This window comes from Streptomyces sp. NPDC048436 (genome assembly GCF_043200355.1).
GTDB lineage: Bacteria > Actinomycetota > Actinomycetes > Streptomycetales > Streptomycetaceae > Streptomyces.
Genome location: NZ_JBICXP010000009.1, coordinates 112,305 through 169,208 on the forward strand (window position 1 = coordinate 112,305; position 56,904 = coordinate 169,208).

Consider the following 56,904-nt stretch of genomic DNA (forward strand, 5'->3'; position numbering starts at 1 on the left):
GCCGCCACGTCAGATCGAGCTCGACCGTGACCGGTGGCTCACCCCCGCGCCGCAGACATGCGTTGGTGAGCTCGTTGAGCCGCTTGAGGGCCTTGCTCTCCGTGTGGGTGGGGACGACGAGGCGCGTGTCGTTGCAGGTGTAGTCGAGGAACCGGTTCGGGTCGTTGGGGGCATCGATGCGCGGACGCCCGCCCGGGCCCTGGACGGACCGGGCGACGACCCCGAAGTCGTGCATGCAGCCCACGACATCATCGGCCACCTTCGCCAGCTCCGTCCGCTCCCGCCCCGAGAGCCGGAAGGGACCGACCGCGCGCGGATCAATACGGTCGAGCCCCGCGGTATCCGCGTCCTCGCTCCCCGCACCGCTCTCTCCTCCACTCCCGCCCCCTCCCCCTTGCCCACTCCCCGCCCCCGCGGTCAGCGCCCCGTCGACGGCGAGCGGGTCGACGACGGCCGAAGCCTTGGCGGGCAACTCGGCGCCGGGCGCTCCCTCGCCACCACTCCCGCCCTCTCCCTTTCCCTTTCCCCGCGAATCGGCGATGACGACGCGGTCCTGCGTGGTCAGGGCGATGCGCCGCCCGGTCTGCCGGGCGAGCTCACGCACGGTCCGCTCGGCGCCGCGCCACCCGGGCGCGGTCGCGGCGAGGCCGAGCAACTCGTCGTACACACGTGCGTCGTCGGCGAGGACCTGCCCCTGCTCCTGCCGGATCGCGCCGGAGGTGGTCTGCGCGGCGAGCCACGCGGTGGCTGCGATGGAGAGGACGGAGACGAGCACGGAGACGGCAAGCAGCCGGGTCAGCAGGCTCTTGCGGAACGGTATGTCACGCGCCACGTCGCCCCGCCGCGCCGAAGACCGCATTCGCGTTCACGTTGGCATTCGCGTTCGTGAGCTTGTACCCGACGCCGAAGACCGTCACGAGATGACACGGCCTGCGCGGATCGGTCTCGATCTTCTTGCGCAGATTGAGGATGTGTACGTCGACGGTGCGGACGGATATATAGCCGGACGACCCGTGGATACGATCCAGGAGCTGGGGCCGTGTGAACACCCTCTCAGGCTCCGCGGCCAACGCCGCGAGCAGCTCGAACTCCCCCGGCGTGCAGTCGACGAGCCGCCCGTCGACCGTCACCTCATGCCGCACCGGATCCACTACGAGCCCGCCGACCCGCAGCACGCGCGCCGCCGCCTCGGCGCCCTCGACGACCGGATGGTGCGTGCCCTGGGCGCGCCGCAGCAGCGTACGGACACGGGCCATCAGCTCGCGCGGGCTGTACGGCTTCGTCAGGTAGTCGTCGGCGCCGAGGTCGAGCCCGAGCAGCAGATCGTCCTCGGTGGAACGTGCGGTCAGCATCAGAATCGGAATCCCGGCCACGGAAACGCCTCCGATGCCCGCCTTGTCCCCGCCCCGCAGGACGCGCGTGACGCCGAGGCCGTCGACGCGCGGCATCATCACGTCGAGTACGAGCAGGTCGGGGACCCGGCTCCGCACCTCGTCGATCGCGGCGCGCCCGTCATGGACGACGGTGACCGTGTGGCCCTCGCGCTCCAGATAGCGGCGGACCAGCTCGGCCTGTTTCTCGTCATCCTCCGCGACCAGGACAGAAGCGCACATGGGGCCGAGCATAGGCCGGGCGGTACGGACCGAACGGAATACGGACGGCGGCCTGACAGGATCCTCATAAGTCTCCGGGCTCGCCGGTCCAGCCGTCGTGCGGCACAACCACGACCTGGAACTCATCCTCGTAGACGATCCGCCCGGGATCCGATGACCGCACCACCCGGCACTCGACGCCGTGCGCCTGAAGGATCTCCAGATACCCGGGTACGCGATCGATGAGATGCGTGGCCGTGACCTTGAACCAGGCCACGGCACCGGGCGTGGCCTCGTGGTCGTAGACGGTGGGATCGACCTTCGACGGGGTCGGATACGCGGCGTCGTACCAGTCGTTGTTGGCCCGCCGGAAGCGCTCCTGCTCCGGAGTCAACTTGCCGTCGCGCGCAAGCCCGTTGACGAGAACGAACACTCCCGGGAAGTGCCCGCGCGCATGGCGCGTGGGCGACTCGAACCGAACATACGTGGCAGCTACGTCATCGCTCATCGCGGCATCCTCGCACTCCGCCGGAGCCCCGGCACGACTACCCCTGGAGCACCACCCCCCGCGCCGGCCCGCGGTCTCCCTCCGGCACCCATACGGCCTCCCCGCCTCGCGCCCCCGCCCCGTCACCCCGAAGGTGGTCGGCATGAACCGCATCGCCGCAGCCGCTGCCACCGCCGCCCTCCTGACCCTCACCGCCGGCGCCTGCTCGGACGGCGACGTGGACAAGGTCAAGGACAGAGCAGCCTCCGCGACCGCCAAGGCAGGAGAGGCCGTCTCCTCCGCGACGGAAGCCGCGGCCTCCAAGATGGCCGAGGTGAAGGACGGGGTGGACGCGAAGGGCGACGTGAAGGTCGACGGCGACACCAAGTCCGACGGCGACCGGACGACGGCCAAGATCACGGCCACCAACAGCACGGACAAGAAGGCCGACTACACCATCTCCGTCAACTTCCGCGACGGTGACGGCAAGCTCCTGGACACGGCCGTCCTGAACATCGGCGACGTGGAGCCCTCCAAGTCGAAGCCCGGCACGGCCCGCAGCAACCGGAAACTCTCCGGCACCTCGAAGGCAGAGATCGGCAAGGCACTGCGCCACTGACGAAGACGCCCGCCCACCCAGCCACCCACCTGCGAGCTCAGTGGACTCAGGGGACGAGCGACCGCCAGATCCTCTCCGGCAGGACACGCGCGGCCTCGTCGAGGTCGACGTCGTCGATGCCGGACAGCCAGCGGCGGGCGGTCGCGACGACGGGCCCGAGGACCAGCGCCTCGATCAACGGCATGGGCAGCGGGGCGAGTTCACCCGACTCGATGTGCTGCCGCATCCACTCGGCCATCGGGGAGAGCCTGGCCTCCTGCGCGTCGCGGAGCTGCTTGGCCTGCGCCATCCCGAGCCGGTCGGCATACGAGGAGTGCAGGAGCCGGGAGGCGTCCGGGTACTCCTGGATGAACGTGAGGTAGGTCCGCACAAGGGCACGGATACCGGTCCGGGCGGTGCGGGAACGCTCCACGCCGGCGGCCAGCTCGGCGAGGAGACGGCCGAGCCAGCGCAGCAACAGGGCGTTCATGAGCCCGTCGACACTGCCGAAGTGGTGGTACAGGCTGCCGAGGCTGACACCGCTGGACTTCGTGAGGGCACTGACGGTGACGCCCTGCTCGCCGGAGTCGGCGTACACCTGAAGCGCGGCGTCCAGGAGTCGGTCGGCGGTCTCTGCGCCACGTTGTTGCTTGGGGCTCATGGTGGGACCAAGCGTAGAGCACGCCATTTCTAGAGCAGTTTTCTAGAAAATACTCCCAGAAGACGGCACCACTACCGACCTCCGGCCGAGCAGAAGCAAAACATCCTTCTAGAAAGATCTTCCAATCAGCGGCCTCGATGGTCCAAACTGGACCACGTGCCCCGACCCCGTGTCCGGGCACACGTCCGGGCCGCGGCCCGGGCCTGTGTCCGTCCGTGCGGCCGGGGGGAGCGCACGGACCGGCACAGGCAACACCGACTCCACCCGCCAAAAGCAAAAGCCCCAGGTCACGGCGAGTGAGTCCTGAGGCTTCTACAGAGCCGCCTTCGGGATTCGAACCCGAGACCTACGCATTACGAGTGCGTTGCTCTGGCCATCTGAGCTAAGGCGGCACGCGCGTCCCGCACCTATGGTGCGATCAGCAGCGACGCCAAGTCTACACAGTTTCCGGGGGTGCTCCGTACACGGTCGGCGGGCGGCCCTCCCGGGCCCCCGCCACCCCCGCCGCCCTCGTCATCCCTGTGAGCAGCGCTTCCCGTCCGCCGGTGCCTTCCCCTTCAGCAAGTACGCGTTGATCGCCGAGTCGATGCACTCGCTGCCCCGGCCGTACGCCGTGTGCCCGTCGCCCTCGTACGTCAGCAGCTTGCCCGAGGAGAGCTGGTCGGCCAGCGACTTCGCCCAGCGGTAAGGGGTCGCCGGGTCACGTGTCGTGCCGACCACGACGATCGGGGCCGCGCCGTCCGCCTCGATGCGGTGCGGCTCGCCCGTCGCCTTCACCGGCCAGTACGCGCAGTTCAGCGAGGCCCACGCGAGACCCTCGCCGAAGACCGGTGAGGCCTTCTCGAAGTCCGGGAGCGACTTCTTCACCTTGGCGGGGGAGGCGAAGGCCGAGGGCAGGTCCAGGCAGTTCACGGCGGCGTTGGCGAACATGAGGTTCGCGTACGTGCCGTCGCCCTCGCGCTCGTAGTAGCTGTCCGAGAGTTCGAGGAGGCCCGCCCCGTCCTTGTCCTTCGTCGCCGCGGCCAGAGCCGTGCGAAGTTGGGGCCAGGCCGCCTCGTCGTACATCGCCGCGATCACGCCCGTCGTGGCGAGCGCCTCGCCGAGCTCGCGGCCGTCGGGGTCTCCGGCGGGGATCGGCTCACGGTCCAGGTCATCGAAGAAGGACTTGAGGCGCTTGCCCGCGTCCGCCTCGCTCGTCGTGCCCAGCGGACAGTCCGCCCGGCCGACGCAGTCCTTCGCGAACGACTGGAACGCCGTCTCGAATCCCGCCGTCTGGTCGCGGTTCATACGGCGGGCCGGCAGCGAGGGGTCCATCGCGCCGTCCAGGACGAGACGTCCTACGCGGCCGGGGTAGAGCCCCGCGTACGTCGCCCCCAGGAACGTGCCGTACGAAGCGCCCACATAGTTCAGCTTCTCGTCGCCGAGCACCTCGCGCAGGAGGTCCATGTCCCGGGCGGCCTCGACCGTGGAGACATGCGGCAGCACCTGGCCGGAGCGCTTGTCGCAGCCCTTCGCGAACTCCTTGAAGGAGTCGACCAGTTCGGTGGTCTCGCCCTGATCGTCCGGCGTGATGTCCGTCTGCGTGTACGCGTCCATCCGCTTTCCGTCGAGGCAGGTGACGGGCTCGCTGCGGGCGACGCCGCGCGGGTCGACCGCGACCATGTCGTACCGGGCGCGGACCTTCTCGGGGTAACCGAGTGCCGCGTACGACTGGAGGTATCCGATCGCCGAGCCGCCGGGGCCGCCCGGGTTGACCAGGAGGGAACCCAGGCGCTTGCCGGGGCCCGTGGCCTTCTTGCGGGAGACGGCGAGCTTGATCTCCTTGCCGCCCGGCTTCGCGTAGTCCAGCGGCGCCTTCATCGTGGAGCACTCGAAGCCGGGTACGCCGCACTCGCGCCAATTCAGCTTCTGCTCGTAGAAGGGGGACAGCTCCCGCGGGGTGGCCCGGGGCAGCGCGGCCATGGACGCGTCCGCCGTCGAGCTGCCGGCTGAGCAGCCGGAGATGAGCAGTCCGGCGGCCAGGAACGCGGTGGCCGGGGTGCGGAGTCCTCTGATGCGCATCACGCGAGACTAACGTCATGTGTTGGCCGCGTTACACAATGTGCTCGTATGGGTGACCCGTCAAACTCCGTCGCCCCCCGCCTAGCCCGCCCATAGGCGAGGGGCACCCCCGCCTAGCCCGCCCGCAGCGCCACCGTCATCGCCTCCACCGCGAGCAGCGGCGCCACATTGCGGTCCAGGGCGGTGCGGCAGGCGCCGATCGCCTCTATGCGGCGCAGCGTGGACTCGGGCGAGGTGTCGCGCGCGATCCGCTCCAGCATGTCGAGCACCTCCGTGTTGGCCAAGGCCACGCGGGAGCCGAGCTGGAGGGCGAGCACGTCTCGGTAGACACCGGTCAGGTCGATGAGCGCGAGGTCGAGGCTGTCGCGCTGCGTACGGGTTCTGCGGCGCTTCTGCCGGTCCTCCAGCTCCTTCATCGCGCCGGCCGTGCCGCGCGGCATCCGGCCGCCCTTCTCCGCGCCGAGCGCCGCCTTCAGGTCGTCCGTCTCCTTGACGTCGACATCCTCCGCGACCTGCTTCGCGTCGTCGCTCGCCGTGTCGATCAGCTCCTGCGCGGCCTTGAGGCAGCCGCCGATGTCCGACACGCGCATGGGCAGCTTGAGCACGGCGGCCCTGCGCTCGCGCGCCCGCGGGTCGGTCGCGAGGCGCCGGGCGCGGCCGATGTGCCCCTGCGTGGCACGCGCCACGGCGGCGGCGACATCCGGGTCGATGCCGTCACGCCGTACGAGCACGTCCGCGACGGCCTCCACCGGAGGCGTACGCAGCGTCAGATGACGGCAGCGGGAGCGGATCGTGGGCAGCACGTCCTCAAGGGAGGGCGCGCAGAGCAGCCATACGGTGCGGGGAGCGGGCTCTTCCACGGCCTTCAGGATGACGTTGCCCGCGCCCTCGGTGAGGCGGTCGGCGTCCTCCAGGACGATGACCTGCCAGCGGCCGACCGCGGGCGACAACTGGGCCCGCCTGACCAGCTCGCGGGTCTCCTTGACGCCGATGGACAGCAGGTCCGTACGCACGACTTCCACGTCGGCGTGCGTGCCGATCAGACTCGTGTGGCATCCGTCGCAGAAGCCGCAGCCGGGGGCGCCGCCGAGCGCGCGGTCGGGGCTCGTGCACTGGAGCGCGGCGCCGAAGGCACGGGCGGCGGTGGACCGACCGGAGCCGGGGGGGCCGGTGAACAGCCAGGCGTGCGTCATCTTCGACGCCTCGGGCTGCGGGGCGCCCGTGGCCACGGCGGTGACCAGGGCGTCGGCGTCCTTGGCGGCGGCCTCGAGCTGCTCGCTCACCCGCTCCTGGCCCACCAGGTCGTCCCATACGGTCATAGGTCACCGCCTCCGCCCTGCACCTGCGTCGCACCTCGCGCTGTCGAATTCATTGTGGAGCACGCCACTGACAACGCCGTGCCGACCAGCGGTACGCCGAGGTCAGCGGGGCAGTACTCAGCGCTTGCGACCGCCTCCGCGACGGCCACCGCGGCCACCTCCGCGACCGCCGCCGCCCCGCTCGTCGTCCTCGCCCTCGTCCTCACGCGACCCGAGCAATTCGTCCGCCAGCGACGGGAGATCGTCCAGCGGAGTCTCCTCCGCCCAGTCGGAGCGGGGCCGCTGCCGGGGTGTGCCCTGCTCGTCGACCTGGGGCAGCTCGCGGGTCCGGGAGTTTCCTCCGTCCGGCGCGGGCGGCTGCTCGGACCGCTCGTCGCGGAAGTAGCCCGGCGGCACCTTGTCCTCGCTTACGGCAGGCAGTACGGCCGTCTCGTCGGCGGCACCGGGCACCGGCGGCTGCGGCAGCACCTCGGTCTCATCGGAGCCTGCCGTGTCCCGCACCGCGGGCAGCACCGCGGTCTCGTCAGCGGCTCCCGGAGTTCCCGCTCCCGGAGTGGCCGCACCAGGGGCAGCCGCTCCCGGCTTCACGACAGGCGTAGCCACCGTCGTCTCGTTGTCAGGCACAACGTCCTCAGGCGCGTTCGCAGGAGAATCCGCAGGGGTTTCCTCGGAAGGCTTCGCAGGAGAATCCGTACGAGGCTTCGCCGCCGAAGCCGGCGTGGACGTCCGCGAAACCGCCGTCGCAGCCGCCGCCGAAGCCGCGGCAAGGCGCCGTGCCTCCTCCGCCCGCCGCAGTGCCTCCTCGGCCTTCCGCTGCTTCTCGAGCCGCCGCTCCTCGGCCTCGGCCCGGAGCCGCGCCTCTTCCTCCGCCTCGCGGCGGCGCCGCGCCTCCTCGGCCGCCCGCACCTTCTCCTCGGCGAGCAGACGTGCCTGCTCCTCCTCGGCCCTGCGCTTGGCCTCCTCGGCGCGCTGCCTTGCCTCCTCGGCCTGGCGCTCGGCCTCGCGGCGCTGCGCCTCCTCCAGCTCGCGGCGCTTGCGCTCCTCCTCCTCGGCGCGGAGCTTGGCGAGCTGCTCCTGGCGCTCGCGCTCGACCCGCTCCTCCTCGGCCTTGCGCGCGGCCTCTTCCTCGGCCTTGCGGCGCGCCTCTTCCTCGGCGGCCTTACGGGCCTCCTCCTGCGCCTTCACCTCGGCTTCGGAGAGCGGCAGCATCAGGTCGAGCCGATGCCGGGCGACGGTCGTGACCGCCTCCGGATCCTGGGCTGCGTCGATCACCAGGTAGCGGCCCGGGTCGGCCGCGGCGAGCGTCAGGAAACCGGAGCGCACGCGCGCGTGGAACTCGGCGGGCTCCGACTCAAGGCGGTCGGGGGCCTCCGTGAACCGCTCACGGGCGGCCTCCGGCGATACGTCGAGCAGCACCGTCAGATGCGGCACGAGCCCCGCCGTCGCCCACCGGGAGATACGGGCGATCTCGGTCGGGGACAGATCGCGGCCCGCGCCCTGATAGGCCACGGACGAGTCGATGTAGCGGTCGGAGATGACGACCGCGCCGCGCTCAAGGGCGGGGCGTACGACCGTGTCCACGTGCTCGGCGCGGTCGGCGGCGTACAGAAGTGCTTCGGCGCGGTGCGAGAGCCCGGCCGAGGACACGTCGAGCAGGATCGACCGCAGCCGCTTGCCGACCGGCGTGGCTCCCGGCTCGCGCGTCACGACGACCTCGTGGCCCTTGGCCCGGATCCACTCCGCGAGCGCCTCGGCCTGCGTCGACTTGCCCGCGCCGTCGCCGCCCTCCAGGGCGATGAAGAACCCGGTGGCGGCGATCCCCTGCACCGGGTCGTCGCCGCCGCGCAGCGCGTCCCGCAGGTCGTGCCGGAGCGGAATGCCCTGCCGGTCGTCGATCTTGGCGAGGACCAGCGCGGCCACCGGCAGGAGCAGCGCGCCCACCAGCATCAGCGTGAAGGCGGCGCCTCCGTGGTCGAAGACGAACTTGCCGTTGACGAAGCGGTGCGGACCGATGGCCGCCGCGACGACGGGGGCGATGAGCGCGCCGAGCGCGATGAAGAGGCGTACGACGGCCTGGACATGCTCGGTCGTGCGCGCCCGCCGGTAGTCCTCGACCTCCTGGTCGAGCAGCGCGTGCCCGGTGTGCGCGGCGATGCCCGCGGCCACTCCGGTGAGTGCCAGGAGCAGCAGCACGGTCGTCACGTCGGGCACGAGGCCCGCGGCGAGCAGCGCGACGCCGGTGAGGGCGATGGCGAGCGCGAGCAGGCGGCGGCGCGAGAGCGAGGTCAGCAGGGACGGCGAGGTGCGGATGCCGACGGCGGTACCGCCGGTCAGCGCGAGGACGATCAGGCCGTACGTGACGGGCCCGCCGTCCAGGTCCTTGGCGTGCAGCACGGCGACGGCCACGGAGGCGGCGATCGCGCCGGCGATGGCGGCGCAGGCGGCGACGAGCAGCGGGATCGCACCGGTGCGGCCCTTGTCGGTGCCGCTGCCGGTGCGCGGCCTGCGAAGGCCTTCGAGCGGGCTACGCGCGCGTGGCGTCTGCGTGGGGGGAAGTTCGAGGAAGTAGACGATCGAGAGCGAGGCCGCGAAGAGCCCGGCGGCGACGAACGAGCCGAGCCCGGCCTGGTGCAGCTCGAACCAGTCGATCCCGGAGCCGAGCAGGTTCCCGATCAGCGTGACGGCGACGAGCGCGGCGGCCGCGAGGGGCAGCGCCATGAATCCCGTACGCAGCGAGAGGCGCCGCAGTGCGTCCATGTGGTCCGGCAGCGGCCGCACCGTCGCGCCCTCCAGGGGCGGCGCGGGCAGCAGCGCGGGCGCGGCGCTCTCGCGGCACACCGTCCAGAAGCGCTCGGCGACGCCGATGACGAAGGCAGTGACGAGCAGCACGGCGAGCGCGTTGTCCGGGGTCCAGTCGATCCAGAGCGGCGCGACGATCAGCAGCGCGGCCCGCAGACCGTCCGACACGACCATCGTCCAGCGCCGGTCCAGTGGCCCGGCAGGTGACGTGATCGAGCTCAGCGGCCCCAGAAGCACCGCCCCGAAGAGCAGCGTCGCGAGAACGCGCGCCCCGAAGACGGCGGTGACGGCGAACGCCGCTCCTCGGTATCCGCCCCCGAACGCGCCTTCGGCGATGGCCGCTTGCAGCGCGAGCACCACCAGGACAAGGAGGGCGAGTGCATCGCCGACACCTCCGACGAGCTGGGCGCTCCAGAGCCGCTTCAGCTGCGGCACGCGCAGCAAGGCGCGGACAGCACGCTCTCGGGAATCTGCGACCAGGGCGTCGTCGGGGGCCGGGTTTCCGACCGTTGGCTGCTCGGCACGCGTCATCCGTCCAGCCTATCCGGCCGGTGTGACACACCGAAGGGGCGCCCGAACAAACGGGCGCCCCTTCGGTTCACACATTCACAGCGCCGTACGAAACGACGTACGCCGAAACGACGTACACAAGTGCCTACTCGGCGTCGGACGCCTGCGCGGCCGAAGCCGCTGTCTTCTTGGCAGCCGCCGTCTTCGTAGTGGTCTTCTTCGCGGCCGTCGTCTTCTTGGCGGCCGTTTTCTTGGCAACCGTCTTCTTGGCCGCGGTCTTCTTGGCCGGGGCCTTCTTCGCGGCCTTCTTGGCGGTCTTCTTGGCCGGACCCTTCGCCCGCTTCTCCTCGAGCAGTTCGTAACCCCGCTCAGGAGTGATGTCCTCGACGCTGTCGGCGGCCCGCAGCGTCGCGTTCGTCTCGCCGTCCGTGACGTACGCGCCGAAGCGGCCGTCCTTGACGACGACGGGCTTCTTGCTGACCGGGTCCTCGCCGAGCTCCTTCAGCGGCGGCTTGGCGGCGGCCCGCCCGCGCTGCTTGGGCTGGGCGTAGATCGCGAGGGCCTCTTCGAGGGTGATGTTGAAGAGCTGCTCCTCGGCCTCCAGGGACCGCGAGTCCGTGCCCTTCTTCAGATACGGGCCATAACGGCCGTTCTGCGCGGTGATCTCCACGCCTTCGGCGTCCGCCCCGACCACACGCGGCAGGGACATCAGCTTCAGGGCGTCCGCGAGCGTCACCGTATCGAGCGACATGGACTTGAAGAGCGAGGCCGTGCGCGGCTTGACCGCCTTCTTGCCCGTCTTCGGGGTGCCCTCGGGGAGCACCTCGGTGACGTAGGGGCCGTAACGGCCGTCCCTGGCGATGATCTCGTGGCCCGACTCGGGGTCGGTGCCGAGCGCGAAGTCACCGCTCGGCTTGGCCAGGATCTCCTCGGCGTACTCGACGGTCAGCTCGTCCGGCGGCAGGTCGTCGGGCACGTCGGCGCGCTGGTGGCCCTCCGCGTCCTTCTCACCGCGCTCGATGTACGGGCCGTAGCGGCCGACCCGCAGCACGATGCCGTCGCCGACGGGGAAGGAGGAGATCTCCCTGGCGTCGATCGCGCCCAGGTCGGTCACCAGTTCCTTGAGCCCGCCGAGGTGGTCGCCGTCGCCGTTGCCCGCGCTGGAGGCGGCTCCCGCGTCGTCGCCCTCGCCGAAGTAGAAGCGCCGCAGCCACGGCACGGCCTGCGCCTCGCCCCGCGCGATGCGGTCGAGGTCGTCCTCCATGCGCGCCGTGAAGTCGTAGTCGACGAGCCGCCCGAAGTGCGTCTCCAGGAGGTTGACTACGGCGAAGGACAAGAAGGAGGGCACAAGTGCCGTGCCCTTCTTGAAGACGTAACCGCGGTCGAGGATCGTGCCGAGGATCGACGCGTACGTCGACGGGCGGCCGATCTCGCGCTCTTCGAGCTCCTTGACCAGCGAGGCCTCGGTGTAGCGGGCCGGCGGCTTCGTCGCGTGACCGTCGACGGAGATCTCATCGGCGGACAGCGCGTCACCCTCGCTGACCTGCGGGAGCCTGCGCTCACGGTCGTCGAGTTCGGCGTTCGGGTCGTCCGCGCCCTCGACGTACGCCTTCATGAAGCCGTGGAAGGTGATGGTCTTGCCGGAGGCGCTGAACTCGGCGTCGCGGCCGTCGGCGGCGGTGCCACCGATCTTCACCGTGACGGAGTTTCCGACCGCGTCCTTCATCTGGGAGGCGACGGTCCGCTTCCAGATCAGTTCGTAGAGCCGGAACTGGTCGCCGGTCAGGCCGGTCTCGGCGGGCGTGCGGAAGCGATCGCCCGAGGGGCGGATCGCCTCGTGCGCCTCCTGCGCGTTCTTGACCTTCCCGGCGTACGTGCGGGGCTTGTCCGGCAGGTAGTCGCTGCCGTACAGCTGCGTGACCTGGGCGCGGGCGGCGGTGATCGCCGTGTCGGACAGCGTCGTGGAGTCCGTACGCATGTAGGTGATGAAGCCGTTCTCGTACAGCTTCTGTGCCACCTGCATCGTGGCCTTCGCGCCGAAGCCGAGCTTGCGGCTGGCCTCCTGCTGCAGCGTCGTCGTACGGAACGGCGCGTAGGGAGAGCGGCGGTAGGGCTTGGACTCGACCGAGCGGACCGCGAACCGGGTGTTCTCCAGGGCGGCGGCGAGCGAGCGGGCGTTCGCCTCGTCCAGGTGCAGCGTGTCGGACTTGAGCTGTCCGACCGAGTTGAAGTCACGGCCCTGCGCGATGCGCTTGCCGTCGACCGTGGTGAGGCGCGCGACGAGCTGCGAGGGGTCGGAGGCGTCGCCGGTGCGGCCGGTGCCGAAGGTGCCCGTCAGGTCCCAGTACTCGGCGGAGCGGAAGGCGATGCGCTCGCGCTCACGCTCGACGACGAGACGGGTCGCCACGGACTGGACACGGCCCGCCGACAGGCGCGGCATGACCTTCTTCCACAGGACCGGCGAGACCTCGTAGCCGTAGAGGCGGTCGAGGATGCGGCGGGTCTCCTGGGCGTCGACCATGCGCTTGTTGAGCTCGCGCGGGTTGGCGACGGCGCCCTGGATCGCGGCCTTGGTGATCTCGTGGAACACCATGCGCTTGACCGGGACCTTGGGCTTCAGGACCTCGAGGAGGTGCCACGCGATGGCTTCGCCCTCGCGGTCCTCATCGGTGGCGAGGAAGAGTTCGTCGGAGTCCTTGAGGAGATCCTTGAGCTTCTTGACCTGTGCCTTCTTGTCGGCGTTGACGACATAGATGGGCTCGAAGTCGTTGTCGACGTCCACGCCGAGACGGCGCACCTCGCCGGTGTACTTGTCGGGCACCTCCGCGGCGCCGCTGGGGAGGTCGCGGATGTGCCCGACGCTCGCCTCGACTACGTAGCCGGGGCCGAGGTAACCCTTGATCGTCTTCGCCTTGGCAGGCGACTCGACGATGACGAGTCGGCGGCCGCCCTTTGCGGTCTCGCTGGTCGGGGACAACTTCGCTCTTCTCTCCGGTCGGTACTCGGCGGCCGTGTCGGCCTGCCTCGCTCGGTGCGCTTGCGTTGCGCTGACGCTGCGGAGTGTGACGGTACATCCCGCCCCCGTGTCAAACGGGAAAAGCCCGCAACGGCCACTCGAACGGTAACCCGACTACCGTCATTCCTGCCGCCCGGAGTGGCGACCTGCCGTTTCACCACCGGCGTCACGACCGGCGCCCCGCCGACGCCGGGCCTACGGCCCGTCCCGCGCCGCGCGCCACCGGCGCTCCCGGTCACATTCGAGTGAAGCACCACACTCCGAGCATCAGCGCACCCGCTCCGGCGAGCGCCGCGAGCGTCGCCGATGCGACAGGGCTCACACCGTCGGCGACGGGTGCGCGGTGCGCGACCCGTGCCCCGGTCCAGAGCAGCAGCCCTGCCCCGAACAGCGCGAACACCGTGCCCGCGAAGATCGCTGGTCCACTCTCCATGGCGTTGCCTCCCCGTCTGGGTTCCCCGGCCGGGTTCCCCGGTCTGGGAAACTTGCACGCCCGGAAAGCCGGGGCGCGAACCCCGGGTGAACGCAGGGGACCCGGTCCGCGTCAACAGCCGGCACACCGCGACAGCCCACCTTCTCGATGTACGTCCCGTGGTCGGCGGCGGCCATGCATCCCACCCACATCGGGGGAGCGGCATCCCCGAAACGTACGAGACACGCCGTACGCCCTGGAGCCGGTCCGAGGGGCCGGCCCGCCCGGAGAGGTGAGCCGCTACTTCCCGACCGGCTCCAGGAACCCCTGTTCGACGAGGAGGCGGATCTGGGCGGGCGTACGGTCCCGGAGCAACACCGGGTCCTCCCCCACCAGTTGGGCGATCGCGTCGAGGATCCGCCCGGCGCTCAGCGTCCCGTCGCACACCCCGGCGAAGCCCGCCCCCACCGTGTCCACCTTGGTGGCCCGCCGCATCCCGCGGTTCTGACGCAGCACGACGTGCTCCGGGTCCTCGGCACCCGGCAGTCCCACCTGCTCCTGCACGACCTCGTCCGCGAGCTTGAAGTGCCCGGCGAGCAACGCGGCGTCGTCGTGCGCCCGCAGGAAATCCTGCCTCGCGAAGAACGCCCGCACCGTCTCTCCCAGCGGCTGCTCGACCGGGTGCGGCCACTCCTCCACGGTCACGGACGGCTCGGCGGCGCCACTCCCGGCCGCGGACTTGCGCAGCGTGATCCACCCGAATCCGATCGCGCGTGTCTTACGGGCGTCGAACTCGTCGAGCCACGCGTCATACCGCGCCGCATACTCCTCGGGATCCATCAGGTGGTCCCCGGCGTCCCGCAGCCACAGCTCGGCGTACTGCGTGATGTCCTGCACCTCGCGCTGCACGATCCACGCGTCGCACCCGCGCGGCACCCAGGAACGGAGCCGCTCGGTCCACTCCTCGCCTTCCACGTGCTGCCAGTTGGCGAGGAAGTGCGCATACCCCCCTTCGTTCAACCGCTCCCCCGCCTGCTGAACGAGCGAGCGGCACAGATCGTCCCCGCCCATCCCGCCGTCGCGGTAGGTGAGCCGTGCGCCGGGGGAGATCACGAAGGGCGGATTGGACACGATCAGGTCGTACGTCTCCTCGCCCACGGGCTCGAAGAGCGAGCCCTCCCGCAGATCCGCCTCGGGCGCGCCGGAGAGCGCGAGCGTGAGCCGTGTGATGTGCAGCGCACGGGGGTTGAGGTCCGTCGCGGTCACCCGGGTCGCGTGCTGCGCGGCGTGCAGCGCCTGGATGCCGGAGCCGGTGCCGAGGTCCAGGGCGCTGTCCACCGGCGTCCGCACGGTGAGCCCGGCGAGCGTCGTGGACGCACCGCCGACTCCGAGGACGACGCCTTCGTCATGGCTGCCGATGCCGCCGGCGCCACCGACCGCGCACCCCAGATCGGAGACGATGAACCAGTCCTCGCCGTGCGTCCCGCTGAACGGCCGTACGTCCACGGTCGCCCGCAGCTCGCCGTCCGCCTCGCTCAGCCAACCGCCCTCCAGTAGGGCGTCGACCGGCAGAACGGCCGCCACGCGCGCGTGCGGTGCGGAACGCTGCAACAGGAAGAGCCGTACGAGCGTCTCCAGCGGCCCTTCACCCCGCGTGGCCCGCAGCGCGGGCACGGTCTCGCTGCGGGCGAGCGCCGTGTAGGCGGGCGCCCCGAGGAGTTCGAGCAGCCCGTCGGCGGTGAAGTCGGCCGCCAGCAGGGCTTCGCGCAACTGGGCGGAGATGTCGGCGCGGTCGGACGAGGGCAGGGGGGCGCTAGCGATACTCACCCCCTCATTGTGACCCGATACGGCCGCACCGGCTGTGGGGCACACCTGGACGCACCGCTGCCCCGGCGCCGGGGGTTTCCCCAGGCGCCGGGGCAGCGAGGCGAAGAGGGGTGAACGTCTAGGCCGCGGAAGGCGTGGCGGAAGCCGACTTGCAGCTGTCCTGCTTGCCCATCGCCTTGCCCACCTCGCCCTCCTGGAGCTTCTCCAGCGCCTTGTTGCCGCTCTTGCTCAGCTTGTCCAACTCCCCCGCGACGCTCTTGAGGCCGTCCGCGAAGTCCGCCTGGTTCTTGGTGTCCAGGCCGTCGACCTTCTTCTTGAGGTCCCCGTACGACTTGGAGATGGCGTTCAGTTCCTTGACCGCGTCATCGGTCTTCTTCTGACCGCCGTCGACCGGCGGGGCGCCCGCCTTCTTCACCGCCGCGCCCATCGCCTTGTAGGCGTCGGACATGTCCTGGAACGCCTTGGAGTCGGTCTTCTGGACGTCCTCCGGCGAGCTGTTGTCCGACGTCTCCTTCTGGATCGCGGCGTTGGCGTCCGCGATCTTCTTCGACTGCGGCTGAACCGAGTCACAGACGTCCTTGGCCCAGGAGTCCAGCTTCTCGTTGCCGTCGTCGCTGCAGCCCGACAGCGCCAGTACCAGTACCGCACCGCCGGACAGTGCGGCTGCAAGCTTCTTGTTCACCGGATTGGTCCCTTCCGTGGCTCTCGGCCCCGGAACTTACACGCCAACTGGGCTACAACCGCATGCCGGGGGTCCGGTACCGCCCCTATTGAAGCCATTTGCACCAAGCTGGGAGGGCGAGAGAAGGCTCACCGGACGCGACCTGACTAGAAGTCCGGACGCACGAAGTCCGGACGCACGAAGGGCGGACAACGCGTCAGAACGCGCCGCCCGCCCACGTGTTGGGCAGAGACTGACCCGGCGTTACGAAACCACCGCCGGGTCGGGTGAATTACTCACCCGCTCGGCACCACCTTCTTCCTCGTCGCCCACGGCGATACCGCGGCGCTTGGAGATGTACACCGCGCCGACGATGACCAGGATCGAAAGCACCGCGATCACCGCCCGCACCCCGGCGTTCGCGTCCTCCCCGTAGCTGAACTGGACGACCGCGGGCGCGATGAGCAGCGCCACCAGGTTCATCACCTTCAGCAGCGGGTTGATCGCCGGCCCGGCGGTGTCCTTGAACGGGTCACCGACGGTGTCGCCGATGACCACCGCGGCGTGGGCCTCACTGCCCTTGCCGCCGTGGTGACCGTCCTCGACGAGCTTCTTCGCGTTGTCCCAGGCGCCACCGGAGTTGGCGAGGAAGACCGCCATCAGCGTGCCCGTGCCGATCGCGCCCGCCAGGAACGAGCCGAGCGCGCCGACACCGAGCGAGAAGCCGACGGCGATCGGCGTGAGCACGGCGAGCAGACCTGGCGTGGTGAGCTCCCGCAGCGCGTCCTTGGTGCAGATGTCGACGACGCGCCCGTACTCCGGTTCCTCGGTGTAGTCCATGATCCCGGGGTGCTCGCGGAACTGCCGCCGCACCTCGTAGACCACCGCTCCGGCCGACCTCGACACCGCGTTGATCGCGAGCCCCGAGAAGAGGAAGACGACCGCGGCGCCCAGGATCAGGCCGACCAGGTTGTTGGGCTGCGAGATGTCCATCACCAGGTTCATCGGGGCGCCGTCGCCCATTTTCTCGCCGACGTCCTTGGCCGCGCCCGCGATGGCGTCGCGATACGAGCCGAAGAGCGCCGCGGCCGCGAGAACGGCCGTAGCGATGGCGATGCCCTTGGTGATGGCCTTGGTGGTGTTGCCGACGGCGTCCAGGTCGGTGAGCACCTGCGCGCCGGCTCCCTCGACGTCACCGGACATCTCGGCGATGCCCTGCGCGTTGTCGGAGACCGGACCGAAGGTGTCCATGGCGACGATCACGCCGACCGTGGTGAGCAGGCCGGTTCCGGCGAGCGCCACCGCGAAGAGGGCGAGCATGATCGACGTACCGCCGAGCAGGAACGCCCCGTACACGCCGAGCCCGATCAGGAGCGCGGTGTAGACGGCTGATTCGAGCCCGATGGAGATTCCGGCCAGGACGACGGTCGCCGGTCCGGTGAGGGACGTCTTGCCGATGTCCTGCACCGGACGCCGGGTGGTCTCCGTGAAGTAGCCGGTGAGCTGCTGGATCAGCGCGGCCATGACGATGCCGATCGCTACGGCGACGACCGCGAGGACCCGCGGATCGCCGTCATGACCGGCGATCGTCGCGTCCGTGACGCCGTCCAGATCCGCGTACGACGACGGCAGGTAGACGAAGACCGCCACGGCCACGAGCACCAGCGAGATGAACGCGGAGATGAAGAACCCGCGGTTGATGGCGGTCATGCCGCTGCGGTCGGAGCGCCGTGGCGCCACCGCGAAGATCCCGATCATCGCCGTGATGACGCCGATCGCCGGAACGATCAGCGGGAAGGCGAGCCCGGAGTCACCGAACGCGACCTTGCCGAGGATCAGCGCGGCGACCAGGGTCACCGCGTAGGACTCGAAGAGGTCGGCGGCCATTCCCGCGCAGTCGCCGACGTTGTCGCCCACGTTGTCGGCGATGGTCGCGGCATTCCTCGGGTCGTCCTCCGGGATGCCCTGCTCGACCTTGCCGACCAGGTCGGCGCCGACGTCGGCGGCCTTGGTGAAGATGCCGCCGCCCACACGCATGAACATCGCGATCAGCGCCGCCCCGAGGCCGAAGCCTTCGAGGACCTTCGGCGCGTCGGCCGCGTAGACCAGCACCACACAGGAGGCGCCCAGAAGACCGAGCCCCACCGTGAACATGCCGACAACGCCGCCCGTGCGGAAAGCGATCTTCATGGCCTTGTGCGAAACAGCGGTGAGGTCCTTTTCCGGTTCACCTTCCGCCGGAGTGGCCTCTCGTGCGGCTGCCGCCACACGAACGTTGCTGCGTACGGCGAGCCACATGCCGATATAGCCGGTGGTCGCCGAGAACACCGCACCGATCAAGAAGAAGATCGATCGGCCGGCACGCTGATTCCAGTCGTCTGCGGGCAGCAGCATGAGCAGGAAGAACACCACGACGGCGAATACGCCGAGAGTGCGCAGCTGCCTGCCGAGATAGGCATTGGCGCCCTCCTGGATCGCCTTCGCGATCTTCTTCATGCTGTCGGTGCCCTCGTCGGCCGCGAGCACCTGGCGTACGAGGACCCAGGCGACCGCGAGCGCCGCGACCGCGACGGCCGCGACGGCCATCACGATGAGGCGATTGTCGTCGGTCAGTACTGCGGCTGCGAAGGTTGAGGGGTGATCAAACTGCTGAGGGGTAGAAAGCCCCGCCATTCGTCCTCCTTGACGCCTGGGGTGAGCTCAAGATGTGGACGGATTGTAGGGAGCGGAACCTGATCAAAACAGAGTGCCGCAAACGGAATTGGCGGAAGATTGCTTCCCAGCAAATGATCGCGAGCCCAGATTGACCCCGAAAGCGGTAATGCCCCAAAACCGTTGACGCCGGTGCGGCAAATGACTGAGGCAATTACCAAGATAATGATCAGAGAAGAAAAGTTCCCTGGCCGCCCCGGTCGAGGACGGGTCGCGCAAGGGGGAGCCTGGGGTCCACTGGGGAGCCGCAGGGCCTCACGCGCGCCGCAGAGGGGCGTCACGGGGCCATCGCGCGGACATCACGCGGACGTCACACGGGCATCGCAGGGTGAAAGAAAGAAAAAGCCGGTCCGCCGGTCAGACGAGTGTCGCCGGGGCCGTCGGCCACGTCATCCGGATGAGGCCGCCGTTCTCGCCGGCGGTGACTTCCACGTCGTCCACGAGCCCGCTGATGACGGCGAGACCCATCTCGTCCTCGCCCTCGGCGTCCAGATCGTCGGCGCCGTCCGGCCGAGAGCCGGGTGCCCGGTCGCCGGGAACCGCGTGGGGGGCTTCGTCGCCGACCTCGATGGAGAACTGCTTCTCGTCCTCGATCAGGGCGACGCGCACCGGCGCGGAGACGTCATTGCTCTGGTGCAGCCCGACGGCACGCGTGCAGGCCTCACCGACGGCGAGCCTGACCTCATCGAGGACGGCCTCGTCCACCCCGGCCCTGCGCGCGACCGCCGCCGCTACGAGCCGGGCGGTCCTGACGTGCTCGGGCAGCGCGCTGAAGCGGAGTTCAACGGTGGCCATGCATCCCCCTCGGACATACGCGCGTGCTGTCAGGGGGCCGGGCCGAGGGCCCGGTCCCCTGCTGTTCTGCCACCCCGGGACACGGCCGACGGCCGGTCCGGGACTTCCGACGCTCAGTCGGTAGCAGCAACCGCTTCCTCGACCGAGGTGTGAATGGGGAACACCTTGGTCAGGCCGGTGATACGGAAGATCTTCAAAATACGCTCCTGGTTGCAGACCAGGCGCAGCGAGCCCTCATGGGCACGCACCCGCTTCAGGCCGCCGACCAGCACGCCGAGCCCGGTGGAGTCGAGGAAGTCCACGCCCTCCATGTCGACGACCAGATGGAAACTGCCGTCGTTCACCAACTCGACCAACTGTTCGCGCAACTTGGGCGCGGTATAAACATCGATTTCGCCACCGACCTCGACGACCGTACGATCGCCGACGGTACGGGTCGACAGGGACAGGTCCACGGATCCTCCAGCACCTTGCTATCGAGCGGTCATCCCTTGGGATACCTCGGCAGAGCCCCCGGGACGGATCGCCAGCCGCGATGGCATTCAATCACTTACCGGCGGGCGTGCACGACGCCTTGGGACCATTGTCCATCCCGCCAGTGACACACTCGGTGCAGATGGCCAACTTTTCTTCGCCCGGAGGACCCTCCTCGGGCGCCCCGATACGCACGTCTCCACGGACGGTCCTGGACCGGCTCACCGCGGGACCGAGCCGTGCTTCGCGCGTCACTCATACGGAGCACTTGCCCCCACGTGCGGCCCGATATGCAGTCTGGCCTGATCGCATTCGTTCCGAGGTCGTCGCCGCGGTGCAGTCGGCCGGAATCGAACATCCCTGGGCCCACCAGGCGCTCGCGGCCGAGCACGCCCTGGACGGCGAATCGGTGATCGTCGCCACCGGCACCGCGTCGGGGAAGTCGCTGGCCTACCTCACCCCCGTCCTCTCGGCCCTCCTCGACGGCTCGGAGGCGCCCAACGGCCGCGGCGCGACCGCGCTGTATCTGGCCCCGACGAAGGCCCTGGCCGCCGACCAGCGCCGCGCCGTACGCGAACTGGCGGAGCCCCTCGGCAACGCCATCCGCCCGGCCGTGTACGACGGCGACACCCCCGTCGAAGAACGCGAATGGGTACGTCAGTACGCCAACTACGTCCTGACCAACCCCGACATGCTCCACCTCGGGATACTCCCGTCCCACCCCCGCTGGTCCTCCTTCCTGCGCGCCCTGCGTTACGTCGTCATCGACGAGTGCCACACCTACCGCGGCGTCTTCGGCTCCCACGTCGCCCAGGTCCTGCGCCGCCTGCGCCGCCTCTGCGCCCGCTACGGCTCCGACCCCGTCTTCCTCCTCGCCTCCGCCACCTCCGCCGAGCCGGCCATCGCCGCGGAGCGCCTGACCGGACTGCCCGTGAAGGAGGTCGCCGACGACGCCTCACCCCGCGGCGACCTCGTCTTCGCCCTCTGGGAACCCCCGCTCACCGACCTCCACGGCGAGAAGGGCGCACCCGTCCGCCGCACCGCCACCGCCGAGACGGCGGACCTGCTGACCGACCTGACCGTCCAGGGCGTGCGCTCGGTCGCCTTCGTACGGTCCCGGCGCGGCGCCGAGCTGATCTCGGTGATCGCCCAGGAACGCCTCGCCGAGGTCGACCGCTCGCTGGCCCACCGCGTGGCCGCCTACCGGGGCGGCTATCTCCCCGAGGAGCGCCGCGCCCTGGAGCGGGCCCTGCACTCCGGTGAGCTGCTCGGCCTCGCGGCCACCACCGCCCTCGAACTCGGCGTGGACGTCTCCGGACTCGACGCCGTGATCATCGCCGGCTATCCGGGGACCCGTGCCTCCCTCTGGCAGCAGGCGGGCCGCGCCGGGCGCTCCGGGCAGGGCGCGCTCGCCGTCCTCGTCGCCCGCGACGACCCGCTGGACACGTATCTCGTCCACCATCCCGAAGCGCTGTTCCAGCAACCCGTGGAGTCGACGGTCCTCGACCCCGACAATCCGTACGTCCTGGCGCCCCACCTCTGCGCGGCCGCCGCGGAACTTCCGCTCACGGACGACGACTTGGCTCTCTTCGGCCCCGCCACCGAGGAGCTGATCCCTCAGCTGGAGGCCGCGAAGCTGCTGCGCCGCCGCACGAAGGCCTGGCACTGGACCCGCCGGGAGCGGGCCGCCGAGCTCGCCGACATCCGCGGCGAGGGCGGAAAGCCCATCCAGATCGTCGAGGAGGGCACGGGCCGGCTGCTCGGCACCGTGGACGCGTCCGCCGCGCACACCACCGTGCACGAGGGCGCGGTCCACCTCCATCAGGGCCTCACGTATCTGGTGCGCCGCTTGGACCTGGAGGATTCGGTGGCCCTGGTCGAGGAGGCAAGTCCGCCGTACTCCACGACCGCCCGCGACACCACGGCCATCTCCATCCTGGAGACGGACACCGAGATCCCGTGGGGCTCCGGCCGCCTCTGCTACGGCTCCGTCGAGGTCACCAACCAGGTCGTCTCCTTCCTGCGTCGTCGTGTCATCACCGGCGAGGTGCTCGGCGAGACGAAGCTCGACCTCCCTCCCCGTACGCTCCGTACGCGTGCCGTGTGGTGGACGGTCACCGAGGACCAGCTCGACGCCGCCCGCGTCAATCCGGAGATCCTCGGCGGCGCCCTGCACGCCGCCGAGCACGCGTCCATCGGCATGCTTCCGCTCTTCGCGACCTGCGATCGCTGGGACATCGGCGGCGTCTCGGTGCCGCTGCATCCGGACACGCTCCTGCCGACCGTCTTCGTGTACGACGGCCACCCGGGCGGCGCGGGCTTCGCCGAGCGGGCCTTCCACACGGCCCGCGAGTGGCTGACCGCCACCCGGCAGGCCATCGCCTCCTGCGAGTGCGAGGCCGGCTGCCCGTCCTGCATCCAGTCCCCGAAGTGCGGCAACGGCAACGACCCGCTGCACAAGCGCGGTGCGGTCCGCCTCCTCTCCGTCCTGCTCAAGGACGCGCCCGCCCCCTGAGATCCACCGGTCGGCGGGCCCTCCCCCTGCGGGCGACGACGACGCAGGCTCGGCCCCTGGCACCCGTGCGGCAGAGCGCGTCGCCCTCGCGGCAGGCCGTCGGCCCGCAGCCGGCTCGGGCCCCGCGTCCGGCGCCGGAGCGACCGGCCCCGCGGGACCCGCCCGGGATCTGACCTCCGTCACGAACGGCCCGAAGTCCGCCGCGGCGGTGACGTCGGAAATCTCGCCCTGCACCGCGCACCGCACGACGCGCGCCCCCTGCGCCTCGGCCACCCGCGTGGCACCGTCACACGCCCCGGAACTCCCCTCCATCCAGTGGTCCGCAGCCGCGAGCGCCGCCAAGTCGGCCGCGCCGCCCGCCCGATGACGGGCGACGATCACCTGCCCCATCGCGAGGACCGCACCACAGACCACGCAGAGCACGGCCATCACGACGACGACCCACACGGTGGCGGCACCCCGGTCCGAGGCGGCTGCGGGGCCACGGCCCGAAGCGGCGGCGCCACGGTCCGATGAAGCCGCGGGCTCACGGCCCGAAGCGGCCACCGAGTCACGTCTCGAAGCAGACGCGGTGGCGCCCGTGGCCGAAGCAGACGCGGTGGCGCCCGTGGCCGAAGCAGATGCGGTGGCGGTGGCGCCCCTGCCCCAAGCAGCCGCAGGGGCGCGGCCCGAGAGGGCCGCAGTACCCCACCGTGAGTGCCAAGGACGCCGAACCTGGCTGCCCCCAGCGTCAGAACCCTTCACGCCCCCACCCCCACCGTCTGCTCCGCCAACGCCACCGCCTCCGACCGCACCCGCAGCCCGAGCCCAAGCGCTCCTGGCCCCGGCGAGTCCGCCGCGACCTCCACCCGCACCAGCTCCCCGTCCCTCCGCACGGCCACCGACGCGCCACGCGGCGCCGCCTGCCGCGCCGCCGCCACGGCCGCGCTCTCGGGGTCCTGGCGGGCCATCGCGCGGGCCCCGGCCCGGGCCGCGTCCACGCACTGGATCTGCGCGGACGCGGTCAGCAGCGCCCAGACCAGCGCCATCGTGAAGAGCACCAGCGTGGGCAGCACCACGGCCGCCTCCGCCGTCACGAACCCTTGGTCCCCGCGGCGGCCCCGACCGCCACCGGCCCTCTCAGAACTGGACATCGAGCGCCTTCTCCACGACCGCCTGCAAGGCCGCCCTGACCTGCCCGCTCGTCACCACCTTGTAGAGCAGTCCGGCGAACCCCACCGCCGCGATCAGCCCCATCGCGTACTCCGAAGTAACCATCCCCGCGTCCCCGCGCCCCGCGCTCTTCTTGACGCTCACCGCACGCGCCAGGCGCCGCATGGCTCCCGTACACAGCTGTCCCCGCATCTCAACCCCCGTGTCATTTCCGTCTGTTCAAGGTCCAGGCAGCCGGGCACTCGCCCAGCCGCCGTCCGTCCACTCAGATGCCGCTCAGGCGCAGCTCAGATGCCGCTCAACAAGCCACCCGCCAGGCCGATCACCACGGGCAGCACGCCCACCGCGATGAACGCGGGCAGGAAGAACAGGCCCACCGGCGCCGTCATCAGTACGCCTGCCCGGCGTGCCGCAGCCGTCGCCGCACGCCCCCGTTCCGCACGGCAGTCCGCGGCGAGACGCGCCACCGGTTCCGCCGCCGGAGCCCCGGAGTCCCCCGCCCGCTCAAGGAGGCGGGCCAGCGCCCCCGCGCCCGGTATCGCGCCCAAACCCCGCCAGGCGTCGACTGGTTCACCGCCGAGACGCACCTCCGCGGCCCCCTGCGCCAGGCGCTCGCCGACCGGCCCCTTCAACGCCTCGCCCACGGCCTGCGCGGCCACGACAGGCCCCGCCCCCGCCGCGACGCAGGCGGCCAACAGGTCAGCGGCCAAGGGAAGTTGCCGAGCGGCCTCCGCGGCATCGAACTCCGCGACACCAACGCCCCGCCCCCGCCACCAACGCCACGTCCCATATCCAGCGCCCAGCCCCACCAGGCACCCGGCGACCCCGCCCACCAGCACCCACCCGGCGCTCACCGCCCCGGCCGCCACCGCCCACCCCCGCACCGCGTCCCGCCGCCAGAACCACCGCCTGGCCGCTCCCCCTGACGGCCGTTCCCGCACCCCCAGTACGGCTCCCGCACGCCACCGCACCGCCCGTTCCCGCCGCGCCGCAAGGGCCGCCGACACCAGCCACAGCCCGGCCGCCACACCCCACACGGCCACCCCCAGCTTGTGGACAACCACGCTCATCGCTCCTCCGCCCCTCGTACGATCCGCAGCGCCCACCACACTCCGGCGCCCTCCAACGCCCCGCCCACCGCCAGGCAGCCGAGCCCCGCTCCCGTATGCAGCAGCACCCGCAGCGGTGCCGCCCCGAGCGCGCTGCCCATGAGCAGTCCGAGCACCGGCAGGCCCGCGAGCATCACCGCCGTCGATCTAGCCCCCGCCAACTGAGCCCTCAGGTCCGCCCGTTGGTCCCGTTCCGCCCGCAGTGCGCCCTCCAGCCGCTCAAGCCCCGCCGCGAGCCCCGCCCCGCGGTCCACCGCCACCCGCCAGCACGCCGCAAGCCCCAGCAGCCCCCGCGCCCCGGGTTCCTTGGCAGCCTCCTCAAGCGCCCCGGGCACATCCCCGCCGAACCGCGCCGCCGCCAGAACCCCGGCCCGCGCCCCACCGAGCCAAGCCCCGCCCTCGGGCCCGGCGTCTCCCACCGCGGCCCGCAACGCCTCCCCCGGCTGCCGCCCCGCCCGCACCTCCCCCGCGAGCGCCCCGCACATCGCGATCACCGCGCAGGACCGCCGCTCCTCCGCGAGCCGCGCACTCCTGCCCCTCCGTACGCGCCGTATCAGCGGCACCCCGGCCGCTCCGAGCACCAGCGGCACCACGGAATCCCCGAGCAGCGCGAGTGCCGCACCGCCCGCGAGGGCCCACCATTCGTGCCGCATCCGCCCGCCGACCGCGGCCGTCACCCGCCGCCACACCGGATCCTCCGACACGGCCTCGCCACAGCCCCCGAGCACCTCGCGCGCACGCCGTGAACCCCGCTCCCTCCCAGTCATCAGCCAAGCCGCGCCTCCCGCGCAGGCCGCCGCCATCACCGCGCTCATCCCGCACCACCCCGGCAGGCACCCTCGAGAAGCGAACTCAGCCGCTCCCATCCGCGCTCCCGGAGGAACTCCTTCTCGCCCCACCGCAGCGCCGGAACCGTCACCACAAGGCCCGAGGGGTCCCGCTCCAGGACATGCACCTCGGCGATCCGCCGCCGCCCGGCCCGGTCTCGTACGAGATGGAGCACCACGGACAGCGCTGCCGCCAACTGGCTGTGCAGCGCCGCCCGGTCGAGGCCCGCCGCCGTCCCCAGCGCCTCAAGGCGGGCCGGGACGTCCCCCGCGGCATTGGCGTGGACCGTGCCAGAACCTCCCTCATGCCCCGTATTGAGGGCGGCCAGGAGATGGACCACCTCCGCGCCCCGGACCTCGCCCACGACCAGCCGGTCGGGCCGCATCCGCAGCGCCTGCCGCACGAGGTCGTCAAGGCCGACCTGACCGGCTCCCTCCTGGTTGGCGGGCCTGGCCTCAAGGCGCACCACATGGGGGTGGTCCGGGCGCAGCTCCGCCGAGTCCTCGGCGAGCACGATCCGCTCGCCCGGTCCGACGAGGCCGAGCAGCGCGCTCAGCAGTGTCGTCTTGCCCGTACCGGTGCCGCCGCTGATCAAGTACGAGAGCCGGGCGTCGAGCAGGGCCCGCAGCACCCGGTCGCCGCCCGGCGGTACCGTCCCCGCCGCGACCAGTTCGGCCAGGGTGAAGGCCCGGGGTCGTACGACCCGCAAGGAGAGGCAGGTCGACCCGACGGCGACCGGGGGCAGCACCGCGTGGAGGCGGGTCCCGTCCGGAAGCCGTGCGTCCACCCAGGGCCTTGCGTCATCGAGCCGCCGTCCCGCCACGGCCGCCAGCCGCTGTGCGAGGCGCCGCACCGCCGCCGCGTCCGCGAAGGACACGGCGGTCAGCTCAAGGCCCCCGCCCCGGTCGACCCAGACCCGGTCGGGCGCGGACACCAGCACGTCGGTCACGGAGTCGTCGGCGAGCAAGGCCTCCAGGGGCCCTGCGCCCACCAGCTCGCAGCGCAGCTGTTCGGCCGCCCCGAGGACTTCCGCGTCGCCGAGCACCCTGCCCTGTGCCCGCAGCGCCTCGGCGACGCGGGCCGGGGTCGGCTCCGTGCCGTTCTCCGCGAGCCACTGGCGCACCCCGTCCAGCATCCTGGCCCCGACGACGGCGCTCATGAGCCGCCCCCGGTGGCGTCGACCGGAACCCGCTCCCAGAAGGCCGTACAGAACCGCGCCAGCGGCCCCTTCACGGCGCCCCCGGGTGGCATCCCGCCTGCCTGTGCCGCCAGCAGCCCCGCCTCCCGGGGCAGCTCACCGACGAGTGGAAGGTCCAGGAGCCGCGCGACCTCCTCCGCGTCGAACCCGCCCAGGCCGTCGAGGCTCCCGAGGCCGTCGAGTCCGCCGGCACCGGCGCGCCCGGCGCCTCCCCCGCCGACCACCACCCGTAGATCCCGCAGCACCATCCCGACCGCCGACGCGACCCGCCGTGCCCCCGCCACCGCGCGCAGCTCCGGCGGCACCACCAAGAGCCCCAGATCCACCTGGGCCAGCGCCTCGGCCACTCCTTCGTCCACCCGGCGCGGCAGATCCACGACCACCACTCCGCCCCTGCGGCGGGCCGCGGCGATCACCGCGCGCATGGCCTCGGGCGGAACGACCACGACGTCTCCCCGGTCCCAGCTCAGGACCCGCAGGGCATGCAGCTCGGGCAGCGACTCCTCAAGCGCGCCCCCGCCTACCCGGCCCCTGGACTGCGCGAAGGCGGGCCAGCGGAGCCCGTCGGCCGCCTCGCCACCGAGCAGGACGTCAAGGCCGCCGCCGAGCGGGTCGGCGTCCACGAGCATGGTGCGCCGCCCCGCACGGGCCGCCGTGACGGCAAGCGCGCACGCCAGGGTCGAGGCACCGGCCCCACCGCTTCCGCCGATCACCCCCACGGTGAGCGCGGGCCGCCCCACGCCCTCGGCGACATCGGCGATCCGGTCCACCAGCCAGCGCTCGCCGTCGGGCAGGACCAGCACATGATCGGCACCGATCTCCACCGCACGCCGCCAGACCCCGGAATCATCCTGGTCCCGCCCGACCAGCACGACGCCGCGCCTGCGCGTTGCCCCCCGCACCCGGCCCACCGCGTCGTCCCCGACCAGCACCAGCGGCGCCGCGTCCCAGCCGCCCCCGCGCTCCGGTACGCCGTGGCGCACCTCGGGCCGCGCGCCCGCCGCGGCGCACAGCCGCAGCAGGTCGTCCAGCAGGTCCACATCTTCCGTGACGATCAGCGGTCCGCCCTGCCGTCCATCGGACGACGACGGCATGTCGCGTGTAATCACTCCAGCCACGATCTCCAGCCCCCTCTCACCGCAAGCACTGTGAATGCCGCGTTCCACATCGGCGATGAGCGGGCCAAAGCAATCCGGCCATGAACTTCGCGTGCAGAACGAGCGGAATCAGCGTGCAGCGTTGCCGGATAACGTGTGGATCTTGGTCAATAACTGTGGACAACGCGGGAGCTGTGAATATCCCCGCCACCCATACCGGTGACATCCGATCGACATCCGGTCGGCATCCGGCGGGCTTCCACAGAGCAGCCCAACCACTACACACAGTGACGAATCATGGGCACGCAAAAAGATCGCCGCAGCGGCCGTCAGACGGCGCCAGGCGATCGGATAAGGAGCGGAAGAGGCCCGGAAAACCCATCCGGACATGCGACGACCCCCGCCGGGGGGGAGAGCGGGGGTCGTCCCCACGGTCCGACTCGGGGGGGGAGGAGCCAGACCGGGTTAGCACGGTCGCGAACGATCCGTGACTTCCATGGTGTACCCGAGAGCCTTCTCAGGCAAACCCACGCGCCTCACCTTACGCCGAATGGTGGGCGCCTATGCTCGGCCTCGTGGAAAACCACTCCTTGCCTCGCACAGCTGCCTTCTTTGACCTGGACAAGACGGTCATTGCGAAGTCGAGCACTCTCACGTTCAGCAAGTCGTTCTACCAAGGCGGCCTGATCAACCGCAGGGCGGTACTCCGAACCGCATATGCACAGTTCGTCTTCCTCGCCGGCGGAGCCGACCACGACCAGATGGAGGGGATGCGCAAGTACCTCTCCGCGCTCTGCCGCGGATGGAACGTACAGCAGGTCAAGGAGATCGTCGCCGAGACGCTGCACGACCTGATCGACCCGATCATCTACGACGAGGCCGCGTCCCTCATCGAGGAGCACCACACCGCCGGACGTGACGTCGTCATCGTCTCCACCTCGGGTGCCGAGGTCGTCGAGCCGATCGGCGAACTCCTGGGCGCGGACCGGGTGGTGGCGACCCGGATGGTCGTCGGCGACGACGGCTGCTTCACCGGAGAGGTGGAGTACTACGCCTACGGCCCCACCAAGGCGACGGCGATCAAGGAACTCGCGCAGTCCGAGGGGTACGACCTCGACCGCTGCTACGCCTACAGCGACTCGGCGACCGATCTCCCCATGCTCGAGTCCGTCGGGCATCCGCACGCGGTCAACCCCGATCGCACGCTGCGCCGCGAGGCTCTCGCGCGCGGGTGGCCGATTCTCGACTTCCACCGCCCGGTCAGGCTCAAGCAGCGGCGCCCGGCACCGTCGCGCCCCGCGCTCGTCGCCGTCGCGGCGGTGGGCGCGGCGGCGGCCACGGCGGGGCTTGTGTGGTTCGCGAGTCGCCGCCGGACAACACGCGCCCGATTCGCCCTTATTTGAACCTAAAAGTAAAGAAGTAGCGCCACCACTTCCGCTTACCTCAGGACAGGAGTACAAAGGAGTCAACGGCCCGCGAGACCAAGGACATCCGAGAGGATCACCTTAGAACGCAACAAGGCCCCACGGACCGAAGCATGAACACCGAGCACCCACGCGACGTCGACCCGTCGATTACGGGCCAGCCGCACCAGGCCACGGGCCAAGTTCCCGACCTGATGGGCAACTTTCGAGGACGCTTGGTAACACGGTGAACATGCCAGCGGCGGTACGAGTTCTCGTACCGCCGCAACCCTGTTCAGGGCCTTCTTTAAAGTTGAGGACCTTCTTTAGAGAAGCCTCACAGGCACGCCACGCCTTACAGGCAGCAGGTCACGCCGCGCCGCGCTGCAGCGCCTCGCAGACCGCGGTCGACTCCCTGACCCCCAGTTCGACCGCACGCCCACAGTGGGCGATCCAGGCGGCCATCCCCTCCGGCGTACCGGACGCGTAGCCGTCGAGCGCCGCCACGTACGCCGCCCGCCCCTGTTCCGCGTGCCCCGCCTCGGCCGGGCAGATGGACTTCGGGTCGAGTCCGCTGCCCACCAGGACGATGCGCTCGGCCGCCCGTGCGACCAGACCGTTGCGCGAGCCGAACGGGCGCAGGCTCAGCAGCTCGCCGTGGACCACGGCCGCCGTCACCAGAGCGGGGGCCGAGCCGCCGGCGATGATCAGCTGCGAAAGGCCTTCCAGCCGGCCTGCCACCTCGTACGAGTCCGGCAGAGCCAGCTCGACCAGTGGCTCGTCGACGGGCTCGCCCGCGAGGCGCGGCCGACCCGCCGCCTCGTCGGCCTCCGCGGCGGCGACCAGATGCAGGCGGGCCAGGACCCGGAGCGGTGACTGCCGCCAGATGGACAGGAGTTGACCGGCCTCCGCGGTCAGCCGCAGGGCCGCGCCGACCGTGCGGGCCTCGTCGTCGCCGCTGAAATCGCTGCGTCGGCGCACCTCTTCGAGGGCCCAGTCGGCGCCGGTGAGCGCCGCCGAGCCGCGCGCGCCGCGCAGCGCCGCCTCGGAGGTGACCTCGTTGCTGCGGCGCCGCATGATCCGGTGACCGTAGACCCGGTCCACGGCCTTGCGCATGGAGTCCACGGAGTCGGCCACGCCGGGCAGGGCGCCAAGGGCCGCGAGCGGATCGGCTGTCGTACTCATGAGTACGACCCTACGCAACCCCGACGCCGCTCCTACGAAGGAGTGGTCTTCTTCACGCGAAGTGGATACCCCAGGTAATTGACCGACTACCCTTGGTGAACATGAAGATCGCTTTCGTAGGGAAGGGCGGCAGCGGCAAGACCACGCTGTCCTCGCTCTTCATCCGACACCTCGCCGCCACCGGTGCGCCGGTCCTCGCGGTGGACGCCGACATCAACCAGCACCTGGGCCCCGCTCTCGGTCTCGACGAGAAGGTCGCCGCCGAGCTGCCCGCCATGGGCGCGCGTCTCCCCCTCATCAAGGACTATCTGCGGGGCTCCAATCCGCGGATCGCCTCCGCCGACACGATGATCAAGACGACGCCGCCCGGCGAGGGCTCGCGGATCCTGCGGGTGCGCGAGGACAATCCCGTGTACGACGCGTGCGCTCGGCCGGTGGAACTCGACGGCGCGGCCGTGCGTTTGATGGTCACAGGGCCGTTCACCGAAGCCGACCTCGGTGTCGCCTGCTACCACTCCAAGACGGGTGCGGTGGAGCTGTTCCTGAACCACCTGGTCGACGGACGCGACGAGTACGCGGTCGTCGACATGACCGCCGGTTCGGACTCCTTCGCGTCCGGCATGTTCACCCGCTTCGACATGACGTTCCTGGTGGCCGAGCCGACCCGGAAGGGGGTCTCCGTCTATCGCCAGTACAAGGACTACGCACGGGACTTCGGCGTCGACCTCAAGGTCGTCGGCAACAAGGTGCAGGGCCAGGACGACATCGGCTTCCTGCGTGAGCAGGTGGGCGACGACCTCCTGGTGACGGTCGGGCACTCGGACTGGGTGCGCGCCATGGAGAAGGGCCGCCCGCCCCGGTTCGAACTCCTGGAGGAGGACAACCGCCGCTCCCTGCACGCGCTTCAGGCCGCCGCGGACGCCTCGTACGAGCGCAGGGACTGGGACCGCTACACGCGCCAGATGGTCCACTTCCACCTGAAGAACGCGCAGAGCTGGGGCAACGAGAGGACGGGTGCCGACCTGGCTGCGCAGGTCGACCCCGACTTCGTACTCGGTGAGCGGGCCGTCGCCACGGCCTGAACATCCCCCGGGGTGCTACGGCTTGGCTGCCGGGGCGCCCGGGACGCCCTTGGGGGCCGGTGCGGGCTGGGCGGAGAGGTAGGACGCCCAGCCCTCCTTCGGGGCCTTGCCGACCCTGAGCTTGGTGAGGCGCTCCACGGTCTGCGGGTCCTGGGCGTCGAGCCAGTCGGCGAGCTGGCGGAAGGAGACGCAGCGCACCTCCCGCTTGGTGCAGACCGACTCGATCGTCTCCTCGATGGCACGCATGTACGTGCCGCCGTTCCAGGACTCGAAGTGGTTGCCGATGATCAGCGGGGCGCGGTTGCCCTTGTAGGCACGGTCGAAGCCCTGCAACAGGCCGTCGCGCATCTGGTCGCCCCAGTACTCGTGCTTGTCCGGGTCACCCTGGGACGTCGTACCCGACTGGTTCACCATGAAGTTGTAGTCCATGGTGAGCGTCTCGAACTTGCGGCCCGGGACCGGGACAAGCTGCATCGACAGGTCCCAGAGGCCTTGCTTCTTCTTGGGCCAGACCTGGTTGTTGACGCCGCTGGTGTCGTAGCGGAAGCCCAGCTCGCGGGCCGCCCGCATGAAGTTCTTCTGTCCTTCGAGGCAGGGGGTGCGGGCGCCGATGAGTTCCTTGTCGTAGTCGAAGGGCAGCGGCTGCGCCTTCTTCGTGCCCGTGTTCGTCTTCCAGGCCTTCACAAAGGACTTGGCCTGCTCGATCTCGCTCTTCCACTCCTTGACCGACCACTGCCCCACGCCACCACTGGTGCCGCAGAAGTGGCCGTTGAAGTGGGTGCCCACCTCGTTGCCTTCGAGCCAGGCACCGCGGAGCTGCTCCACGGTGTCCTTGATTCCCTTGCGGTCGTTGAAGCCGATGTCCGAGCTGCCCGCCAGGTGCTGCGGCGGGTCGTAGAGCTTTCGCTTCGACTCGGGGAGCATGTACACGCCGCTGAGGAAGTACGTCATCGTGGCGTCGTTCCGCTTGGCCACCTTGCGGAAGTGCGAGAAGAGCTTCTGACTGTCCTCGCCGGCTCCGTCCCAGGAGAAGACCACGAACTGCGGCGGCTTCTGGCCGGGTCTCAGTCGTGCGGGTCTGGGCAGGTGCGGCTGACGGCCGGTGAAGGCCGTGGAGCCGTCGCCGATCATGCGGACCGCGCTCTTGGGAGCCGGCGCGGGAGATGCCTTCTTGGCGCCGTGCGCGCCTTCCTTGGTGCCGGAGTCGCCGGTCGCGCAACCGGCCAGTCCCGCGACGCATGCCACGAGGGCGGTGATGCCCGCGGCGATCCGCTGGATCCTCTGGGTGGCGGCCATCTTCCGCCCACCTTCTTCCTTCACGTCGGCTTGGAGTCGGCAGGCCGCCGGGCATTTCAAGGCGGATTGCACCGAAATGCCCGGCAGCGCCGCCAACGTCGCACGGAGGCACGGGGCGTTATGTACGACAAGCCGACGAATAGTTTTAATCACTCTTGAGAGTGATCTAATGACCCATTTGCCGTGTTTGTCTGTACGGCATCTTTACTCTCCATTACGATCCGTTTACCGAGAGTTGAGAGATCCCGCCGCTGCACGCCGTGACCCACGGCCGCGACCCGACCTCCGGAGACCGCCGGAGGACCCCTAGTCCCGCGACCGCGCTGCCCCGGAGGAGACGGGAAGACATGTCTGCTTGCGCCCCCACCCACGCCACCGACTCGGCCCACGCATCACGCGACCACGAGCCCCACGCCCCGCCGCCCGGCAAGTTCCGCAAGTTCCGGAACTTCCGCATCGCGGGCGCGGATCTGTCCGCGTCCATCGCCGTATTCCTGATCGCCCTGCCGCTGTCCCTGGGCATCGCGCTCGCCACCGGAGCCCCGCTCCAGGCGGGCCTCGTCGCCGCCGCCGTCGGCGGCCTGGTCGCCGGATGGATCGGGGGCTCACCGCTCCAGGTCAGCGGCCCCGCCGCAGGGCTCACGGTCGTCACCGCCGACCTCATCCACCAGTACGGCTGGCGGACCACCTGCGCCATCACCGTCCTCGCCGGAATCTCCCAACTCGGCCTCGGATGCCTGCGCGTGGCCCGCTCGGCACTCGCCGTCAGCCCCGCCGTCGTCCACGGCATGCTGGCCGGCATCGGCATCGCGATCGCCGTCGCCCAGCTGCACATCGTGCTCGGCGGCACACCGCAGAGCGCCGTGCTCGACAACCTCGGCGCGCTGCCCGCCCAGTTGGCCGCACTACAGCCGGGCGCGGTGTCCATCAGCGCGCTGACGCTGGCGGTCCTGCTGCTCTGGCCACGGATCCCCGGCCGCGTGGGCAGAGCCGTCCGTGTCGTCCCCGCCGCCCTCGTCTCCGTGGCCGCTGCGACGGCTGTCGCCTCCCTCGCCGGGCTGAGCGTGGCCAAGGTCGACCTGCCGTCGTGGCGCAGTCACGCGCTGGTGGGCATGCCCGAAGGACCCGTGCTCGGGCTCGTCGCCGCCGTCCTCACCGTCACGCTCGTCTGCAGCGTGCAGTCCCTGCTCGGCGCCGTCGCCGTGGACAAGCTCGCCGCCGGGCGGCGCGGCCCGAACACCGGCGGCGTCCGCTCCGACCTCAACCGCGAACTGCTGGGCCAGGGTGCCGCCAACACCGTGTCCGGGATCCTGGGCGGGCTCCCCGTCGCCGGGGTCGCGGTGCGTTCCGTGGCCAATGTGCGAGCCGGAGCCGTCAGCCGGAACTCCGCGATGCTGCACGGCGTTTGGGTAGTAGCGGCCGCCCTCCTCATGGTCCCCCTGCTCGAGCTGATCCCGCTCGCCGCGCTCGCCGCCCTGGTCATGGCGGTGGGCATCCAGATGGTGAGCCTGAACCACATCCGCACCATCACCCGCCACCGCGAGATCCTCGTCTACGGCGTCACCACACTCGGCGTCGTCTGCTTCGGCGTCCTCGAAGGCGTGACACTCGGCGTCGCCGTCGCCGTGGCCGTCGCGATGCACCGCCTGGCGCGTACGCGGATCACGCACACCGAGGCGGACGGCGTCCACCACGTGCGCGTGCGTGGCCAGTTGACGTTCCTCGCCGTGCCCCGACTCAGCAGAGCGCTGCACCTCGTTCCGCACGGCGCTTCCACGATCGTGGAGCTGGACGGTTCCTTCATGGACCACGCGGCGTACGAAGCACTGCAGTGCTGGCAGGACGCCCACACCGCGCAGGGCGGCACCGTCGAGGTCACCGGTCGCGCGGGGACCCGGATCGCCGAGCCCGCGAGCGCGTCGCACTCGTGCTGCCGGCCCTGGACGGCCTGGCGCAACCACCACTGCGACCGGCCCCAAGAGGCCCCCAGGGGCGAGCCGCGTCCCAGTGCGCATCAACTGGCCAGCGGAATCAGCGCGTTCCAGCGGAACACGGCGCCGCATGTGCGCGGTGAGCTGGCCCGCCTTGCGCGCGAGGGGCAGCAGCCCTCGCAGCTCTTCCTGACCTGCGCCGACTCCCGGCTCGTCACGTCGATGATCACGTCGAGCGGTCCCGGTGACCTCTTCGTCGTACGCAATGTCGGCAATCTGGTGCCGCTGCCGGGCGCCGAGAGCGGGGACGACTCGGTGGCCGCGGCGATCGAGTACGCCGTGGACGTACTGAAGGTGCGGTCCATCACCGTCTGCGGGCACTCCGGATGCGGGGCGATGCAGGCGCTGCTCAACACCCCGCCCGGGGGCGCCCAGACTCCCCTGCGGCGGTGGCTGCGGCACGGGATGCCGAGCCTTGAGCGGCTGGCGGCGCACAAGGACGAGTGGGCACGGCTCGCGGGCCGTGCGCCGGCCGACACCGTCGAGCAGCTCTGCCTGACCAATGTGGTGCAGCAGTTGGAGCACCTGCGCGGCCATGAGGCGGTGGCGCGGCGCATGGCCGAGGGCGACCTCGAACTGCACGGCATGTACTTCCATGTCGGCGAGGCCCAGGCCTATCTGCTCACCGACAGCCCGGACGAGGTCTTCGACCAGGTGACGCCGTCGCCGCACGAAGGCTCGCCGCGCGAGAAGTCTCGCGATAAGTCCCCGGCCAGGAGGTCCCTGGGCAAGGCGTCACCGGCCAAGGATCTCCCTCGTGAAGAACCACCCACGCGAGTAAAGGTCTAAACCAATTTTCGGCAGGCTCTTGTCACCAGGGGTTCGCGTCTGATGAGCTGAGGCTTTGGACACAACGGACACCCTGGGAATGGGAGATGTCGTGAGCAACGAAAGCCTGGCCAACCTTCTTAAAGAAGAGCGAAGGTTCGCGCCGCCGGCCGACCTGGCGGCCAACGCCAACGTCACCGCGGAGGCGTATGAACAGGCCAAGGCTGACAGGCTCGGCTTCTGGGCCGAGCAGGCCCGCCGCCTGACCTGGGCCACCGAACCGACCGAGACGCTCGACTGGTCGAACCCGCCGTTCGCGAAGTGGTTCGCGGACGGCAAGCTCAACGTCGCGTACAACTGCGTCGACCGCCACGTCGAGGCGGGCAACGGCGACCGCGTGGCGATCCACTTCGAGGGTGAGCCCGGCGACAGCCGGGCCATCACCTACGCCGAACTCAAGGACGAGGTCAGCCGGGCGGCCAACGCGCTGACCGAACTCGGCGTCCGGCAGGGCGACCGCGTCGCCGTCTATCTGCCGATGATCCCCGAGGCCGTGGTGTCGATGCTGGCCTGTGCCCGCATCGGCGCCGCGCACTCTGTGGTCTTCGGCGGCTTCTCCGCCGACGCCATCGCCAAGCGCGTGAAGGACGCCGACGCCAAGGTCGTCATCACCTCCGACGGCGGCTACCGCAGGGGCAAGCCCGCCGCCCTCAAGCCCGCCGTCGACGACGCCGTGGCGCGCGAGGACAGCTCCGTCGAGCATGTCCTCGTCGTACGCCGCACCGGCCAGGACGTGGCCTGGACCGAGGGCCGCGACGTGTGGTGGCACGAGCTCACCGAGCGCCAGTCCGCCGAACACACGCCCGAGGCGTTCGACGCGGAGAACCCGCTCTTCATCCTCTACACGTCGGGTACGACGGGTAAGCCGAAGGGCATCCTGCACACCTCCGGCGGTTATCTCACGCAGGCGGCCTACACCCACCACGCCGTCTTTGACCTCAAGCCGGAGACCGATGTCTACTGGTGCACGGCCGACATCGGCTGGGTCACCGGGCACTCGTACATCACGTACGGCCCGCTGGCGAACGGCGCGACGCAGGTCATGTACGAGGGCACGCCCGACACCCCGCACCAGGGGCGCTTCTGGGAGATCGTCCAGAAGTACGGCGTGACGATCCTCTACACGGCGCCCACCGCGATTCGTACGTTCATGAAGTGGGGCGACGACATCCCCGCGAAGTTCGACCTCAGCAGCCTGCGGGTCCTCGGCTCGGTCGGTGAGCCGATCAACCCCGAGGCGTGGATGTGGTACCGGAAGAACATCGGCGCCGACAAGTGCCCCATCGTGGACACCTGGTGGCAGACCGAGACCGGCGCGATGATGATCTCGCCGCTGCCTGGCGTGACCGAGACCAAGCCGGGAAGCGCCCAGCGCGCGCTGCCGGGCATCTCGGCGACCGTCGTCGACGACGAGGCCCGCGAAGTCCCGGACGGCGGGGGCGGCTACCTCGTCCTCACCGAGCCGTGGCCCTCGATGCTGCGGACCATCTGGGGCGACGACCAGCGCTTCATCGATACGTACTGGTCGCGTTTCGAGGGCAGGTACTTCGCCGGTGACGGCGCCAAGAAGGACGACGACGGCGACATCTGGCTGCTCGGCCGGGTGGACGACGTGATGCTCGTGTCCGGGCACAACATCTCGACCACCGAGGTCGAGTCGGCGCTCGTCTCGCACCCCGCGGTCGCCGAGGCGGCCGTCGTGGGCGCGGCGGACGAGACGACCGGGCAGGCCATCGTCGCGTTCGTGATCCTGCGGGGCACGGCGAACGCCGACGACGAGGGGCTCGTGGCGGAGCTGCGGAACCACGTGGGCACGGCGCTGGGCCCGATCGCCAAGCCGAAGCGCGTCATGCCGGTGGCCGAACTGCCCAAGACGCGGTCCGGGAAGATCATGCGGCGGCTCCTTCGGGACGTCGCCGAGAACCGCGAGCTGGGTGACGTCACCACGCTCACGGACTCCTCCGTGATGGACCTGATCCAGACCAAGCTGCCGGCAGCGCCGAGCGAGGACTGAGTCACCAGGCTTCTCCCGGAGAACCCCGAAGGGCCGCCCGGCACCGCGCCGGGTGGCCCTTTTGCACTTAAGGTGAAGATCACCGGATGGCCCCCGCGCACGGCGGCACGTCGGCAAGGCGGCACGTTAGGTACGCTAAGGATCGCGTCAAAAGAGCGACAAAAAAGCGACAAGAAGTACCTAGGTGCGCCGGGAAGTCTGGTCGGCATGTGATGAGTCCTGCCTACCGACCGGAGGTCGACCCCCGTGGCCGCGCCCGCACCCCACAACAACCGCAAGGTTCTCGGACGGCTCACGCTGCCCGAGCGGAACTTCGTCGCGAACGCGCTGCGGGCCGAGACCGTCGGTGGTGTCCTCCTCCTCATCGCCGCCGTCACCGCGCTGATCTGGGCGAACACCGCCGGCGGCTCTTACGAGAGCGTGAGCGGCTTCCACCTGGGGCCCAGCGCTCTCGGCCTCGACCTCTCCATCGAACACTGGGCGGCCGACGGACTGCTCGCCGTCTTCTTCTTCGTCGCCGGGATCGAACTCAAGCGTGAGCTGGTCGCGGGCGATCTGCGCGACCCGAAGGCCGCCGCGCTGCCCGTCATCGCCGCGCTCTGCGGCATGGCCGTACCCGCTCTCGTATACGTCCTGGTCAACACGGTCGGCGGCGGTTCCATGGACGGCTGGGCGGTGCCGACCGCCACGGACATCGCCTTCGCGCTCGCGGTCCTCGCGGTCATCGGCACCTCGCTGCCGTCCGCGCTGCGCGCCTTCCTGCTCACCCTCGCCGTCGTCGACGACCTCTTCGCGATCATGATCATCGCGGTCTTCTTCACCAGCGACCTCAACTTCGCCGCGCTCGGCGGCGCGGTCCTCGGGCTCGCGGTCTTCTGGCTGCTGCTCCGTAAGAACGTACGAGGCTGGTACGTCTACGTTCCGCTGGCCCTGGTCATCTGGGGGCTGATGTACAACAGCGGCATCCACGCCACCATCGCCGGAGTCGCGATGGGTCTGATGCTGCGCTGCACCCGCCGCGAGGGCGAGGAGCACTCGCCGGGTGAGCACATCGAGCACCTTGTGCGTCCTGTGTCCGCCGGACTCGCCGTGCCGCTGTTCGCGTTGTTCAGCGCCGGTGTCGCGGTGTCGGGCGGCGCCCTCGGGGACGTATTCAGCAAGCCGGAGACGCTCGGTGTCGTGTTCGGTCTCGTCGTCGGCAAGGCGGTCGGCATCTTCGGCGGCACCTGGCTCGCCGCGCGCTTCACCAAGGCCGAACTCAATGACGAACTGGCCTGGCCCGACGTCTTCGCGGTCTCCTCGCTGGCCGGCATCGGCTTCACCGTCTCGCTGCTGATCGGCGAACTCGCCTTCACCGAGGACCCGCTGCTCACCGGCGAGATCAAGGCCGCCGTCCTGATGGGCTCGCTCATCGCGGCCGTACTCTCCGGGATCCTGCTCAAGCTGCGCAACGCCCGATACCGCGCGCTGTACGAGGAAGAGGAGCGTGACGACGACCTCGACGGCATCCCCGACGTGTACGAACAGGACAAACCCGAGTACCACCTGCGGATGGCCGCGATCTATGAAAAGAAGGCAGCCGAACACCGCAGGCTTGCCGAAGTGTCGGCCGGGGCACGCGCAGATGACGACGGTCCGGCATGATCTGAGCAGACTTGACTGCGCGGAACGAGCCGCGTGGTCGTATCTGAACAGACGTATCCGAACAGACGTGTGTGAGCAGGCTTAAGCAGGCTTACCGAGAAGGGGAGAACGCGATGAGCGCACCCGACGGACCCGTCGGCACCGAACGCAGCCTCGGCCAGCTGGTCTCCACGGCGACCAGCGAGATGTCGGCGCTGGTGCACGACGAGATCGCGCTGGCCAAGGCCCAGCTGCGGCAGGACGTCAAGCGGGGTGCGATCGGCGGCTCCGCGTTCGCCGCGGCAGGGACGGTGCTGATCTTCTCGCTGCCGATGCTGAGCTTCGCGCTCGCGTACGGCATCCGCACCTGGAGCGGCTGGAACATGGCCATCTGCTTCGTGCTCTCCTTCGCGGCGAACGTGCTGGTCGCGGGCGTGCTCGCGCTGATCGGCGTCGTCTTCGCGAAGAAGGCCAAGAAGGGCAAGGGCCCGCAGAAGGCCGCCGCATCGGCCAAGGAGACGGCCGCCGTACTGGGGAACGTCAAACCGCACCCGCGTTCGGTGAGCCCCGCGGGTACCGCCGTCGTCGCGGTGGGCCCGTCCGGTGCCACCCTCGACCGTGGCGATGGGAAGGCCGCGGCTGTGGCACGCTCGTCTTCATGACGGACTCCGCCCAGCCTGTCCCCCTTCCGGCCCAACCGACATCGCCCGTACGCGTCGAAGGGCCCTGGACCCACCGGGACGTCGCCGCCAACGGCGCGCGCTTCCACACCGCCGAGATGGGCGACGGGCCGCTCGTGCTGCTCCTGCACGGCTTTCCGCAGTTCTGGTGGACCTGGCGGCACCAGATGGTGGCGCTCGCCGACGCCGGGTTCCGTGCGGTCGCGATGGACCTGCGGGGCGTGGGCGGCAGCGACCGTACGCCGCGTGGTTACGACCCGGCGAACCTCGCGCTCGACATCACGGGCGTCGTGCGGTCGCTCGGTGAGCCGGACGCCGCGCTCGTCGGGCACGACCTGGGCGGATACCTCGCGTGGACGGCGGCCGTGATGCGGCCCAAGCTGGTGCGCCGCCTCGCCGTCTCCTCGATGCCGCATCCGCGGCGCTGGCGCTCGGCGATGCTGTCGGACCGCAAGCAGACCGCCGCGAGTTCGTACGTGTGGGGCTTCCAGCGGCCGTGGCTGCCCGAGCGTCAACTCGTCGCGGACGACGCGGCTCTGGTGGGGCGTCTGGTGCGGGACTGGTCGGGGCCGCGGCTCCCGGACGACGAGACGGTGGAGGCGTACCGCCGTGCGATGACGATTCCGTCGACGGCGCACTGCGCGATCGAGCCCTACCGCTGGATGGTGCGTTCGATGGCGCGTCCGGACGGCATCCAGTTCAACCGGCGCATGAAGCGGCCCGTGCGGGTCCCCACGCTGCATCTGCACGGCTCGCTCGACCCGGTGATGCGTACGCGGAGTGCCGCGGGTTCGGGTGAGTACGTCGAAGCGCCTTACCGGTGGCGGCTGTTCGACGGTCTCGGGCACTTTCCGCAGGAGGAGGACCCGGTCGCCTTCTCGACCGAGCTGGTGAACTGGCTGAAGGATCCCGAGCCGGACCGGTAGGGCTGCCGAGCCTCGATTCCGGGCCGTGCGAACACCTGTCCTTCGAACGGCCAATTGCCTCCCGCATAGGCCAATTGGGGCCCGTGGGCGCGATTACCGACCTTGAGGCACGGGCACACGTCGGGGTATGGGCTGGACGCACGACTACAGTGACGCAGCACGCAATCGCCGCTCGGCCACAGCGCTGAACAGCCGTGAGAGGGGCGGTCCGCACGATCCGGGCCATGAAGGCCCTGTTCAAGGCATCGGCATCCCCCGCATTCTGCGCCGCAGGGCCCGCTGGGTCTCGGCGCGGCTGCGCCATACACGCGACTGATCCGCCCTGCGGGCCCGCTCGGCGACTGTTCCGCCCGGCTAGAGCGCCCCGGCTAGAGCGCGCAACCCTCGCTGTCGACCTCTTGGTTGGCGGTGCGGCCTGCCTTGATGTCCTCGCGGACCTCGTCGGCGGTCAGCGCGTACCCGGTGTCCGGGTCGTCGAGTGACTTCGCGAAGACCACTCCGTAGACCTTTCCTTCGGGCGTGAGCAGCGGGCCGCCGGAGTTGCCCTGGCGGACGGTCGCGTAGAGCGAGTACACGTCGCGGCGCACGGTGCCCCGGTGGTAGATGTCCGGGCCGTTGGCCGTGATGCGCCCCCGCACGCGCGCGGGGCGGACGTCGTACGGGCCGTTCTCGGGGAAGCCCGCGACGATCGCGTTGTCACCGCTGGCCGCGTCCTTCGACGTGAACTGCAGCGGGGTCGCCTGGAGGGTCGGCACGTCCAGTACGGCGATGTCGCGCTCCCAGTCGTAGAGCACGACCTTTGCGTCGTACGTCCTGCCGTCTCCGCCTATCTGCACCGTCGGCTCGTCCACGCCTCCGACCACATGCGCGTTGGTCATGACGCGGCGGTCGGAGAAGACGAAGCCGGTGCCTTCGAGGACCTTGCCGCAGCCGCGGGCCTCGCCCTGCACCTTCACGATGGAGCGCTTGGCCTTCGTGACGACCGCGCTCTTGGCGAGCCTCGGGTCGGGGGCCTGGACCTCGGTGATGGGCTCGTTCGAGAACGGGCTGAAGACCTGCGGGAAGCCGTTGCGCGCGAGGACGGATGAGAAGTCCGCGAACCAGGTGTCGGCCTGGTTGGGCAGGGTGCGCGAGACACCGAGCAGGATCTTGGAGTTGCGTACTTCCTTGCCGACCGTCGGCAGCGTCGTGCCCGCGAGGGCGGAGCCGATCAGCCAGGCGACGAGGAGCATCGCCACCACGTTGACCAGCGCGCCGCCCGTGGCGTCCAGGGCGCGGGCGGGCTGCCAAGTGATGTACCGGCGGAGCTTGTTGCCCAGGTGGGTGGTGAAGGCCTGGCCGATGGAGGCACAGACGATCACGATGACCACGGCGACGACGGCGGCCGTCGTGCTCACCGCTCCCTCGTCGTCCGTGAGGGCGCCCCAGATGACGGGCAGCAGATACACCGCGACGAGGCCGCCGCCCAGAAACCCGATCACCGACAGGATGCCGACGACGAATCCTTGGCGGTAGCCGATGACCGCGAACCATACGGCGGCGACCACCAACAGGATGTCCAGCACGTTCACCGATTCAATCCTCGCCTCGCATCGCGGTCGCCACGTCCCCGCAACCTTGTCATGCGCGCCAGTCGAGCGGCACCTGCTTGGTGCGGTCCCAGGGGCGCTCCCACCCTGCGAAGTGCAGGATCCTGTCGATCACTCCGGCCGTAAAACCCCAGACCAGGGCGGATTCGACGAGGAACGCCGGGCCTCGGTGGCCGCTGGGATGAACCGTCGTCGCGCGGTTGCCGGGATCCGTGAGATCAGACACGGGGACCGTGAAGACGCGGGCCGTCTCGGCCGGGTCGACGACGCCGACGGGGGTCGGCGTGCGCCACCAGCCGAGCACGGGGGTCACCACGAAGTCGCTCACCGGGATGAAGAGTTTGGGCAGCACGCCGAAGAGCTGAACTCCACGGGGGTCGAGTCCGGTCTCCTCCTCGGCCTCGCGCAGAGCGGCGCGCAAGGGGCCGTCCGTCAGCGGGTCGCCGTCCTCGGGGTCGAGGGAGCCGCCGGGGAACGAGGGCTGCCCGGCATGCGACCTGAGGGAGCTCGAGCGCTCCATGAGGAGCAGCTCGGGGCCGTGCGCGCCCTCTCCGAAGAGGATCAGGACCGCGGACTGGCGCCCCGCGCCGCTCTCCGGGGGCAGGAAGCGGCTCAGCTGGGTCGGCTGGAGCGTCCCGGCGGCGCGGACGACGGGGTCCAGCCAGGCGGGGAGTCCTTCCGTGCTGAGGCGCACGTGTCCGTTGGGGCTGCCTGTGCCGGCGTGCCCCTGGAAGCCGTTCCCATCGCTCATGTGCGTATCGCTCGTGTCGGTTGTCTCGCTCGTGTCGCTCGCGTGCGTCATCGGCACCCCCGTCCGTTCCTGGACAACGCCTGTGCCCCCTCGGTTCGTTCCTCGGTCATGCGGCGCCGAGCGGGGGCGCGGGCTTTCCCGGGTAGTCCGGCGGGGGCTTGAGGCGCTGGCCCGGCAGGCCGCCCATCTCGTACTTCAGGAGCTTCTTCGCCTTCTCCGGGTCCGTCTCGCCCTCTCCGTACGACGGGCAGAGGCCGGCGATCGGACAGGCGCCGCAGGCGGGCTTGCGGGAGTGGCAGATCCGGCGGCCGTGGAAGATCACGCGGTGCGAGAGCATCGTCCACTCGCTCTTGGGGAAGAGGTCGGCGATCGCGGCCTCGACCTTCACCGGGTCGGTCTCCTCGGTCCACTTCCAGCGCCGGACGAGCCGCCCGAAGTGGGTGTCCACGGTGATGCCGGGGACTCCGAAGGCGTTGCCGAGCACGACGAACGCGGTCTTGCGTCCTACGCCGGGCAGCTTGACCAGGTCCTCTATGCGGCCGGGGACCTCGCCGCCGTGGTTGTCCCGCAGGGCGGCGGCGAGCCCCATGATCGACTTCGTCTTCGCCCGGAAGAAGCCGGTCGGCCTGATCAGCTCCTCGACTTCCTCGGGGTTGGCGGCGGCCAGGTCCTCCGGGGTCGGGTACGCGGCGAAGAGGCGCGGGGTCGTCTGATTCACCCGCAGGTCGGTGGTCTGCGCGGAGAGGACCGTGGCGATCAGGAGCTCGAAGGGGTTCTCGAAGTCCAACTCGGGGTGGGCGTACGAGTACACCTCCGCGAGCTCGCGGTTGATGCGGCGGGCTCGGCGGACGAGGGCGGCCCGGGACTCGGGCTTGGCCTTCGGCGCGGACTTCTTCGCGAGCGTGGCTTGCTTCGCCGTGGCGACGGCGGTCTTTGTCGCCGTGGCGGTCTTCTTCGCCGGGGCGGCTTTCTTCGCCGTGGCGCTCTTCTTCACCGTGGCGGCCTTCTTCACTGCGGCAGTCTTCTTCGCCGGGGCGGGCTTCGCCTCGCCCGCGAGGTCCTGTTTCTTCGCCGAAGCCTTCTTCACCGGTGGCACCCTTGTCCCTTTTGTCGCATTCTCTGACCCACCGGAAGCCTGTTCGCCCACAGCGGAATCACGGTGAGCGGTACGCTTCCCAGCCCCCTTGGCCTGTGCTCTCACCGGCTTTTTGGACACCCGGCCAGCCTAGAGCCCGACACTGACATCCGCCCCGGACCCTTTGGATCGGCCCCCAATTGGCCCCCTCCCGCACAGCTCGCCACGCCAGTGCGGCAGACTTGTGACTGATCACACTGTTTGGACCGTCCGGCAAAATGGGGAACACGGTCCCCTGATGCAGGTCGACAAGGAGAGAACTCGTGGACGACGTTCTGCGGCGCGCCCCGCTCTTCGCGGCGCTCGATGACGAGCAGGCGGCGGAGCTCCGCGCCTCCATGAGTGAGGTGACCCTCGCCCGCGGGGATGCGCTTTTCCATGAGGGTGACCCTGGAGACCGCCTTTACGTGGTCACCGAGGGCAAGGTGAAGCTTCACCGGACCTCACCCGACGGCCGCGAGAACATGCTCGCGGTGCTCGGCCCCGGTGAGCTCATCGGTGAGCTCTCGCTGTTCGACCCGGGCCCGCGTACGGCAACCGCCTCCGCGCTCACCGAGGTCAAGCTGCTCGGTCTCGGTCACGGCGACCTTCAGCCCTGGCTGAACGCCCGCCCCGAGGTGGCCGCGGCGCTGTTGCGTGCCGTCGCCAGGCGCCTGCGCAAGACCAACGACCAGATGTCCGATCTGGTCTTCTCCGACGTGCCCGGGCGTGTGGCCCGCGCTCTCCTCGACCTGTCGCGCCGCTTCGGCGTGCAGTCCGAGGAAGGCATTCACGTCGTGCACGACCTCACGCAGGAAGAGCTGGCCCAGCTGGTCGGCGCCTCCCGCGAGACCGTCAACAAGGCACTGGCGGACTTCGCCGGGCGCGGTTGGCTGCGGCTTGAGGCTCGCGCGGTGATCTTGCTGGATGTGGAGCGGCTGGCCAAGCGGAGCCGCTGACGCTGTTTCTTGGCTGTGGATGGCTGTGGCTGGGGTTCTGTCTCTCTTGAGGCGGGGCCCCGGTCGTGCTTTCCCCACAAGGCTTTCCCGCCCGATTGCCCCGGGGTGCGGGGCGGGCGGGGTGCCGTCGTGGATGGACCCCTCCGTGGGGCTAGATCAGGCCGTGCTCTCGCAAGTAGTCCAGTTGCGCCCTCACCGAAAGCTCCGCTGCCGGCCACAAGGAGCGGTCCACGTCCGCGTACACGTGGGCTACTACGTCCGAAGGCGCCGCGTGGCCGTTCTCCACGGCTGTCTCGACCTGGGCGAGGCGGTTCGCTCGGTGGGCGAGGTAGAACTCGACGACGCCCTGGGCGTCGTCCATGACCGGGCCGTGGCCCGGCAGGATCGTGTGGACGCCGTCGTCGACGGTCAGGGACCGCAGGCGCCGCAGGGAGTCCAGATAGTCGCCCAGGCGGCCGTCAGGGTGCGCCACGACCGTCGTCCCGCGGCCGAGGACCGTATCGCCCGTCAGGACCGCCTGATCGGCCGGGAGATGGAAGCACAGGGAGTCCGCGGTGTGGCCCGGCGTCGGGACCACGCGCAGCTCCAGGCCGCCCGTCTTGACCACGTCACCGGCGGCCAGGCCCTCGTCGCCGAGGCGCAGCGCCGGGTCGAGGGCGCGCACCTTGGTGCCGGTCAGCTCGGCGAAGCGCGACGCGCCCTCCGCGTGGTCCGGGTGGCCGTGGGTGAGGAGGGTGAGCGCGACCCGCTGCCCCGCCTTCTCGGCCGTGGCGATGACGTTGTGGAGGTGTACGTCGTCCAGCGGGCCCGGGTCGATGACGACCGCGAGCCCTGAGCCGGGCTCGGAGACGATCCACGTGTTGGTCCCGTCCAGCGTCATCGCCGACGCGTTGGGGGCCAGCACGTTGACCGCGCGGGCGGTGGCGGGACCGCTGAGTACTCCGCCCCGGGGCTGGCCGGGGAGGGCGGCGGCTTCGGTCATGCGGGTCCCCCCGTAGGGATGTGCTTGGTGAACTCTTCGTGGCCGGGCCAGGTCAGCACCAACTCGCCGTCCTCCAGCCGCGCCTGGGCCAGAACCGGGGTCAGATCGCACCCGGACGCGGCGGCCAGGGCGTCCGCGGCCGACCCGTGGGGGCTCAGCTGGCGCAGGGTGGCGATGGTCGGCGGCATCATCAGGAGCTCGCCCTTGTCGTACCCCTCCGTGGCCTCCCCCGGAGCGATCCACACCGTGCGGTCGGCCTCCGTGGAGGCGTTGCGAGTGCGCTGCCCCTCCGGGAGGGCCGCCACGAAGAAGAACGTGTCGTAGCGCTTCGGTTCGAACTCCGGGGTGATCCAGCGCGCCCAGGCGGCCAGCAGGTCACTCCGGAGGACCAGGCCGCGCCGGTCGAGGAACTCCGCGAAGGAGACGTCACGGGCCACCAGCGCCTCGCGGTCCGCCTCCCAGTCGTCGCCGGTGGTGTCGCCCACCACGCTCGAAGGAGTCGGCCCGGCCAGCAGCACGCCCGCCTCCTCGAACGTCTCACGGACGGCGGCGCAGACGATCGCCTGCGCGCCCGGCCCGTCCACCCCGAGGCGCTCGGCCCACTCCGCGAGCGGCGGCCCCGCCCAGCGGACGAGGTGGTCGTCGTCACGCGGGTCCACGCCGCCCCCCGGATACGCGTACGCGCCTCCGGCGAAAGCCATGGAGGCGCGTCTGCGCAGCATATGTACGGCGGGTCCGGCCGCGGAGTCCCGCAGCAGCATGACCGTGGCCGCCCGGCGCGGAGTCGCTGGCGTCAGTTCGCCGCTGCTCAGCGCTCGGATGCGGTCGGGCCACTCCGGGGGGTACCACTGCCCATTAGCCATGGGCGGAGGCTATCCCCTAGTGAGCTGATGTTCGAGAGGCAACTATCGGGTGCCAGGAGACCGCGATCGGCTCAGCGACCAGGCCGAGGCCAGGCCCCGATCGGCAGCGGCCAGGCAGCGTCTGAGCAGTGCCCGAGCAGCCCTTACGCCTCGGTCAGCTCCACCTGGACCTCGACCTCGACCGGCGCGTCCAGCGGCAGGACCGCCACACCCACGGCGCTGCGGGCGTGCACGCCCTTGTCGCCGAGCACCTCGCCGAGCAGCTCGCTCGCGCCGTTGATCACCGCGGGCTGGCCCGTGAAGTCCGGGGCCGACGCCACGAATCCGACGACCTTCACGACACGCGCTACGCGGTCCAGGTCACCGACGATGGACTTCACCGCGGCCAGCGCGTTCAGCGCGCACGTGCGGGCCAGTTCCTTGGCCTCCTCCGGCGTCACTTCCCCGCCGACCTTGCCGGTCACCGGGAGCTTGCCGTCCACCATCGGGAGCTGCCCCGAGGTGTAGACGTACACACCCGACTGGACAGCCGGCTGGTAGGCGGCGAGCGGCGGGACCACCTCGGGCAGGGTCAGGCCGAGCTCGGCCAGCTTCGCCTCGACAGCCCCGCTCATGCCTGCTTCTCCCGCTTCAGGTAAGCCACGAGCTGCTCAGGGTTGTTCGGGCCGGGCACGACCTGGACGAGCTCCCAGCCGTCCTCGCCCCAGGTGTCCAGAATCTGCTTCGTGGCATGGACGAGCAGGGGCACGGTTGCGTATTCGTACTTGGTCATATGGCCGACTGTAGCCGTTGTGAGGCGCTGCTCACGGTGGCCTCCTGCTTAGCCCGGACGCCGACTGGTTAGGCTCGGAAGTGTGAGCAGGCTCCAGGTCGTCAGCGGCAAGGGCGGTACCGGCAAGACCACGGTGGCCGCCGCACTCGCGCTCGCCCTCGCGACAGAGGGCAAGCGCACCCTTCTCGTGGAGGTCGAGGGCAGACAGGGCATCGCGCAGCTCTTCGAAACCGAAGCGCTGCCTTATGAGGAGCGGAAGATCGCCGTCGCTCCCGGGGGCGGGGAGGTGTACGCCCTCGCCATCGACCCCGAACTGGCCCTTCTGGACTACCTCCAGATGTTCTACAAGATGGGCGGCGCGGGCCGGGCCCTGAAGAAGCTCGGCGCCATCGACTTCGCCACCACCGTCGCACCGGGCCTGCGGGACGTCCTGCTGACCGGCAAGGCCTGCGAGGCGGTGCGCCGCAAGGACAAGCGGGGGCGGTACGCGTACGACTGCGTGGTGATGGACGCGCCACCCACCGGGCGCATCACGCGCTTCTTGAACGTGAACGACGAGGTGGCCGGGCTCGCCAAGATCGGGCCCATACACAATCAGGCCCAGGCCGTGATGCGCGTCCTCAAGTCACCTGAGACAGCGGTCCACTTGGTGACCCTCCTTGAGGAGATGCCGGTCCAGGAGACCGCCGACGGGATCGCCGAACTGCGCGCCGCGAAGCTCCCCGTGGGGCGGGTCATGGTGAACATGGTGCGGCCCACGCTCCTCGACGAGGCCTCGCTCGAACTCGGGCTCGAACAGACGCCGCGTACGGCCATCGCGAAGTCCCTGTCCGCCGCAGGACTCGGCGGGGCACGCCGCGGCGGTGTCGCCGAGCGGCTGGTCGACCCGCTGCTCGAACAGGCCGCCGAGTACGCCGAGCGGCACGCCCTGGAGCGTTCCCAGCGGTCCGCTCTGGGCGAGCTCGGCCTCCCCCTGCACGAACTCCCGCTCCTGGCGGGGGGAATGGACCTGGCGGGTCTCTACGAACTCGCCACGGAACTGCGGAAGCAAGGGATCGCATGACCTCGGACCCGGCACGTCACCCGGACACGACACGCTCCCTGGAGGCGGCCCGCACGCTCGACGTGGACTCGCTGCTCGACGACCCGAAGACCCGCATCGTGGTGTGCTGCGGCTCCGGGGGCGTCGGCAAGACGACCACGGCGGCGGCGCTGGGGCTGCGCGCCGCCGAGCGGGGCCGCAAGGTCGTCGTCCTCACCATCGACCCGGCGCGCAGGCTCGCCCAGTCCATGGGGATCGACTCGCTCGACAACGTCCCGCGCCGGGTCAAGGCCATCGACGGCGGCGGCGGCGAGCTGCACGCCATGATGCTCGACATGAAGCGGACGTTCGACGAGATCGTCGAGGCGCACGCGGACAAGGAGCGGGCGCACGCCATCCTCAGCAACCCCTTCTACCAGTCGCTTTCGGCGGGGTTCGCGGGCACGCAGGAGTACATGGCGATGGAGAAGCTGGGGCAGCTGCGCTCCCGTGACGAGTGGGACCTGATCGTCGTCGACACGCCGCCCTCGCGCTCGGCCCTCGACTTCCTCGACGCACCCAAGCGCCTCGGTTCCTTCCTGGACGGGAAGCTGATCCGGCTGCTCATGGCGCCCGCGAAGGTGGGCGGCCGGGCCGGGATGAAGTTCCTGAACGTCGGGATGTCGATGATGACGGGGGCCCTTGGCAAGCTGCTCGGCGGTCAACTACTGCGTGACGTCCAGACGTTCGTCGCCGCGATGGACACCATGTTCGGCGGTTTCCGCACCCGCGCGGACGCCACTTACCGGCTGCTCCAGGCGCCCGGCACGGCCTTCCTCGTGGTGGCGTCGCCGGAGCGGGACGCGCTGCGGGAAGCGGCGTACTTCGTGGAGCGCCTCGCGGCCGACGACATGCCGCTCGCCGGTCTCGTACTGAACCGGGTGCACAGCAGCGGCGCCGCTCAGCTCTCGGCCGAGCGGGCGCTTGCCGCCGCGGAAAATCTTGATGAGAGCGGCATTGTGGATCAGGAGGACGGGAAGGCTGGCTTGCGTACCTCCCACGAGGCTCCCGGCAACTCCCCCGAGGCCCCCGTCAGTTCCGAGTCCCCCGGCAGTTCCGAGACTCCCGCATCTTCCGAAGCGCCCTCCGGAGCGCCGTCCGAACTCAATGACGCTCAAGCTGAACTCAATGGCGCTCAGCAGTCCATAGATCAGCAGCCCGTGGCCCAGCTGACCGCAGGCCTGCTGCGGCTGCACGCGGAACGCATGCAGCTGCTCGCGCGCGAACAGCGCACGCGTGACCGCTTCACCGCGCTCCACCCCGAGGTGGCGGTGACCGAAGTGACCGCGCTGCCCGGCGATGTGCACGACCTGGCAGGCCTTCGGGCCATCGGAGACCGGCTCGCGGCCGGTGGTGATGGTGCTCCGGCCGGAGCTGCCTGAGCAGCGGGGCTGCCCTACTGCCGCCTGGTCGGCGGGGCGTTCGATGCCCCACCGCCACGCGGCGGACGGGCGCTAACCCACTGCCGCGTAGCTCTCGTACGTCTCGTCGTCCTCCAAGTCCACGGGCAGCAGGCCCGCGCCACGCTCGTACTCGGAGCGCGCCGTCTCCAGCAGACGGCGCCAGGAGGTGACCGTGGGACGCCTGCGCAGCAGTGCGCGGCGCTCCCGCTCGGTCATGCCACCCCACACGCCGAATTCGACGCGGTTGTCCAGCGCGTCGGCCAGGCACTCCGTGCGCACCGGGCAACCGGTGCACACCGCCTTGGCCCTGTTCTGCGCTGCTCCTTGAACGAACAGTTCATCTGGATCGGTAGTGCGGCAGGCCGCCTGCGCACTCCAGTCGGTTACCCAGCCCATACCGGCGCCGTCCTCTCCCGAATCGAGGCTCCCCCACGGCGGCAGCGGCATATTCACCGCCGCCAGTTGAGGACGTTACGGAAGGTAGGGACAGCGCAACACCCCCTTCGGGCCCAATCTTGGATGGCCCGAACGGACTATGCGTAAGCGGCAGATCACCCGACGGAGTGAGCTGGCGACATGCGTGATTAACCCGGCAATTGCGGGCACTTCAGCTGAGTCACAACGGGCATCGAATGCCGCATGAGGCGAATTCGGACACACATTCCCTAGCTCTTGAAGAGCTGAAGGAGGACCCCGTTCCGGATTCGGGAGGGACGGAGGGGTTGTTGCCGGACCGCACTGCTGTGACAGTTGAGAGCAGCTTAGGCCAAGGCATTGAGGCGTGTCCGGCGAATCAGAACGTAGGCTGCCCTCATGGGAAAGAAGCGCTCGGGCGGTGGTCTGTCACCAACTCAGCAGGCCGCGAAGTTCCTAGGTGTCAGCGTGCTCGCGGGAGCCGTCCTGGCAGGTATCGCCCTGCCCGCGGCCGGCGCGCTCGGCCTCGCGGCGAAGGGCTCGGTCGAGGGGTTCGACGAGATCCCGGCCAACATGAAGCAGCCGCCGCTGAGTCAGCGCACCACGATCCTCGACAGCGAGGGCGGCTCCATCGCCACGGTCTACTCACGTGACCGCACGGTGGTCCCCCTCAAGGAGATCTCGCCGTACATGCAGAAGGCGATCGTCGCGATCGAGGACGCGCGCTTCTACGAACACGGCGCGGTCGACATGAAGGGCATCCTGCGCGCGGTCAACCAGAACGCGCAGAGCGGCGGCGTCTCGCAGGGCGCCTCCACCCTCACCCAGCAGTACGTGAAGAACGTCTTCGTCGAGGAGGCGGGCAACGACCCGACGAAGGTCGCCGAGGCCACCCAGCAGACCATCGGGCGCAAGGTCCGCGAACTGAAGTACGCGATCCAGGTCGAGGACAAACTGGGCAAGAAGCGCATCCTCAGCAACTACCTGAACATCACCTACTTCGGCCAGCAGGCGTACGGCGTCGAGGCCGCGTCCCAGCGCTACTTCTCCAAGCCCGCCAAGGATCTGCAGGTCCAGGAGGCCGCGCTGCTCGCCGGCATCGTGCAGTCCCCCAGCAGGTACGACCCCGTCAACGACACGCAGGAAGCGACGAAGCGCCGCAACGTCGTGCTCCAGCGGATGGCGGAGACGCACGACATCACCCAGGCGGAGGCCGCGGAGGCGAAGGAGAAGCCGCTCGGTCTGAAGGTGAGCAGGCCCAAGAACGGCTGCATCACCGCGGTCAGCGGCGCCGGGTTCTTCTGTGACTACGTACGCGAGGTCTTCCTCTCCGACCCGGTCTTCGGCAAGACCAAGGAGGCGCGGGCCAAGGTCTGGAACCAGGGTGGTCTGCGGATCAAGACGACCCTCGCTCCCCAGGCCCAGCGTTCCGTGCAGGCCTCGATAAAGGATCACGTCAACCAGACCGATGACGTGGCGACGGCGGCCACCATCGTCGAGCCGGGCACCGGCAAGATCCTGGGCATGGGCCAGTCGCGGCCTTACGGCTTCAAGAAGGACGAGACCACGATCAACCTCTCCGTAGACGACGCCGTGGGGGGCGGTGCGGGCTATCAGCCGGGTTCGACGTTCAAGCCGATCGTGGCAGCGGCCGCCCTGGAGCGCGGCACGCCGCCGACGAAGAGCTACGGATCGCCGTACGAGATGCCGTATCCGAGCAGCGTCGCGGCCTGCGACGGCAAGAAGTGGGTCAACTCGGGCGGCGACAAGCTCACCAACGAGAACGAGACCGAGGTCGGCCCGTACGCGATGAAGGAAGCGACCGCGAAGTCGGTCAATACCTACTACGTGGAGATGATCGGCGACATCGGGATCTGCCCGGTGACGAAGATGGCCAAGAAGATGGGCGTCGAGCGGGCCGACGGCAGGAAGATGGACCAGGCGCCGTCGATCGCGCTCGGCACCCAGGAGATGTCGCCGCTGACGATGGCGGGCGCGTACGCGACGTTCGCCTCGCGCGGTACGTACTGCACGCCCATCGCGATCGAGTCGATCTCCGACCCGGACGGCAAGTCGCTGCCGGTGCCGAAGTCGACGTGCTCGCGCGCGATGTCGCAGAAGACCGCCGACACGATCAACACCCTCCTGAAGGGCGTGGTCGAGGACGGAACGGGCCAGCAGGCGGGCCTCGGCTCCCGCCCGAGCGCGGGCAAGACGGGTACGACCGACTTCCGCTACGCCGCCTGGTTCGTTGGCTACACCCCGAACATGTCGGGCGCGGTCTGGGTCGGCGACCCGCAGCACAAGCGGCGGATGGTCAACATCACCATCGGCGGAGTCCCGTACGACAAGGTCTTCGGTGGCGAGGTCCCCGGCCCGATCTGGCGGGACGCGATGAGCGGCGCCCTCGCGGGCAAGCCGGCCCCCGGCTTCAACACCATCCACATCCCGGACGGCGCCAAGGACAAGGACAAGCCGCACGAGGACAACAAGCCGGGCGGTGGGAACGGCGGCGGCGGTGACGGCGGCGACAACGGCGGCGGTGGGGGTGGCGGCGGCGATCCGTGGCCGGACATCTCGTTGCCGCCGGAGATCATCGGGGGCGGCGGGAACGGTGGGAACGGGAACGGCGGGAATGGGAACGGGAACGGTGGGATCGGTGGTTGGGGCCGGTAGTCGGTAGCCGGTAGCCGGTAGTTCGACTGGTCCTTCTTGATACGTGTCCTTCTTGATACGTGACTGAGGGCGCCCCCTGCTTCAGGGGGCGCCCTCAGTCACGTACTCCAGTCACGTACTTCAGTCACGTACGAGTACTGCTCGTGCAAGAACTAGGGGATCCCCTAGCCCGCGAGCAGCTTCTTGACGACGGCGGCGACGCGGCCGCCCTCGGCCAGGCCCGCGACCTTCGGGTTCACGATCTTCATGACCTGACCCATGGCACGCGGGCCCTCCGCGCCGGCCGCCCTGGCCTCTTCAACGGCCTGGGCGACGATCGCCTGGAGCTCGTCCTCGGAGAGCTGCTTGGGCAGGTACTCGGCGAGGACCTCGCCCTCCGCCTTCTCCTTCGCGGCCTGCTCCGCGCGGCCTCCGTTGGCGAAGGCCTCCGCGGCCTCGCGGCGCTTCTTCGCCTCGCGGGCGATCACCTTCTGCACCTCGTCGTCGGAGAGCTCGCGGGCCGTCTTGCCCGAAACCTCCTCCTTCGTGATGGCGGTGAGGGTCAGCCGGAGCGTCGAGGAGCGCAGCTCGTCACGCCCCCTGATCGCGGCCGTGAGGTCTTCCTGAAGCTTCGACTTGAGCGTGGTCATGCGGTGATTGTCGCAGGTGCCCGCGGCCCGACGCCCCCTGATTTACGGGGCCTTCGGGTCTGACACGATGGGAGGATGCGCGCGCGATACGCAGTACCCCTGGGCATCACGGCGACGGCCGCGGCCGGTCTCGCCTACTCGGTGGGCCTCGAGCCCCGTTCCTTCCGGCTGAGGCGGGTCACGGTGCCCGTGCTGCCGGCGGGGATGCGGTCGCTGAGAATCCTCCAGGTGTCGGACATCCACATGGTCTCCGGGCAGCGCAAGAAGCAGCGCTGGCTGCAGTCCCTGGCGGGGCTCCGCCCGGACTTCGTGATCAACACCGGGGACAACCTCTCCGATCCGGAGGGCGTACCGGAGACGCTGGACGCGCTGGGCCCGCTGATGCGGTTCCCCGGGGCGTACGTCTTCGGCTCGAACGACTACTACGGCCCGAAGCCGCGCAACCCCGCCCGCTACCTGCTGGAGAAGTCGCAGGGCAAGCACGGCCTGAACGGCAACGCACCCGTCGTGAACGCGATCCACAACCCGTGGGAGGACCTGCGCGACGGCTTCGACGCGGCGGGCTGGGTGAACCTGACGAACACGCGGGGCGCCCTGAAGATCGAGGGCTACGAGATCGGTCTCACGGGACTCGACGACCCGCACATCAAGCGCGACCGGTACGAGCGCGTGGCGGGCGGCCCCGACGCGGGTGCCGACTTCTCGATGGGCATCGTGCACGCCCCGTACCTGCGCAGCCTGGACGCCTTCACCGCCGACGGCTACCCCCTGATCCTCGCGGGCCACACCCACGGCGGCCAGCTCTGCATCCCCTTCTACGGGGCGCTGGTCACCAACTGCGACCTGGACACGGGGCGCGTGAAGGGCCTGTCGTCGCACGAGGCGGGGGGCCGGAGGTCGTACATGCATGTGTCGGCGGGCTGCGGGGCGGGCCGCTACACACCGATGCGGTTCGCGTGCCCGCCGGAGGCGACGTTGCTTACGTTGACGGGGCGGGGGTAGTGCTTTGGGGGCGGGGGCGGGGGTAGTTCCTTGGGGCCGGGGGCGGGGCTGCTGGGTCAGCGGGGTGGCTGGGCTAGGCCGGGTTGCTGGGCTAGCCCGGTGGCTGGGTTGCGGGGTTGCTGGGCCAGCCGGGCCGGGTTCGGCTATGAGCCAGCCGGGCCGGGTTCGGCTATGAGCCAGCCGGGCCGGGTCCCTCCTTCCCCCCTCGCCGCCCGTCCGGACGCTGACCGCGCGCGGCTGGGCGGGAGGGTGCTTACCGTGGGGGCATGATCGCTCCGACGCCGTGGTACGCCCCCGCGGAGGCGGTCGTGCCTCCGGTACGCCGCCCCTTGGCCGGGACGTTCCGGGCGCTGGTCGCGCTGGCGGCGGCCATCGGCGTCATGATCAACCTGGGCTTGGGGAGTCCGCTACGGGTCCTGAGCTACTTCACGATCCAGAGCAATGTGCTGGTGGCGGTGGTCTTCGCGCTCTCGGCGCGGCGAGCATGGCAGGGCCGGCGCCCGCTGCCGCCGCTGGTGACGGGCGGCACGCTCCTGTTCATCTCGATCACGGGGCTCGTCTACCACTTCGTCCTGGCCGACGACGCGAGCGGCTTCTCCATGACGGGGGAGACCGCGCCGCTGACCGGCTGGCGCAGCCTGGCGAACGACCTGCTGCATACGGTGACCCCGATCGGCGCGGTCCTGAACTGGCTCCTGCTGACAACCCCCAGGAGGCTCTACCTGCGCCAGGCACTGCTCTGGATGCTCTACCCCTTGGCCTACCTGGCCTTCGCCCTGACCCGCGGCGCCCTCATGCCCCCCGGCTCGGCGGCGCGCTACACGTACCCGTTCCTGGACGTCGACGCACACGGCTACCCGGTGGTCCTGGCCAACGCGATCTTCTTCGGCCTGGCCTTCTACGCTCTCGCGGCGCTCGTGGTGGGCCTGGACCGCATCCGCCCGGAGCCTCCGCCCAGGGGCCCGAAAACCGGATTTCGTCTCCGGGCATTGGTCCGCTAAAGTAATCGATGTCGCCACGGCCAACAGCAATGCGGGCCGGTGGAGCAACGACATCGGGGTGTAGCGCAGCTTGGCAGCGCGCTTCGTTCGGGACGAAGAGGTCGTGGGTTCAAATCCCGCCACCCCGACAGCTGAAACAGCAGGTCAAGGGCTTGATCCGCATCGCGGGTCAGGCCCTTCCTGCGTCTCCGGTGATCGTTTGGGAGAAATCTGGGAGAAGATCTTGGAAGGCTTCTCCCAGAGACGGCCACCGAGCATGTACGGGCCCGGCGCCGGATCGATCACCCTGATCTGTACGTTCGCGAAGCGACTGCACGCCGACCCGCCTGGGGGCTTGTGGAGCTCGACTCAACTACCGACGGGGCCAACCTCGCGGAGTTGCCGGAATGCCGTGCGCGGCGTGCGGATCCGCAATGGAACCGTGGCGGCCACGCCCCCACAAGCACTGTGCTGACGCGCCCTTGATCATGGCCAAGTTCGGCGTGGTGAAACCATGAGCTCCTTGGGTACCGTCAGGTGCCTTACAAAGCCCTCGCCCCACCGGGAGCCCTCGAAGTGAAGCACCGAACACTGCCCACGGCCATTGCTCTTGCCACCACAGCCACGCTTCTGCTGACCGCGTGCAGTTCCGGCAGCGACGACTCGTCCTCGGACAAGATCAAGGGCGCGGGCACGCAATCGAGCACCAGTCCGTCGGCCTCCGCTGCGCCCTCCGACACGGCTGCAGGCCGCCCAAAGATCACGCTCCCCAAGAGCTTCCAGGCTGACTTCCAGGGATGGACGAACTCGGACTCCAAGAAGCAGGCGATCTTGGATG

48 protein-coding genes, 2 tRNA genes and 1 pseudogene (2 of these 51 running past the window's edge) are annotated in these 56,904 nt (G+C 70.2%); 18 read left to right on the top strand and 33 right to left on the bottom strand.

Features of this window, described 5'->3' with window-relative positions; genetic code table 11:
* From ACGFX9_RS28190 to ACGFX9_RS28200, 3 genes are all read right to left on the bottom strand, one after another.
* Nucleotides 1-832: the start of a sensor histidine kinase gene (locus ACGFX9_RS28190; protein ID WP_393477977.1), read on the bottom strand. The gene continues 1,340 nt to the left of window position 1, outside the view; the window shows 832 of its 2,172 coding nt (coding positions 1-832); its start codon is at nucleotides 830-832; its stop codon lies off the left edge, out of view.
* Nucleotides 822-1,613, bottom strand: coding sequence for a response regulator transcription factor (locus ACGFX9_RS28195; protein ID WP_393477982.1), 792 nt, complete (start codon nucleotides 1,611-1,613; stop codon nucleotides 822-824). Before ACGFX9_RS28195 ends, ACGFX9_RS28190 begins: the two co-directional genes overlap by 11 nt.
* Nucleotides 1,614-1,677: 64 nt before the next feature.
* Nucleotides 1,678-2,100: a hypothetical protein gene (locus tag ACGFX9_RS28200; RefSeq protein WP_393477987.1), complete on the bottom strand. Its 423-nt coding sequence runs from the start codon at nucleotides 2,098-2,100 to the stop codon at nucleotides 1,678-1,680.
* Nucleotides 2,101-2,242: 142 nt separating this feature from the next.
* Between ACGFX9_RS28200 and ACGFX9_RS28205 the strand changes: the two genes are divergently transcribed.
* Nucleotides 2,243-2,698, top strand: a complete 456-nt coding sequence (locus ACGFX9_RS28205) for a hypothetical protein (protein WP_393477991.1) — start codon at nucleotides 2,243-2,245, stop codon at nucleotides 2,696-2,698.
* Nucleotides 2,699-2,744: 46 nt separating this feature from the next.
* On the opposite strand, the gene ACGFX9_RS28210 is transcribed toward ACGFX9_RS28205, so the two are convergent.
* From ACGFX9_RS28210 to bldG, 12 genes are all read right to left on the bottom strand, one after another.
* A complete protein-coding gene (locus ACGFX9_RS28210) occupies nucleotides 2,745-3,338 on the bottom strand; it encodes a TetR/AcrR family transcriptional regulator (protein ID WP_393477996.1) in 594 nt (197 codons plus the stop codon).
* A 318-nt stretch (nucleotides 3,339-3,656) separates the two neighbouring features.
* Nucleotides 3,657-3,730: transfer RNA gene (locus tag ACGFX9_RS28215), tRNA-Thr, on the bottom strand.
* Nucleotides 3,731-3,851: 121 nt separating this feature from the next.
* Entirely contained in the window at nucleotides 3,852-5,399 is a 1,548-nt protein-coding gene (locus ACGFX9_RS28220) for an alpha/beta hydrolase (RefSeq protein WP_393478001.1), read from the bottom strand.
* A gap of 113 nt (nucleotides 5,400-5,512) precedes the next feature.
* Nucleotides 5,513-6,718 (bottom strand): DNA polymerase III subunit delta', encoded by a 1,206-nt coding sequence (locus tag ACGFX9_RS28225; protein WP_393478005.1) that lies wholly within the window; start codon nucleotides 6,716-6,718, stop codon nucleotides 5,513-5,515.
* A gap of 117 nt (nucleotides 6,719-6,835) precedes the next feature.
* Nucleotides 6,836-10,048, bottom strand: coding sequence for a dTMP kinase (tmk, locus tag ACGFX9_RS28230; RefSeq protein WP_393478010.1), 3,213 nt, complete (start codon nucleotides 10,046-10,048; stop codon nucleotides 6,836-6,838).
* A gap of 124 nt (nucleotides 10,049-10,172) precedes the next feature.
* Nucleotides 10,173-13,004, bottom strand: a complete 2,832-nt coding sequence (gene topA / locus ACGFX9_RS28235; RefSeq protein ID WP_393478015.1) for a type I DNA topoisomerase — start codon at nucleotides 13,002-13,004, stop codon at nucleotides 10,173-10,175.
* 274 nt (nucleotides 13,005-13,278) lie between these two features.
* Nucleotides 13,279-13,476, bottom strand: coding sequence for a hypothetical protein (locus tag ACGFX9_RS28240; protein ID WP_393478019.1), 198 nt, complete (start codon nucleotides 13,474-13,476; stop codon nucleotides 13,279-13,281).
* 279 nt (nucleotides 13,477-13,755) lie between these two features.
* On the bottom strand, nucleotides 13,756-15,282 hold the full coding sequence (locus tag ACGFX9_RS28245) for a methyltransferase (RefSeq protein WP_393478024.1): 1,527 nt from the start codon (nucleotides 15,280-15,282) through the stop codon (nucleotides 13,756-13,758).
* 118 nt (nucleotides 15,283-15,400) lie between these two features.
* The gene (locus ACGFX9_RS28250) at nucleotides 15,401-15,964 is read right to left on the bottom strand and encodes a small secreted protein (RefSeq protein ID WP_393478027.1); all 564 of its coding nucleotides are present in this window, start codon (nucleotides 15,962-15,964) and stop codon (nucleotides 15,401-15,403) included.
* Nucleotides 15,965-16,207: 243 nt separating this feature from the next.
* Nucleotides 16,208-18,616 carry a sodium-translocating pyrophosphatase gene (locus tag ACGFX9_RS28255; RefSeq protein WP_393478032.1) on the bottom strand — a complete coding sequence of 803 codons (2,409 nt, stop codon included), beginning with the start codon at nucleotides 18,614-18,616 and terminating at the stop codon, nucleotides 16,208-16,210.
* 396 nt (nucleotides 18,617-19,012) lie between these two features.
* The gene (locus ACGFX9_RS28260; RefSeq protein ID WP_393478037.1) at nucleotides 19,013-19,450 is read right to left on the bottom strand and encodes an ATP-binding protein; all 438 of its coding nucleotides are present in this window, start codon (nucleotides 19,448-19,450) and stop codon (nucleotides 19,013-19,015) included.
* A gap of 113 nt (nucleotides 19,451-19,563) precedes the next feature.
* Nucleotides 19,564-19,905, bottom strand: a complete 342-nt coding sequence (gene bldG / locus ACGFX9_RS28265; protein WP_003975386.1) for an anti-sigma factor antagonist BldG — start codon at nucleotides 19,903-19,905, stop codon at nucleotides 19,564-19,566.
* Nucleotides 19,906-19,985: 80 nt separating this feature from the next.
* Between bldG and ACGFX9_RS28270 the strand changes: the two genes are divergently transcribed.
* Nucleotides 19,986-22,439 (top strand): DEAD/DEAH box helicase, encoded by a 2,454-nt coding sequence (locus ACGFX9_RS28270; RefSeq protein WP_393478042.1) that lies wholly within the window; start codon nucleotides 19,986-19,988, stop codon nucleotides 22,437-22,439.
* Nucleotides 22,440-22,604: 165 nt separating this feature from the next.
* Here the strand turns inward: ACGFX9_RS28270 and ACGFX9_RS28275 are convergent.
* The 7 genes and pseudogenes from ACGFX9_RS28275 to ssd form a co-directional block, all read right to left on the bottom strand.
* Nucleotides 22,605-23,183 (bottom strand): annotated as a pseudogene (locus ACGFX9_RS28275) (Rv3654c family TadE-like protein); the annotation flags it as partial.
* The gene (locus tag ACGFX9_RS28280) at nucleotides 23,180-23,572 is read right to left on the bottom strand and encodes a TadE family type IV pilus minor pilin (protein ID WP_393478047.1); all 393 of its coding nucleotides are present in this window, start codon (nucleotides 23,570-23,572) and stop codon (nucleotides 23,180-23,182) included. The gene ACGFX9_RS28280 and the pseudogene ACGFX9_RS28275, both read right to left, overlap by 4 nt.
* A complete protein-coding gene (locus tag ACGFX9_RS28285) occupies nucleotides 23,559-23,756 on the bottom strand; it encodes a DUF4244 domain-containing protein (protein WP_393478052.1) in 198 nt (65 codons plus the stop codon). Before ACGFX9_RS28285 ends, ACGFX9_RS28280 begins: the two co-directional genes overlap by 14 nt.
* A 122-nt stretch (nucleotides 23,757-23,878) precedes the next feature.
* Nucleotides 23,879-24,661 carry a type II secretion system F family protein gene (locus ACGFX9_RS28290; RefSeq protein WP_393478056.1) on the bottom strand — a complete coding sequence of 261 codons (783 nt, stop codon included), beginning with the start codon at nucleotides 24,659-24,661 and terminating at the stop codon, nucleotides 23,879-23,881.
* Nucleotides 24,658-25,515 carry a type II secretion system F family protein gene (locus ACGFX9_RS28295; RefSeq protein WP_393478061.1) on the bottom strand — a complete coding sequence of 286 codons (858 nt, stop codon included), beginning with the start codon at nucleotides 25,513-25,515 and terminating at the stop codon, nucleotides 24,658-24,660. The genes ACGFX9_RS28290 and ACGFX9_RS28295 overlap by 4 nt, the downstream gene beginning before the upstream one ends.
* Nucleotides 25,512-26,687 (bottom strand): TadA family conjugal transfer-associated ATPase, encoded by a 1,176-nt coding sequence (locus tag ACGFX9_RS28300; protein ID WP_393478064.1) that lies wholly within the window; start codon nucleotides 26,685-26,687, stop codon nucleotides 25,512-25,514. The genes ACGFX9_RS28295 and ACGFX9_RS28300 overlap by 4 nt, the downstream gene beginning before the upstream one ends.
* A complete protein-coding gene (ssd, locus tag ACGFX9_RS28305; RefSeq protein ID WP_393478069.1) occupies nucleotides 26,684-27,844 on the bottom strand; it encodes a septum site-determining protein Ssd in 1,161 nt (386 codons plus the stop codon). The genes ACGFX9_RS28300 and ssd overlap by 4 nt, the downstream gene beginning before the upstream one ends.
* 542 nt (nucleotides 27,845-28,386) lie before the next feature.
* Here ssd and ACGFX9_RS28310 point away from each other — a divergent pair.
* Entirely contained in the window at nucleotides 28,387-29,226 is an 840-nt protein-coding gene (locus tag ACGFX9_RS28310) for an HAD family hydrolase (protein WP_393478073.1), read from the top strand.
* A 369-nt stretch (nucleotides 29,227-29,595) separates the two neighbouring features.
* Here the strand turns inward: ACGFX9_RS28310 and ACGFX9_RS28315 are convergent, their stop codons facing one another.
* Complete coding sequence (locus tag ACGFX9_RS28315; protein ID WP_393478078.1) at nucleotides 29,596-30,411, bottom strand: oxidoreductase; 816 nt, start codon at nucleotides 30,409-30,411, stop codon at nucleotides 29,596-29,598.
* Nucleotides 30,412-30,512: 101 nt separating this feature from the next.
* Here ACGFX9_RS28315 and ACGFX9_RS28320 point away from each other — a divergent pair, with 101 nt between their 5' ends.
* On the top strand, nucleotides 30,513-31,493 hold the full coding sequence (locus ACGFX9_RS28320; protein ID WP_393478082.1) for an ATP-binding protein: 981 nt from the start codon (nucleotides 30,513-30,515) through the stop codon (nucleotides 31,491-31,493).
* Nucleotides 31,494-31,508: 15 nt separating this feature from the next.
* Here ACGFX9_RS28320 and ACGFX9_RS28325 read toward each other — a convergent pair whose 3' ends face one another.
* The gene (locus tag ACGFX9_RS28325) at nucleotides 31,509-32,789 is read right to left on the bottom strand and encodes a hypothetical protein (protein WP_393478086.1); all 1,281 of its coding nucleotides are present in this window, start codon (nucleotides 32,787-32,789) and stop codon (nucleotides 31,509-31,511) included.
* Between the two features lie 347 nt (nucleotides 32,790-33,136).
* Between ACGFX9_RS28325 and ACGFX9_RS28330 the strand changes: the two genes are divergently transcribed.
* From ACGFX9_RS28330 to ACGFX9_RS28355, 6 genes are all read left to right on the top strand, one after another.
* A complete protein-coding gene (locus tag ACGFX9_RS28330) occupies nucleotides 33,137-35,569 on the top strand; it encodes a bifunctional SulP family inorganic anion transporter/carbonic anhydrase (protein ID WP_393478090.1) in 2,433 nt (810 codons plus the stop codon).
* Nucleotides 35,570-35,648: 79 nt separating this feature from the next.
* Entirely contained in the window at nucleotides 35,649-37,622 is a 1,974-nt protein-coding gene (gene acs, locus ACGFX9_RS28335) for an acetate--CoA ligase (protein WP_393478095.1), read from the top strand.
* Between the two features lie 246 nt (nucleotides 37,623-37,868).
* On the top strand, nucleotides 37,869-39,266 hold the full coding sequence (gene nhaA / locus ACGFX9_RS28340) for a Na+/H+ antiporter NhaA (RefSeq protein ID WP_393478100.1): 1,398 nt from the start codon (nucleotides 37,869-37,871) through the stop codon (nucleotides 39,264-39,266).
* A gap of 113 nt (nucleotides 39,267-39,379) precedes the next feature.
* The gene (locus ACGFX9_RS28345; RefSeq protein ID WP_393478103.1) at nucleotides 39,380-39,907 is read left to right on the top strand and encodes a phage holin family protein; all 528 of its coding nucleotides are present in this window, start codon (nucleotides 39,380-39,382) and stop codon (nucleotides 39,905-39,907) included.
* Nucleotides 39,904-40,851, top strand: coding sequence for an alpha/beta fold hydrolase (locus ACGFX9_RS28350; RefSeq protein WP_393478108.1), 948 nt, complete (start codon nucleotides 39,904-39,906; stop codon nucleotides 40,849-40,851). Before ACGFX9_RS28345 ends, ACGFX9_RS28350 begins: the two co-directional genes overlap by 4 nt.
* Nucleotides 40,852-40,978: 127 nt before the next feature.
* Nucleotides 40,979-41,167, top strand: a complete 189-nt coding sequence (locus tag ACGFX9_RS28355) for a hypothetical protein (RefSeq protein WP_393478113.1) — start codon at nucleotides 40,979-40,981, stop codon at nucleotides 41,165-41,167.
* Nucleotides 41,168-41,219: 52 nt separating this feature from the next.
* Here the strand turns inward: ACGFX9_RS28355 and ACGFX9_RS28360 are convergent, their stop codons facing one another.
* The 3 genes from ACGFX9_RS28360 to nth form a co-directional block, all read right to left on the bottom strand.
* Nucleotides 41,220-42,422: a MarP family serine protease gene (locus tag ACGFX9_RS28360; RefSeq protein WP_393478118.1), complete on the bottom strand. Its 1,203-nt coding sequence runs from the start codon at nucleotides 42,420-42,422 to the stop codon at nucleotides 41,220-41,222.
* Nucleotides 42,423-42,471: 49 nt separating this feature from the next.
* Nucleotides 42,472-43,191, bottom strand: a complete 720-nt coding sequence (locus tag ACGFX9_RS28365) for an NUDIX hydrolase (protein WP_393478121.1) — start codon at nucleotides 43,189-43,191, stop codon at nucleotides 42,472-42,474.
* 106 nt (nucleotides 43,192-43,297) lie between these two features.
* A complete protein-coding gene (gene nth, locus ACGFX9_RS28370) occupies nucleotides 43,298-44,407 on the bottom strand; it encodes an endonuclease III (RefSeq protein ID WP_393478123.1) in 1,110 nt (369 codons plus the stop codon).
* Between the two features lie 182 nt (nucleotides 44,408-44,589).
* Between nth and ACGFX9_RS28375 the strand changes: the two genes are divergently transcribed.
* Nucleotides 44,590-45,264 carry a Crp/Fnr family transcriptional regulator gene (locus tag ACGFX9_RS28375; protein ID WP_016642758.1) on the top strand — a complete coding sequence of 225 codons (675 nt, stop codon included), beginning with the start codon at nucleotides 44,590-44,592 and terminating at the stop codon, nucleotides 45,262-45,264.
* 151 nt (nucleotides 45,265-45,415) lie between these two features.
* Here ACGFX9_RS28375 and ACGFX9_RS28380 read toward each other — a convergent pair whose 3' ends face one another.
* The 4 genes from ACGFX9_RS28380 to ACGFX9_RS28395 all read right to left on the bottom strand — a co-directional run bounded on the left by ACGFX9_RS28380 (nucleotide 45,416) and on the right by ACGFX9_RS28395 (nucleotide 47,881).
* A complete protein-coding gene (locus tag ACGFX9_RS28380) occupies nucleotides 45,416-46,246 on the bottom strand; it encodes an MBL fold metallo-hydrolase (protein ID WP_393478125.1) in 831 nt (276 codons plus the stop codon).
* The gene (locus tag ACGFX9_RS28385; RefSeq protein WP_393478128.1) at nucleotides 46,243-47,109 is read right to left on the bottom strand and encodes an NUDIX hydrolase; all 867 of its coding nucleotides are present in this window, start codon (nucleotides 47,107-47,109) and stop codon (nucleotides 46,243-46,245) included. Before ACGFX9_RS28385 ends, ACGFX9_RS28380 begins: the two co-directional genes overlap by 4 nt.
* Before the next feature lie 143 nt (nucleotides 47,110-47,252).
* Nucleotides 47,253-47,723: a RidA family protein gene (locus ACGFX9_RS28390; RefSeq protein ID WP_393478130.1), complete on the bottom strand. Its 471-nt coding sequence runs from the start codon at nucleotides 47,721-47,723 to the stop codon at nucleotides 47,253-47,255.
* Nucleotides 47,720-47,881 (bottom strand): DUF4177 domain-containing protein, encoded by a 162-nt coding sequence (locus ACGFX9_RS28395; RefSeq protein WP_018386146.1) that lies wholly within the window; start codon nucleotides 47,879-47,881, stop codon nucleotides 47,720-47,722. The genes ACGFX9_RS28390 and ACGFX9_RS28395 overlap by 4 nt, the downstream gene beginning before the upstream one ends.
* An 82-nt stretch (nucleotides 47,882-47,963) precedes the next feature.
* Between ACGFX9_RS28395 and ACGFX9_RS28400 the strand changes: the two genes are divergently transcribed.
* Both ACGFX9_RS28400 and ACGFX9_RS28405 read left to right on the top strand, forming a co-directional pair.
* A complete protein-coding gene (locus ACGFX9_RS28400; RefSeq protein WP_393478133.1) occupies nucleotides 47,964-48,944 on the top strand; it encodes an ArsA family ATPase in 981 nt (326 codons plus the stop codon).
* Nucleotides 48,941-50,344, top strand: a complete 1,404-nt coding sequence (locus tag ACGFX9_RS28405) for an ArsA-related P-loop ATPase (protein WP_393478135.1) — start codon at nucleotides 48,941-48,943, stop codon at nucleotides 50,342-50,344. Before ACGFX9_RS28400 ends, ACGFX9_RS28405 begins: the two co-directional genes overlap by 4 nt.
* A gap of 72 nt (nucleotides 50,345-50,416) precedes the next feature.
* Here the strand turns inward: ACGFX9_RS28405 and ACGFX9_RS28410 are convergent, their stop codons facing one another.
* Entirely contained in the window at nucleotides 50,417-50,761 is a 345-nt protein-coding gene (locus ACGFX9_RS28410; protein WP_167828965.1) for a WhiB family transcriptional regulator, read from the bottom strand.
* Between the two features lie 417 nt (nucleotides 50,762-51,178).
* Here ACGFX9_RS28410 and ACGFX9_RS28415 point away from each other — a divergent pair, with 417 nt between their 5' ends.
* Entirely contained in the window at nucleotides 51,179-53,455 is a 2,277-nt protein-coding gene (locus ACGFX9_RS28415) for a transglycosylase domain-containing protein (RefSeq protein ID WP_393478138.1), read from the top strand.
* Nucleotides 53,456-53,619: 164 nt separating this feature from the next.
* Here the strand turns inward: ACGFX9_RS28415 and ACGFX9_RS28420 are convergent, their stop codons facing one another.
* Nucleotides 53,620-54,084: a GatB/YqeY domain-containing protein gene (locus ACGFX9_RS28420; protein ID WP_361829250.1), complete on the bottom strand. Its 465-nt coding sequence runs from the start codon at nucleotides 54,082-54,084 to the stop codon at nucleotides 53,620-53,622.
* 75 nt (nucleotides 54,085-54,159) lie between these two features.
* Here ACGFX9_RS28420 and ACGFX9_RS28425 point away from each other — a divergent pair, with 75 nt between their 5' ends.
* From ACGFX9_RS28425 to ACGFX9_RS28440, 4 genes are all read left to right on the top strand, one after another.
* Complete coding sequence (locus tag ACGFX9_RS28425; protein WP_393478140.1) at nucleotides 54,160-55,086, top strand: metallophosphoesterase; 927 nt, start codon at nucleotides 54,160-54,162, stop codon at nucleotides 55,084-55,086.
* Nucleotides 55,087-55,352: 266 nt separating this feature from the next.
* Nucleotides 55,353-56,087 carry a Pr6Pr family membrane protein gene (locus ACGFX9_RS28430; protein WP_393478143.1) on the top strand — a complete coding sequence of 245 codons (735 nt, stop codon included), beginning with the start codon at nucleotides 55,353-55,355 and terminating at the stop codon, nucleotides 56,085-56,087.
* A gap of 54 nt (nucleotides 56,088-56,141) precedes the next feature.
* Nucleotides 56,142-56,215, top strand: a tRNA-Pro gene (locus ACGFX9_RS28435).
* Between the two features lie 427 nt (nucleotides 56,216-56,642).
* Nucleotides 56,643-56,904: the 5' end (the start) of a hypothetical protein gene (locus tag ACGFX9_RS28440; protein WP_393478145.1), read on the top strand. 380 nt of this gene lie beyond the right edge of the window; 262 of the gene's 642 nt are visible here — the first part of the coding sequence; it begins with the start codon at nucleotides 56,643-56,645; the stop codon falls past the right edge of the window.

Coding starts and splice junctions, on each gene's coding strand:
- ACGFX9_RS28195 (WP_393477982.1), bottom strand. CDS start 1,613: ATGTGCGCTTCTGTCCTGGTCGCGGAGGATGACGAGAAACAGGCCGAG.
- ACGFX9_RS28200 (WP_393477987.1), bottom strand. CDS start 2,100: ATGAGCGATGACGTAGCTGCCACGTATGTTCGGTTCGAGTCGCCCACG.
- ACGFX9_RS28205 (WP_393477991.1), top strand. CDS start 2,243: ATGAACCGCATCGCCGCAGCCGCTGCCACCGCCGCCCTCCTGACCCTC.
- ACGFX9_RS28210 (WP_393477996.1), bottom strand. CDS start 3,338: ATGAGCCCCAAGCAACAACGTGGCGCAGAGACCGCCGACCGACTCCTG.
- ACGFX9_RS28220 (WP_393478001.1), bottom strand. CDS start 5,399: ATGCGCATCAGAGGACTCCGCACCCCGGCCACCGCGTTCCTGGCCGCC.
- ACGFX9_RS28225 (WP_393478005.1), bottom strand. CDS start 6,718: ATGACCGTATGGGACGACCTGGTGGGCCAGGAGCGGGTGAGCGAGCAG.
- tmk (WP_393478010.1), bottom strand. CDS start 10,048: ATGACGCGTGCCGAGCAGCCAACGGTCGGAAACCCGGCCCCCGACGAC.
- ACGFX9_RS28240 (WP_393478019.1), bottom strand. CDS start 13,476: ATGGAGAGTGGACCAGCGATCTTCGCGGGCACGGTGTTCGCGCTGTTC.
- ACGFX9_RS28255 (WP_393478032.1), bottom strand. CDS start 18,616: ATGGCGGGGCTTTCTACCCCTCAGCAGTTTGATCACCCCTCAACCTTC.
- ACGFX9_RS28260 (WP_393478037.1), bottom strand. CDS start 19,450: ATGGCCACCGTTGAACTCCGCTTCAGCGCGCTGCCCGAGCACGTCAGG.
- ACGFX9_RS28270 (WP_393478042.1), top strand. CDS start 19,986: ATGGCATTCAATCACTTACCGGCGGGCGTGCACGACGCCTTGGGACCA.
- ACGFX9_RS28280 (WP_393478047.1), bottom strand. CDS start 23,572: ATGTCCAGTTCTGAGAGGGCCGGTGGCGGTCGGGGCCGCCGCGGGGAC.
- ACGFX9_RS28285 (WP_393478052.1), bottom strand. CDS start 23,756: ATGCGGCGCCTGGCGCGTGCGGTGAGCGTCAAGAAGAGCGCGGGGCGC.
- ACGFX9_RS28290 (WP_393478056.1), bottom strand. CDS start 24,661: ATGAGCGTGGTTGTCCACAAGCTGGGGGTGGCCGTGTGGGGTGTGGCG.
- ACGFX9_RS28295 (WP_393478061.1), bottom strand. CDS start 25,515: ATGAGCGCGGTGATGGCGGCGGCCTGCGCGGGAGGCGCGGCTTGGCTG.
- ACGFX9_RS28300 (WP_393478064.1), bottom strand. CDS start 26,687: ATGAGCGCCGTCGTCGGGGCCAGGATGCTGGACGGGGTGCGCCAGTGG.
- ACGFX9_RS28310 (WP_393478073.1), top strand. CDS start 28,387: ATGCTCGGCCTCGTGGAAAACCACTCCTTGCCTCGCACAGCTGCCTTC.
- ACGFX9_RS28315 (WP_393478078.1), bottom strand. CDS start 30,411: ATGAGTACGACAGCCGATCCGCTCGCGGCCCTTGGCGCCCTGCCCGGC.
- ACGFX9_RS28320 (WP_393478082.1), top strand. CDS start 30,513: ATGAAGATCGCTTTCGTAGGGAAGGGCGGCAGCGGCAAGACCACGCTG.
- ACGFX9_RS28325 (WP_393478086.1), bottom strand. CDS start 32,789: ATGGCCGCCACCCAGAGGATCCAGCGGATCGCCGCGGGCATCACCGCC.
- ACGFX9_RS28330 (WP_393478090.1), top strand. CDS start 33,137: ATGTCTGCTTGCGCCCCCACCCACGCCACCGACTCGGCCCACGCATCA.
- acs (WP_393478095.1), top strand. CDS start 35,649: ATGGGAGATGTCGTGAGCAACGAAAGCCTGGCCAACCTTCTTAAAGAA.
- ACGFX9_RS28345 (WP_393478103.1), top strand. CDS start 39,380: ATGAGCGCACCCGACGGACCCGTCGGCACCGAACGCAGCCTCGGCCAG.
- ACGFX9_RS28350 (WP_393478108.1), top strand. CDS start 39,904: ATGACGGACTCCGCCCAGCCTGTCCCCCTTCCGGCCCAACCGACATCG.
- ACGFX9_RS28355 (WP_393478113.1), top strand. CDS start 40,979: ATGGGCTGGACGCACGACTACAGTGACGCAGCACGCAATCGCCGCTCG.
- ACGFX9_RS28365 (WP_393478121.1), bottom strand. CDS start 43,191: ATGAGCGATGGGAACGGCTTCCAGGGGCACGCCGGCACAGGCAGCCCC.
- ACGFX9_RS28380 (WP_393478125.1), bottom strand. CDS start 46,246: ATGACCGAAGCCGCCGCCCTCCCCGGCCAGCCCCGGGGCGGAGTACTC.
- ACGFX9_RS28385 (WP_393478128.1), bottom strand. CDS start 47,109: ATGGCTAATGGGCAGTGGTACCCCCCGGAGTGGCCCGACCGCATCCGA.
- ACGFX9_RS28390 (WP_393478130.1), bottom strand. CDS start 47,723: ATGAGCGGGGCTGTCGAGGCGAAGCTGGCCGAGCTCGGCCTGACCCTG.
- ACGFX9_RS28395 (WP_018386146.1), bottom strand. CDS start 47,881: ATGACCAAGTACGAATACGCAACCGTGCCCCTGCTCGTCCATGCCACG.
- ACGFX9_RS28405 (WP_393478135.1), top strand. CDS start 48,941: ATGACCTCGGACCCGGCACGTCACCCGGACACGACACGCTCCCTGGAG.
- ACGFX9_RS28410 (WP_167828965.1), bottom strand. CDS start 50,761: ATGGGCTGGGTAACCGACTGGAGTGCGCAGGCGGCCTGCCGCACTACC.
- ACGFX9_RS28415 (WP_393478138.1), top strand. CDS start 51,179: ATGGGAAAGAAGCGCTCGGGCGGTGGTCTGTCACCAACTCAGCAGGCC.
- ACGFX9_RS28420 (WP_361829250.1), bottom strand. CDS start 54,084: ATGACCACGCTCAAGTCGAAGCTTCAGGAAGACCTCACGGCCGCGATC.
- ACGFX9_RS28425 (WP_393478140.1), top strand. CDS start 54,160: ATGCGCGCGCGATACGCAGTACCCCTGGGCATCACGGCGACGGCCGCG.
- ACGFX9_RS28430 (WP_393478143.1), top strand. CDS start 55,353: ATGATCGCTCCGACGCCGTGGTACGCCCCCGCGGAGGCGGTCGTGCCT.